59 protein-coding genes and 1 riboswitch (1 of these 60 running past the window's edge) are annotated in these 57,671 nt (G+C 42.1%); of the genes, 8 read left to right on the top strand and 51 right to left on the bottom strand.

Annotated features, from left to right (window positions below):
• The 5 genes from AB5150_RS08170 to AB5150_RS08150 all read right to left on the bottom strand — a co-directional run.
• Window positions 1–348, bottom strand: the 5' portion of a protein-coding gene (locus AB5150_RS08170; protein WP_015533294.1) for an RNA polymerase sigma factor. It extends 225 nt beyond the left edge of the window; the window shows 348 of its 573 coding nt (coding positions 1–348); it begins with the start codon at window positions 346–348; its stop codon lies off the left edge, out of view.
• Window positions 349–527: 179 nt separating this feature from the next.
• Window positions 528–1,346 (bottom strand): YesL family protein, encoded by an 819-nt coding sequence (locus AB5150_RS08165; RefSeq protein ID WP_055143836.1) that lies wholly within the window; start codon window positions 1,344–1,346, stop codon window positions 528–530.
• Window positions 1,347–1,458: 112 nt separating this feature from the next.
• Window positions 1,459–2,319, bottom strand: coding sequence for a carbohydrate ABC transporter permease (locus AB5150_RS08160; protein WP_022216607.1), 861 nt, complete (start codon window positions 2,317–2,319; stop codon window positions 1,459–1,461).
• A 10-nt stretch (window positions 2,320–2,329) separates the two neighbouring features.
• Window positions 2,330–3,271 (bottom strand): carbohydrate ABC transporter permease, encoded by a 942-nt coding sequence (locus tag AB5150_RS08155; RefSeq protein WP_015533296.1) that lies wholly within the window; start codon window positions 3,269–3,271, stop codon window positions 2,330–2,332.
• A gap of 114 nt (window positions 3,272–3,385) precedes the next feature.
• Complete coding sequence (locus AB5150_RS08150; RefSeq protein WP_368291637.1) at window positions 3,386–4,813, bottom strand: ABC transporter substrate-binding protein; 1,428 nt, start codon at window positions 4,811–4,813, stop codon at window positions 3,386–3,388.
• A gap of 558 nt (window positions 4,814–5,371) precedes the next feature.
• Here AB5150_RS08150 and AB5150_RS08145 point away from each other — a divergent pair.
• Window positions 5,372–6,259, top strand: a complete 888-nt coding sequence (locus tag AB5150_RS08145; RefSeq protein ID WP_022216609.1) for a hypothetical protein — start codon at window positions 5,372–5,374, stop codon at window positions 6,257–6,259.
• Between the two features lie 82 nt (window positions 6,260–6,341).
• On the opposite strand, the gene AB5150_RS08140 is transcribed toward AB5150_RS08145, so the two are convergent.
• Window positions 6,342–7,967, bottom strand: a complete 1,626-nt coding sequence (locus tag AB5150_RS08140) for an ABC-F family ATP-binding cassette domain-containing protein (protein ID WP_368291635.1) — start codon at window positions 7,965–7,967, stop codon at window positions 6,342–6,344.
• A 181-nt stretch (window positions 7,968–8,148) separates the two neighbouring features.
• Window positions 8,149–8,331: a hypothetical protein gene (locus tag AB5150_RS08135; RefSeq protein WP_015533298.1), complete on the bottom strand. Its 183-nt coding sequence runs from the start codon at window positions 8,329–8,331 to the stop codon at window positions 8,149–8,151.
• A 185-nt stretch (window positions 8,332–8,516) separates the two neighbouring features.
• On the opposite strand from AB5150_RS08135, the gene AB5150_RS08130 reads away from it, so the two are divergent.
• Together AB5150_RS08130 and AB5150_RS08125 are read left to right on the top strand one after the other, a co-directional pair.
• Window positions 8,517–9,803 carry an HlyC/CorC family transporter gene (locus AB5150_RS08130; RefSeq protein ID WP_055143832.1) on the top strand — a complete coding sequence of 429 codons (1,287 nt, stop codon included), beginning with the start codon at window positions 8,517–8,519 and terminating at the stop codon, window positions 9,801–9,803.
• 484 nt (window positions 9,804–10,287) lie between these two features.
• The gene (locus AB5150_RS08125; RefSeq protein WP_055143830.1) at window positions 10,288–10,989 is read left to right on the top strand and encodes a DUF1836 domain-containing protein; all 702 of its coding nucleotides are present in this window, start codon (window positions 10,288–10,290) and stop codon (window positions 10,987–10,989) included.
• 112 nt (window positions 10,990–11,101) lie between these two features.
• On the opposite strand, the gene AB5150_RS08120 is transcribed toward AB5150_RS08125, so the two are convergent.
• The 18 genes from AB5150_RS08120 to AB5150_RS08035 form a co-directional block, all read right to left on the bottom strand.
• Window positions 11,102–11,431 (bottom strand): YerC/YecD family TrpR-related protein, encoded by a 330-nt coding sequence (locus tag AB5150_RS08120; protein WP_015533300.1) that lies wholly within the window; start codon window positions 11,429–11,431, stop codon window positions 11,102–11,104.
• 67 nt (window positions 11,432–11,498) lie between these two features.
• Window positions 11,499–12,998, bottom strand: a complete 1,500-nt coding sequence (locus AB5150_RS08115) for an alpha-amylase (RefSeq protein WP_015533301.1) — start codon at window positions 12,996–12,998, stop codon at window positions 11,499–11,501.
• A gap of 216 nt (window positions 12,999–13,214) precedes the next feature.
• A complete protein-coding gene (locus AB5150_RS08110) occupies window positions 13,215–14,432 on the bottom strand; it encodes an LL-diaminopimelate aminotransferase (RefSeq protein WP_022216612.1) in 1,218 nt (405 codons plus the stop codon).
• A 10-nt stretch (window positions 14,433–14,442) separates the two neighbouring features.
• Window positions 14,443–15,243 (bottom strand): diaminopimelate epimerase, encoded by an 801-nt coding sequence (gene dapF, locus AB5150_RS08105; RefSeq protein WP_055143828.1) that lies wholly within the window; start codon window positions 15,241–15,243, stop codon window positions 14,443–14,445.
• A gap of 25 nt (window positions 15,244–15,268) precedes the next feature.
• The gene (locus AB5150_RS08100) at window positions 15,269–15,820 is read right to left on the bottom strand and encodes an ANTAR domain-containing response regulator (RefSeq protein ID WP_022216613.1); all 552 of its coding nucleotides are present in this window, start codon (window positions 15,818–15,820) and stop codon (window positions 15,269–15,271) included.
• 112 nt (window positions 15,821–15,932) lie between these two features.
• A complete protein-coding gene (gene glnA, locus AB5150_RS08095) occupies window positions 15,933–17,264 on the bottom strand; it encodes a type I glutamate--ammonia ligase (RefSeq protein WP_118649319.1) in 1,332 nt (443 codons plus the stop codon).
• 147 nt (window positions 17,265–17,411) lie between these two features.
• Window positions 17,412–18,182 carry an ABC transporter permease gene (locus AB5150_RS08090; RefSeq protein WP_015533304.1) on the bottom strand — a complete coding sequence of 257 codons (771 nt, stop codon included), beginning with the start codon at window positions 18,180–18,182 and terminating at the stop codon, window positions 17,412–17,414.
• The gene (locus AB5150_RS08085; protein WP_022216614.1) at window positions 18,175–19,092 is read right to left on the bottom strand and encodes an ABC transporter ATP-binding protein; all 918 of its coding nucleotides are present in this window, start codon (window positions 19,090–19,092) and stop codon (window positions 18,175–18,177) included. Before AB5150_RS08085 ends, AB5150_RS08090 begins: the two co-directional genes overlap by 8 nt.
• 129 nt (window positions 19,093–19,221) lie before the next feature.
• Entirely contained in the window at window positions 19,222–19,485 is a 264-nt protein-coding gene (rpsR, locus tag AB5150_RS08080; protein ID WP_015533306.1) for a 30S ribosomal protein S18, read from the bottom strand.
• Between the two features lie 17 nt (window positions 19,486–19,502).
• A complete protein-coding gene (locus tag AB5150_RS08075; RefSeq protein ID WP_022216615.1) occupies window positions 19,503–19,955 on the bottom strand; it encodes a single-stranded DNA-binding protein in 453 nt (150 codons plus the stop codon).
• 16 nt (window positions 19,956–19,971) lie between these two features.
• The gene (gene rpsF, locus AB5150_RS08070; protein WP_015533308.1) at window positions 19,972–20,262 is read right to left on the bottom strand and encodes a 30S ribosomal protein S6; all 291 of its coding nucleotides are present in this window, start codon (window positions 20,260–20,262) and stop codon (window positions 19,972–19,974) included.
• Between the two features lie 123 nt (window positions 20,263–20,385).
• Window positions 20,386–21,156: a TIGR03915 family putative DNA repair protein gene (locus AB5150_RS08065; protein ID WP_330375961.1), complete on the bottom strand. Its 771-nt coding sequence runs from the start codon at window positions 21,154–21,156 to the stop codon at window positions 20,386–20,388.
• 11 nt (window positions 21,157–21,167) lie between these two features.
• Window positions 21,168–22,697, bottom strand: a complete 1,530-nt coding sequence (locus AB5150_RS08060; RefSeq protein WP_368291630.1) for a putative DNA modification/repair radical SAM protein — start codon at window positions 22,695–22,697, stop codon at window positions 21,168–21,170.
• A gap of 196 nt (window positions 22,698–22,893) precedes the next feature.
• The gene (pckA, locus tag AB5150_RS08055) at window positions 22,894–24,498 is read right to left on the bottom strand and encodes a phosphoenolpyruvate carboxykinase (ATP) (RefSeq protein WP_004849399.1); all 1,605 of its coding nucleotides are present in this window, start codon (window positions 24,496–24,498) and stop codon (window positions 22,894–22,896) included.
• Between the two features lie 240 nt (window positions 24,499–24,738).
• Window positions 24,739–25,728: an ion transporter gene (locus tag AB5150_RS08050; RefSeq protein WP_368291628.1), complete on the bottom strand. Its 990-nt coding sequence runs from the start codon at window positions 25,726–25,728 to the stop codon at window positions 24,739–24,741.
• A gap of 46 nt (window positions 25,729–25,774) precedes the next feature.
• Window positions 25,775–26,041: an OmpA family protein gene (locus AB5150_RS08045; RefSeq protein WP_022216619.1), complete on the bottom strand. Its 267-nt coding sequence runs from the start codon at window positions 26,039–26,041 to the stop codon at window positions 25,775–25,777.
• A 550-nt stretch (window positions 26,042–26,591) separates the two neighbouring features.
• Window positions 26,592–28,073, bottom strand: coding sequence for a sodium/proline symporter PutP (putP, locus tag AB5150_RS08040; RefSeq protein WP_368291626.1), 1,482 nt, complete (start codon window positions 28,071–28,073; stop codon window positions 26,592–26,594).
• 403 nt (window positions 28,074–28,476) lie between these two features.
• Window positions 28,477–29,802: a phenylacetate--CoA ligase family protein gene (locus AB5150_RS08035; RefSeq protein WP_015533313.1), complete on the bottom strand. Its 1,326-nt coding sequence runs from the start codon at window positions 29,800–29,802 to the stop codon at window positions 28,477–28,479.
• A 254-nt stretch (window positions 29,803–30,056) separates the two neighbouring features.
• Window positions 30,057–30,162, top strand: a riboswitch (TPP riboswitch).
• Between the two features lie 82 nt (window positions 30,163–30,244).
• Between AB5150_RS08035 and thiS the strand changes: the two genes are divergently transcribed.
• The 5 genes from thiS (at window position 30,245) to AB5150_RS08010 (ending at window position 33,725) form a co-directional block, all read left to right on the top strand.
• Entirely contained in the window at window positions 30,245–30,445 is a 201-nt protein-coding gene (thiS, locus tag AB5150_RS08030; RefSeq protein WP_055273666.1) for a sulfur carrier protein ThiS, read from the top strand.
• A complete protein-coding gene (locus AB5150_RS08025) occupies window positions 30,445–31,215 on the top strand; it encodes a thiazole synthase (RefSeq protein ID WP_015533315.1) in 771 nt (256 codons plus the stop codon). The genes thiS and AB5150_RS08025 overlap by 1 nt, the downstream gene beginning before the upstream one ends.
• Window positions 31,216–31,229: 14 nt before the next feature.
• Complete coding sequence (gene thiH / locus AB5150_RS08020) at window positions 31,230–32,483, top strand: 2-iminoacetate synthase ThiH (RefSeq protein ID WP_055143820.1); 1,254 nt, start codon at window positions 31,230–31,232, stop codon at window positions 32,481–32,483.
• A gap of 22 nt (window positions 32,484–32,505) precedes the next feature.
• Window positions 32,506–33,153 (top strand): thiamine phosphate synthase, encoded by a 648-nt coding sequence (thiE, locus tag AB5150_RS08015; protein WP_055143818.1) that lies wholly within the window; start codon window positions 32,506–32,508, stop codon window positions 33,151–33,153.
• 122 nt (window positions 33,154–33,275) lie between these two features.
• Window positions 33,276–33,725, top strand: a complete 450-nt coding sequence (locus AB5150_RS08010) for a PadR family transcriptional regulator (RefSeq protein WP_015533318.1) — start codon at window positions 33,276–33,278, stop codon at window positions 33,723–33,725.
• 56 nt (window positions 33,726–33,781) lie between these two features.
• Here AB5150_RS08010 and AB5150_RS08005 read toward each other — a convergent pair whose 3' ends face one another.
• The 26 genes from AB5150_RS08005 to AB5150_RS07880 form a co-directional block, all read right to left on the bottom strand.
• Window positions 33,782–35,080 carry a CAP domain-containing protein gene (locus AB5150_RS08005; protein WP_055223663.1) on the bottom strand — a complete coding sequence of 433 codons (1,299 nt, stop codon included), beginning with the start codon at window positions 35,078–35,080 and terminating at the stop codon, window positions 33,782–33,784.
• A gap of 551 nt (window positions 35,081–35,631) precedes the next feature.
• Window positions 35,632–36,171 (bottom strand): hypothetical protein, encoded by a 540-nt coding sequence (locus tag AB5150_RS08000; RefSeq protein ID WP_015533320.1) that lies wholly within the window; start codon window positions 36,169–36,171, stop codon window positions 35,632–35,634.
• 159 nt (window positions 36,172–36,330) lie between these two features.
• Window positions 36,331–37,530: an ATP-binding protein gene (locus AB5150_RS07995; protein WP_349093453.1), complete on the bottom strand. Its 1,200-nt coding sequence runs from the start codon at window positions 37,528–37,530 to the stop codon at window positions 36,331–36,333.
• 592 nt (window positions 37,531–38,122) lie between these two features.
• A complete protein-coding gene (locus AB5150_RS07990; protein WP_055223661.1) occupies window positions 38,123–38,542 on the bottom strand; it encodes a hypothetical protein in 420 nt (139 codons plus the stop codon).
• Window positions 38,543–38,552: 10 nt separating this feature from the next.
• Window positions 38,553–39,638: a hypothetical protein gene (locus AB5150_RS07985; protein WP_368291622.1), complete on the bottom strand. Its 1,086-nt coding sequence runs from the start codon at window positions 39,636–39,638 to the stop codon at window positions 38,553–38,555.
• A gap of 14 nt (window positions 39,639–39,652) precedes the next feature.
• Window positions 39,653–39,892, bottom strand: coding sequence for a hypothetical protein (locus AB5150_RS07980; protein ID WP_349819055.1), 240 nt, complete (start codon window positions 39,890–39,892; stop codon window positions 39,653–39,655).
• A 62-nt stretch (window positions 39,893–39,954) separates the two neighbouring features.
• On the bottom strand, window positions 39,955–40,119 hold the full coding sequence (locus AB5150_RS07975; RefSeq protein WP_119201420.1) for a hypothetical protein: 165 nt from the start codon (window positions 40,117–40,119) through the stop codon (window positions 39,955–39,957).
• Window positions 40,116–40,337 carry a hypothetical protein gene (locus tag AB5150_RS07970; protein WP_349819054.1) on the bottom strand — a complete coding sequence of 74 codons (222 nt, stop codon included), beginning with the start codon at window positions 40,335–40,337 and terminating at the stop codon, window positions 40,116–40,118. Before AB5150_RS07970 ends, AB5150_RS07975 begins: the two co-directional genes overlap by 4 nt.
• A 206-nt stretch (window positions 40,338–40,543) precedes the next feature.
• Window positions 40,544–40,714, bottom strand: coding sequence for a DUF2185 domain-containing protein (locus AB5150_RS07965; protein ID WP_199413867.1), 171 nt, complete (start codon window positions 40,712–40,714; stop codon window positions 40,544–40,546).
• A gap of 69 nt (window positions 40,715–40,783) precedes the next feature.
• Window positions 40,784–41,293, bottom strand: coding sequence for an ankyrin repeat domain-containing protein (locus AB5150_RS07960; protein WP_055148038.1), 510 nt, complete (start codon window positions 41,291–41,293; stop codon window positions 40,784–40,786).
• Between the two features lie 14 nt (window positions 41,294–41,307).
• Window positions 41,308–41,409 (bottom strand): GH-E family nuclease, encoded by a 102-nt coding sequence (locus AB5150_RS07955; protein ID WP_243003794.1) that lies wholly within the window; start codon window positions 41,407–41,409, stop codon window positions 41,308–41,310.
• Window positions 41,375–41,716 carry a DUF6572 domain-containing protein gene (locus tag AB5150_RS07950; RefSeq protein WP_349819053.1) on the bottom strand — a complete coding sequence of 114 codons (342 nt, stop codon included), beginning with the start codon at window positions 41,714–41,716 and terminating at the stop codon, window positions 41,375–41,377. The genes AB5150_RS07955 and AB5150_RS07950 overlap by 35 nt, the downstream gene beginning before the upstream one ends.
• A gap of 106 nt (window positions 41,717–41,822) precedes the next feature.
• Window positions 41,823–42,029 (bottom strand): hypothetical protein, encoded by a 207-nt coding sequence (locus AB5150_RS07945; protein ID WP_055148043.1) that lies wholly within the window; start codon window positions 42,027–42,029, stop codon window positions 41,823–41,825.
• Between the two features lie 68 nt (window positions 42,030–42,097).
• Window positions 42,098–43,384 carry a hypothetical protein gene (locus AB5150_RS07940; protein ID WP_349819052.1) on the bottom strand — a complete coding sequence of 429 codons (1,287 nt, stop codon included), beginning with the start codon at window positions 43,382–43,384 and terminating at the stop codon, window positions 42,098–42,100.
• Window positions 43,369–43,494 carry a hypothetical protein gene (locus tag AB5150_RS07935; protein ID WP_262563550.1) on the bottom strand — a complete coding sequence of 42 codons (126 nt, stop codon included), beginning with the start codon at window positions 43,492–43,494 and terminating at the stop codon, window positions 43,369–43,371. The genes AB5150_RS07940 and AB5150_RS07935 overlap by 16 nt, the downstream gene beginning before the upstream one ends.
• A gap of 212 nt (window positions 43,495–43,706) precedes the next feature.
• Complete coding sequence (locus tag AB5150_RS07930; protein WP_055274113.1) at window positions 43,707–44,198, bottom strand: PASTA domain-containing protein; 492 nt, start codon at window positions 44,196–44,198, stop codon at window positions 43,707–43,709.
• Between the two features lie 262 nt (window positions 44,199–44,460).
• Complete coding sequence (locus AB5150_RS07925; RefSeq protein WP_055224723.1) at window positions 44,461–44,979, bottom strand: hypothetical protein; 519 nt, start codon at window positions 44,977–44,979, stop codon at window positions 44,461–44,463.
• A gap of 13 nt (window positions 44,980–44,992) precedes the next feature.
• A complete protein-coding gene (locus tag AB5150_RS07920) occupies window positions 44,993–46,267 on the bottom strand; it encodes a hypothetical protein (RefSeq protein WP_349819050.1) in 1,275 nt (424 codons plus the stop codon).
• Between the two features lie 62 nt (window positions 46,268–46,329).
• Entirely contained in the window at window positions 46,330–46,575 is a 246-nt protein-coding gene (locus tag AB5150_RS07915) for an EsaB/YukD family protein (RefSeq protein ID WP_015533115.1), read from the bottom strand.
• Complete coding sequence (essC, locus tag AB5150_RS07910; protein WP_368291617.1) at window positions 46,568–50,926, bottom strand: type VII secretion protein EssC; 4,359 nt, start codon at window positions 50,924–50,926, stop codon at window positions 46,568–46,570. The genes AB5150_RS07915 and essC overlap by 8 nt, the downstream gene beginning before the upstream one ends.
• A gap of 17 nt (window positions 50,927–50,943) precedes the next feature.
• Window positions 50,944–52,716: a hypothetical protein gene (locus AB5150_RS07905; protein WP_055280670.1), complete on the bottom strand. Its 1,773-nt coding sequence runs from the start codon at window positions 52,714–52,716 to the stop codon at window positions 50,944–50,946.
• A gap of 14 nt (window positions 52,717–52,730) precedes the next feature.
• The gene (locus AB5150_RS07900; RefSeq protein WP_055147843.1) at window positions 52,731–54,668 is read right to left on the bottom strand and encodes a leucine-rich repeat domain-containing protein; all 1,938 of its coding nucleotides are present in this window, start codon (window positions 54,666–54,668) and stop codon (window positions 52,731–52,733) included.
• A gap of 2 nt (window positions 54,669–54,670) precedes the next feature.
• Window positions 54,671–55,621: a PASTA domain-containing protein gene (locus tag AB5150_RS07895; protein ID WP_055147846.1), complete on the bottom strand. Its 951-nt coding sequence runs from the start codon at window positions 55,619–55,621 to the stop codon at window positions 54,671–54,673.
• A gap of 166 nt (window positions 55,622–55,787) precedes the next feature.
• A complete protein-coding gene (locus AB5150_RS07890; RefSeq protein WP_055147849.1) occupies window positions 55,788–56,258 on the bottom strand; it encodes an SMI1/KNR4 family protein in 471 nt (156 codons plus the stop codon).
• 11 nt (window positions 56,259–56,269) lie between these two features.
• Entirely contained in the window at window positions 56,270–57,493 is a 1,224-nt protein-coding gene (locus AB5150_RS07885) for an HNH/ENDO VII family nuclease (RefSeq protein ID WP_349823513.1), read from the bottom strand.
• Window positions 57,483–57,671 (bottom strand): DUF4176 domain-containing protein (locus AB5150_RS07880; RefSeq protein WP_349819047.1); only part of this gene is annotated, 189 nt, incomplete at its 5' end. The genes AB5150_RS07880 and AB5150_RS07885, both read right to left, overlap by 11 nt.

The following is a 57,671-nucleotide window of genomic DNA, read 5'->3' as shown; positions in this document are numbered from 1 at the left end:
ATTGCTCTTCACCGATGGATCGGCATGACTCCACAGGATGTTGTCTGCAAGTTCCGTGGAATCGTCATCCCCCTGCAGACTGCACACAGCCTCTTTATCTCTTTTATTTTTCCTGTACATATCAACAGCGATATTTCTTGCAATCTTGGTTATGTACGCCGACCTCTTCTCCTCCGGCATCCTTTTTATCATATTCCTGTATCTTATGACTTTCAGAAATGTCTCCTGTACAGCCTCCTCCGCCTGCCATATATCTCCCAATACGGCATACGACAGCCTGTATAACTTCTGTTCGTACTTGTCATAATATTCTGCTATCAATTCGCTGTCTTTCTTATCATTATGCATAATTTCCCTATCCTTTTTCATGTGCTCCCCGCCATGAACACCCCTAGATATTCTGTCTTTTTTGAACGTTCACTATATATAACGATTACATTATCATAAATGTGACACTTTTTCATAAAAAAAGAGGTTAAAGATTTCTCTTTAACCTCTTTTATGGGAAATATCACTATCTTCAGGCTTTATGCCTGTTCCGAATCCAAGTCTTCTTTATTCCCTGTATCCTCTTTATCCTTTTCTTCAGCTTCAGCCTCGGCTTCTAACAGTTTCGCAGCAGCTTCAGCCTCCTCCTTTGCCTTCTTCGCCTCTTCCTCGGCTTTTCGGGCGGTTTCCTCCAGTTTCTTCTCGTTGAGTCTGAATATCTTCCTCATCGTCGTACTGGTTCCGTATGCAATCGCACCAAATATGAATAAAACCCACAGGTACCATATATTCACAAATATAATAGGGTATCTCACGCATATAAATATAGGTGCAAACCATGCGATAAATACTTTTAACCATGATCCCTTATATGTGATAGCCAAAGCCAGTGAGTTTCTCACCGTGGTTCCCAGCTTATTGTTGTATCTGGCTATCAACGGGAACAAAAACGGAACAATAAGTCCCATAAATATAAGTTCTGTCACAAGAATTCCTGTGTAGAATGTAGATATGAATCCCGTCACTCTCTTGACAAGCAGGAATTCAAAATACATTACAAATATCGCAAGCAGAATAAAGAAATACGCTATGGTCGACTGTTTAAAGTTTCTCTTAAACTCATGGATAAATCCGGCGACAACCGTCTCTTCCTCATCCTCCTGCAGTCTTATACACATAGCATAAAGAGCTGACAGCGATGCTCCCACTGTAAATATAGGTATACAGCCAACTACAAAGCACACATTAAGTGCAAATATAGTTCCAAACGCATCCATTGCCCGTCTCAGAAGTGGTTCTTTCTCTTTTCCCCTGTCATTCTCTCTGCTCTCTTCCCTGTTGTTTGATATCTCGCTCATTCAAAATGTCCTCTTCGCTTATTGTTTCGTAAAAAAAAATAATATAATGCGGGTATCGATCGACCCAAGAGTCATCGATACCTACATTATATTTAATTGATTACAATATATATTACTCCTTTACACCACCAAGTGCAACACCTGCAATAATATATTTAGAAAGGAAGAAGTACATTACGAGGATTGGAATAACAGTTGTGAAAAGTCCACAATAGATCTGACCCCAATCTCTTGACTTATCATTTGCCTTTAACGCCTGAACGTACATTGGCATTGTCTGCTTCTTTCTCTCTGTAGCAAGTATGATAGAAGGTGTATACAGGTTATTCCATGATGCAACGAATCCGAAGATTGCCTGAGTTGCCATAGCTGGCTTCAGAAGAGGAAGTACGATCGAGTTGAACGTATGAATTTCTCCTGATCCATCAATTCTGGCAGCCTCTACGATCTCTACTGAGAGGCCAGTCTCCATGTACTGCTTCATAAAGTAAACAGTTGTTGGTGCTGCGATCGCTGGAATGATCATTGCAAGATATGAACCATAAATATGTGTGAGGTTACATATCTTGATGAAACCTACGATAGATACCTGCTGAGGAATCATCATGATAGCATATATGAAGCCCCATGCAAAATTCTTTGCCTTGAAATTGTAAACTGTAACTGCGTAAGCTGTCAGAGAACCGAAGTAGATCTGAAGAGCTGTTGCAGGTACTGTGATAATTAACGAATTGAGCATAGCCTGAAGTACGTTTACTCCACTCGTCTTCGCACCACCCTCTAAAAGTCCCTTGAAGTTAGTGATGAACTGTGAGCCAGGAACAAGCTTTATTCCTGTAAGAATATCACTGGACTTAAGTGTTGAGTTAATTAACAAAATATAAAACGGTATGATTGACAGGAAACAAAGTATGATACAGATGACATATCTTAAAACCCTCGTTCCCGTTGCTTTTGATTCTGTCTGATCCAACTTTGTTCACCTACTTTCCTTGTTTTTCTGTTTTCTCTGATGTCAGCTTGTAGAACAGTAAGCTTATAATCAATGTGAATGCGAAAAGCATTACTGAGTAAGCTGCAGCTTTACCATAATCCTGTGTAGGACCTGCACTTACGTACTTCTTGATAAGCATAACTACTGTTGTTGTAGAATTGACATCCGATCCACCTACTCTTACAACCGGGTTACCTTCGTTGAAGAGCTGTGGAATATCGTACATCTGCAGACCACCGATAGCTGATGTTACAAGTGTGTACTGTAAGATCGGCTTGAGCAGTGGAAGTGTTATCTTAAAGAACTGCTGCTTTGATGTAGCACCATCAACACTGGCTGCCTCGTAAAGTGATGGATTGATACCGAGAATACCTGCACAAAGGACGATCATTGTATTACCATACCACATCCAGAACTGGATAAAAGCAATGATTATAAGTGATGCCCAGCCGTGATTCAGGATACCACCCTCATCACACCATCCCCAACTTCTGAACAGGCTCGTGATAGGTCCCTGAACCTCGAACATACCGTAGAAGAGAACGGCGATTGTAGCTGCTGTAATGATGTTAGGCATGTACATGATTACCTTGAATACACCCTGACCCTTTATCTTAACCTTGATGTCTGTGAACCAGGCAGCAAGAACAAGTGCGAGAAGGATCTGAGGTACGAAGTTTACCAACCACAGAACAACTGTTATAGCAAGTGCCTGCCAGAACTCACTTCCGGTCTTTGCAAACACATAATTGGTAAAGTTACCGAGTCCTACGCTTGTTGTCACATATCTACCATTCTTAGCTGAGTAGATAAATGAGTTGTAGAACGTATAGATAAGTGGATACAGCTGAAAGATAAGGAAAACAAGGAAGAACGGAATGAGGAACATCAAACCATACTTGCCGTATTCAACTGTCTTGTTCTTTTTCATAGTGTGATACGCCCCCTTAAAATATTGGTCTATAGTACACACGCACCAGCAACTTTCATTACTGATGCGTGCATTTTGTTACTTTATAGTTTTATCCTTTATTTTAGGGATAGATTACTTTGAGATACCAAGCTCTGAAGCACACTTGTCCTCGATGTACTTAACAGCATCATCAACTGATGTGTATGTATTTGAGTTGTAAGCTGTAGCTGCCTCGTCGATGAATGCCTTGATTGAAGCATCCTGGTATGTTGTGTTGCTGAGGTTGATTCCCTCTGCTGATGCTGCCCATACCTCGATTGGGTTCTGTCCGCCAAGGAATTTCTGAGCTGCATTGTCGCTTGAAAGCTCACCATTGATAAGTCTCTCGTTAGCTGCCTTGTTGTTTACACAGTCACCTGTCTTGTTTGTGATATCAACACCAACATCTGGATCACATGTTAACTCGTAAAGAAGGAATGCACAAAGCTCTGGGTTTGGTGTATCCTTACCAACCATTACGTATGTACCGCCCCAGTGGTATGATGTAGGGCCTGTAACAGCTCCCCAGTTACCATCTACAGCGCCGTTACCCTGCATTGAACCGATGAACCAAGGACATCCGAAGTAGCAGAATACCTTTGAATCATTTGCCATATCAGCAGCCCATGATGAATCCCAAAGGGCTGTGTTGTTTGAATATCCACCATCATAGATCTTCTTACCTGTCTCAAGGTACTCTGTAACTGCACCGTCAAGTGTAAGCTTCTCTGATGAACCGTCATCTGTTACCCAAGGCTGTGACTGAGTATCCCAGATAGCGTACTTAACATCTGAAGGACCAGATACGATCTTGTATCCAGCATCCTTTAACTTGTCTGCTGTCTCGAAGAACTTGTCCCAATCAGCAAGAGCTGCCTGAACTGTCTCAGGATCATCTGATCCAAGAACTTCCTTAGCAATGTCTCTTCTGTAGAATACAGAACCTGCTGTAGCCTGCCATGTAACAGCCTTAAGCTCGCCGTTGTATGTGCCATACTGCTTAGCGAAGTCATATGAGTTAGCCATAACATCATCTGTGAAACCAAGATCTGTAAGGTTAGCTGTCTTTGTGTCATCCTCTGACCAGTACTTAGCTACATCGTTATCAGCAGGGATAAGTGAAGGATACTTATCTCCACTTGTAAGAGCTGTATCAATAGCTGTCTTGTACTCATCTGTTGTTCCACCAACACCAAGTGTTACGAACTCAACATAGTCCTTGTACTCTGGGAACTTGTCAAGAACGACGTTCATCTTCTTTGAGAAATCCTCATCCCATGAGTAAGCGTAGATCTTCTTGCTGTCATCCCAGCCATCTGTGCTAGGTGCTGCAATTGCTCCTGTTGCTGAAGCATCTGCCTCTGTTGCCTCTGTAGCATCATCTGATGCTGCCTCTGTTGCCTCTGTCTTAGCCTCTGTTGTTGCCTCTGTTGTAGCATCATCATTTCCGCCACATGCAACGAGTGATAATCCCATTGCCATAGCTAATGAAAGTGCTAACGCCTTTTTGATTTTTCTCACAAAAAAACCCTCCTTTTAAATATGTGTGCTATTCCAATGCTATGCTCTAAAATCACCTTATCGAGCATATCCGGAATGCCGTGTCATGCTTTTTCATGACCTCTGTTGTGATTTTATTGACAACGTCCTTGTCAACATAGGCTTATTATAGGGCATATTATCTAATTTGGCAACCCCTTTTTTGAGTTTTTTTATCTTTTTTGCACATTCGCCTTTTTTTAAGCTAAAAAAATAACTAATTAAACTTTATCTATAAGGCGTGTATTTTATCATTTTTGTCAAATAGCCTATTTTTCGTACATTCCATGCGCCTTTCCGGCTAATATGGCAACTGTACTTTATATATAGAAAACAGCTTATTTACAAGGTTTTCTTTTAGTCATTATGTATAGTGCATGCAAAACCGATCTGTTTTATTGTGCAATTTTAAATTTTAGACTTTTTTCACTATTGGAGGGGTTCTGTTCTCCTCTTCTATATGTTAGTATACTATTATTAAATATATTTGACGCGGAAGACCGGACGCCCTCCGGCTCTTTTCGTGCAGAGGAGTTTTGAATGAGCAAAAAAGATAATACACAGGAAGAGGTGCTGGAAAGCACACAGAAGGATGCCCCGGATGACATTTTGATCCAGCCAAGGGGTGTCAAGCGTGAGGTGGCCGACGGTTTCTCAGATCCTAGATCTGCAGCGCCCAAAGCGGACCTTGCGACCGAAAACAGTCTTGAGCTTCACGCCATGACGAGATCAGAGCGCCGCAGATACAGACGGGCACAAAAAAAGGCTGAGACAGCGGACATGACACGCTCACAGCGTTTTCATTATTTTATAGACTGCAACAAATGGAAGATCATAGGAATACTGATGATCGTAGTGTCACTGGCCTGGATCTCACTGGCGGTATATTCCAATACCCGGCCGACGGTATTTGCATATGCGGTGGTCAACAGTCCTGATCCATGGAGCGTGGACACATCCGTTATAGACGACTATAAGAGCTACTATAATTATAAGGACTCGGACAAGATCAAATATATGCAGAACCTGCATTACGATCCGACTACATTTGACGCTGACTACGATGCAAATGGAACGGAATACTCTTCCTTCCCGCTGCTGTGCGAGGACAATGTATATGATGTGCTGATATCCGACAAGGCCGGAGTTGAGTGCTGCAGTTGGATAAATCTGATACATCCGCTTGATACATATGATGGCACTCTCAAAACTCTCTTCGAGGGAGAGCTCAAGGATCGTGTAGTAACGGCGCAGGATTCCGCAAATCACACTTCCGCATACGCAATAAACATCAGCGGAACGGATTTTGCCAACCGCATGAACCTGGGATACAACGATGTGTATCTCTCATTCCCGGGCAACAGCGAGGAGAATGTTGACCACATTATCAAGCTGTTGAATTACATTTTTGATCTTGGTATAGAATAAGAAAAAATGGCTGTGACATATTGTTGTGTCACAGCCATTTTTTCTGTCATGATCTGTATTCAGGTGATCATATATCAATATATCAGTCCTCTGAATCCATGTTCATGACCTGTCTCTTTCTGGCAAGCTCGTCATTTGCAAGATACTCATCGTATGTTGTCTGCTTGTCTATGAGACCTGTATTTGTAATCTCTATGATTCTGTTTGCAGTTGTCTGTACAAACTGGTGATCCTGTGAGGAGAACAGTACTACACCAGGGAACTTGATAAGTCCGTTATTGAGTGCCGTGATGGACTCCATATCGAGGTGGTTTGTAGGCTCATCGAGAATCAGGGTGTTTGAACCCATGATCATCAGCTTGGACAGAAGACATCTTACCTTCTCTCCTCCAGATAGGACCTTGACCTTCTTAACTCCATCCTCACCTGCAAAGAGCATTCTTCCGAGGAAGCCTCTTACATATGTGGCATCCTTCTCGTCTGAATACTGTGTCAGCCAGTCAACTATCACGAGGTCGTTGTCGAACTCCTTGGTGTTGTCCTTAGGGAAATATCCCTGTGAGGTAGTAACTCCCCACTTATAGCTTCCCTCGTCCGGTTCCTCCTCGCCTGCAAGTATCTTGAAGAGCATGGTGGTTGACTTGGTGTTCGGTCCGACAAATGCTATCTTGTCGTCATGACCAACCGTGAACGAGATATCATCCAGAAGCTTTTCTCCGTCAACCGTCTTGGAGATATGTGATACGGTAAGCACCTCGTTACCGATGTCTCTCTTTGGTCTGAAATCAATGTATGGATATTTTCTGCTTGATGGCTTGATGTCATCCAGCTCGATCTTCTCAAGGGCACGCTTACGGGATGTAGCCTGCTTGGACTTGGAAGCATTTGCCGAGAATCTCTGAATGAACTCCTGGAGCTCTTTGATCTTCTCTTCCTTCTTCTTGTTGGCTTCCTTCATCTGCTTGATCATAAGCTGACTTGACTCGTACCAGAAGTCATAGTTACCTGCGTAAAGCTGGATCTTGCTGTAATCTATATCTGCTATATGGGTACATACCTTGTTCAGGAAATATCTGTCATGCGATACAACGATAACCGTGTTCTCAAAGTTGATGAGAAATTCCTCAAGCCATGCGATGGCATCCATATCAAGGTGGTTTGTAGGCTCATCCAGAAGAAGTACATCCGGATTGCCAAAAAGGGCCTGGGCAAGAAGCACCTTGACCTTGAGTCCACCATCCAGTTCCTTCATCAGGCTGTAGTGATACTCTGTGCCTACTCCAAGTCCGTTCAGGAGTGTGGAAGCATCTGACTCTGCCTCCCAGCCGTTCATCTCAGCAAATTCAGCCTCAAGCTCTGCAGCCTTGACTCCATCCTCGTCTGAGAAGTCCTCCTTCATATATATAGCATCTTTTTCCTTCATTATCTCATACAGACGCTTGTTACCCATGATTACTGTGTCAAGCACCTGGTACTCATCGTATTTGTAGTGATCCTGCTGGAGAACTGAAAGTCTCTCTCCATCATTCATTGTCACATCACCCTTTGACGGCTCTATCTCTCCTGACAGGATCTTCAGGAAAGTTGACTTGCCGGCACCATTTGCACCGATCAGTCCATAACAGTTACCCTCTGTAAATTTGATATTTACATCCTCAAATAAAGCCTTCTTACCAAATCTCAATGTTACGTTATTCGCACTAATCATCGACGTATATACCTTTCACTATTTACTCTGTCTGCACACGCAGACGTCTCCATTTTCAGTGATTAAGTATATCAATACATGTCAGATGTGTCAACTTTACTTTATGTACAGAGCGGCGCTTTTCCTGCCCCGCTCCACTCTTCCATTCTGATATCCTTTACCAGAATTTTCTGGCTGCCAGCTAGAGATTCTTGACTATAGGATCATACAGATCAAGCTCACAGTACTCTGTGTCTGTAAAATGATCGCAGTTAAGACAACTCTTACCCGTCACATCGTTTGAAAGGCCCTTACAAGAACACTTCTTCTCATACGCACTGCATCTCTCTGCAACTTCTTTGTAGGTTTCTGTTGAACTTCTCATGATGTTCTCTCCTTTTTGCTATGCATTTTTCTGCTGCCTTATTATTGTGTGTCTTTTTCTGCTTTTTATTCCACATTTCATTCTTCGCTGATTCTTTGCCACATCAAGGTACGGATTCTTGACAATATGCTATATATTAAGTACAATCAGAATTAAAAATTTTTTAAATGATTGGAGATGAAATCTTGGACGCAGGTTCCATAATAAACATTATCATTCTGGTGGTGCTGATCGCACTGTCCGCATTCTTTTCTTCAGCTGAAACAGCACTCACAACGGTGAGTAAATTCTCGCTCAGGTCTCTTGCAGACAACGGCAACAAGCGGGCCTCACGGGTTCTCAAGGTCACAGAGAATTCAGGCAAGCTGATAAGCACTATTCTTATAGGAAATAACATTGTCAACATATCAGCATCTTCTCTCACGACCACATTCGTAACAAAGGCATTTGGAAGCTCTGCTGTCGGTATTGCAACCGGAGCCCTGACACTGATCGTTCTCCTCTTCGGAGAAATCACACCAAAGACCCTGGCTCAGCGTTATAACCTGAAGATATCGCTGTTATACATTGACATAATCCAGTTCCTTATGATAGTGCTCACACCTGTGATATTCATAGTGAATAAGATCGCTGATTTTATATTCTGGATCATAAGGCTCGACAAGGACGGCGGGAACCAGAAGATGACCGAGGATGAACTCATAAGCATGGTGAACGTCAGTGAGGAGGAAGGCGTCATCGAGGACAAAGAGAAGGAAATGATAACCAATGTGGTGGACTTCGGAGATTCCATTGCAAGGGATGTCATGATCCCAAGAGCAGATATGACCATCGCCTCTGTTGATATGGCTTATGATGATCTGCTGAAGCTCTACATGGAAGTACCGTATACGAGAATTCCTGTATATGAGGACTCCAGAGATAACGTGATCGGTATCCTTCATGTTAAGGATCTCTTCTTCTACAAGGCAACCCATGATATCAATAATTTCAGCGTTCGTAACATCATGAGAAAGCCACTGTATGTATATGAATATCAGAAGACCAATGATCTTCTGCACTCCATGAAGTCGGATTCCAATACCATGGCCATAGTGCTCGATGAGTACGGAATCTGCATAGGACTTATTACCATTGAGGATCTCATTGAGGAAATCATCGGAGACATCAAGGATGAGTACGACACGGAGGAACACAACAACATCATCAAGGTCGACGACACCCACTACAACGTCGATGGCTCCATCAAGCTGGATGATCTGAATGATGCACTGAATCTAAAGATAGAATCAGAGGACTACGACTCCCTCGGCGGTTACATAACCGAGCTGCTGGATCACATTCCAGCCAAGGGCGAGTCCGTCACCGACATCTCATGCATCTACAAGGTACTTGAGATGGACAAAAAGCGAGTCGCCAGAGTGCTTATCACGCTGGCTCCGCAGGAGCCAGGCGACGCCGATGGCGAGTAAGTCAGCGCCGGGTGGCGGGGTTATGCGCAAACAGACATTTTCGTTGAAAAAGATACAATTTTGTTATATTTCTCGAAGGAATTTACGAAAAGCACACAGGCTTGCAAAAGCTTGTGTGCTTTTCTCTTTTTTCGGCTCAAAAAGATACAATCGTCAAACTTGCAGCCAGCTAGCGTCCTGAGCATTCTCTTTCCTCTTGATTTTTTAACAAATTAATACGTTTTATAGTAAAACAACCTTGTAATGTAGTTTTGAATACTATATAATATGTCGTGTTGATTCAAAATAAACTGTTTATATGCGGTATTACACACTGCATAAACAACACATACTGCACAAAACAGCACATGCTGCGTAAACAATGCATACTGCATACACAGCACGTACAACTGTTGGAATATGTCAATTTGTGAACGGTATTTATGAACAGCTTTTTCGCACAGCAGTTCCTGTGCGTGCTCCAACTAATATAAGAGGTGTCTATATGGATAAAAAGACAAATATTAAAGACATAATATCAATGGCCGGTGGCCTTGATTATATAAACCCTAAGGATATTCCTTCCATTGACCTGTACATGGATCAGTTGACCACCTTCATGGAGGATCAGCTTGGAAAGAACAGGCGCAATGACGAGGACAAGGTGATGACCAAGACCATGATCAACAACTACACAAAGAACAATCTTCTGCCATCGCCTAACAAGAAGAGATATTCTAAGCAGCACCTTATACTGCTCATTTATATATACTACCTGAAGAACATGCTCAGCATCAACGATATACAGACTCTGCTTGAGCCTCTTATAGATGGTTATTTTGATTCCAACAAGGACGGAAAGGATATTTCTGATATATACGCCCACTTGTATGAGCATCTATCCCAGCATTACGGTGACATCATCAAGGATATCGTGAGAACAGCCAACAAGGCTGATGCCATGTACGATCCTGAGAAGGACTCCTATCTCCACGATCTCAGCATGATCTCACTTCTCTCAGTTGATATATATGCCAAGAAGAAATATGTGGAGCATCTGGTAGACAAGCTCAGACAGGAATCTGAGGAAGATGCCAAGGCGAAGGCTAAAGCCCAGGCACAGAAAGCCAGAGAGCAGGCAGCAGCCAAAGCCGCAAAGGCTAAGCAGCCACAGGCAAACGCCGCAGCCGAGGGCAAGAAAAAATAGTCAGCTTACGCACAACCAACAAGTATTGCGACCAGATTTCACAGGACTCCAGCCTGTAACACAAATAAAACCCCTGAACGATAAAATGTAATCGTTCAGGGGTTTTGTCTGACTACTTGTCGGTTTTCTCGTTGCTCTGCTTGTCATTCTGCTGGAAGCTCTTCATTCTTGAAAATACAAGCTCATATCCGTCCTTGCCATAATTCAGGGATCTGTTGACCCTGCTTATCGTGGCTGTGGATGCTCCGGTCTTCTCCGCAACCTCCAGATATGTGTTGTCTTCCTTCAGCATCTTGGCCACTGCAAAACGCTGTGCTATAGATAACAGTTCATTCACCGTGCATACATCCTCAAAGAAATTAAAGCACTCCTCTTCTGTCTCCAATGTAAGTATTGCCTCAAACAGATCCTGTACTGCCTCTGTATGTACTGTTTTTCCCATGTCTAAGCTCCTTTTTGACTTTCACGACTTTAGCGTGATAAAGTAATATATACTATATACCACTTTCTTATAATTTGCAATCTTTTTTGATCCAGACTGAAAGGCCTCTTCTGTTGACATAGAACTCGCCACAGCCCTCGTCATCTATCTTGATGTCATACTTGGCATTACCCATGACATCTGCAAAATGTGCTCCCGCAAACTGTCTGCCCACATACATTCTCTTGGTGCCGCCCATTCCATCGGACATGACAACCGCAAGTCCTGAATCCTTGTGCTCCTCGTCGCCCTCTCTGGTCCATCCAACAACCTCGCTGTGATCAAAGTAGTCGTGCTGAGTTCCATATGCATATTTCTTTCTGAGCTTGAGCAGCTTATTCAGTATCGTCTTCTTCGACTTTACCTTAACCTGTGGTATTCCCGCATAGTCGCCGATATACAGGCACGGATAGCCCTGCTCTCTGAGCAGTATGACCGCATACGCCAGAGGCTTGAACCAATCCTCAACGTACGATTCCAGAACTCCTCCGACCTGGGATTCGTGGTTATCTACAAATGTAACAGCCTTCTCCGGATTGCTCATCATAAGTGAACCCTTAAGCAGATCTGCCATGTTATACTCTCCATCTGCCACAGATGCATCGTGGAAATTGAAGTGCAATGGCACATCGAACATGGATGCCTCATTGTCTGTGGCCTTGATATAGCCATTCAGATATTCTGTATTCCAGTGCCAGAAATCACCGACAGCAAATATGTCCTTATGTACATATTCCGGAGCCTCATCTGCGCCCTTCTTTTTAGCGGCTACAGGGACATCAGATGTCGCTTCAATAAAATCCTTCACAAACCATGCAGGGATAGCCTCCGCCTCCTGGAATCTGAATCCGTCCACATCAGTGGTCTTCTCGTACCACTGAGCCCACGCCATGAGCTCGTCATACACTTCCTGATTGTAGAAATCAATCTCGCTTCCAATTATATAATCATACTTGGAATATTCCTTGTCCGCCTCGTCATAATCCTTGCCCTCAAGAGCGCACACACGCTTCTTGAATTCTTCCTGCTTCCAGTCTATTCCCGCAAAATGCTTCCAGTTCCACTTGAACTTGGAATACTTTGACTTTCTTCCAGGGAATGTAAACTTTGAAAGTGCTCCCACAGTCTTCTTATTGCCGATCATCTGTGGAATATCTTTGGTGTTGAAATCGGCTGCTGTAACCTTCTCTATCCTGTCAGCGCCGAGCTTCTGTCTGACCGCAATGTCCGCATAGACATTTATCCCCTGATCCTTCATAGCCTTTATAGCAGCTATATACTCATCCTTAGTTCCATATCTGGTTCCAACTGAACCCTTCTGGTCAAACTCTCCCAGATCATACAGATCGTACGGAGCATACCCCATATCTTCTTTGCCCTGTGCTCCCTTTGTAGCAGGCGGAAACCATACAGCCGTAGCCCCCATCTTCTTCAGAACCGCAGCGTCCTCTGCTGCCTTTTTCCATAAATCCTGGCTGTCGGTCGTATTCGCTGTAAAATACTGTACCAAAAGTCCGTTATCCTTCATCTCAATACCTCCGTTATTGGCTTTTAATCACCCTTATAAGTCATTATATCAAATCTGAATATATGAGTAAAGACCGACAAATAACAAAAAACATGCCCGCAGACTCCCCTTACCGGAGTGCCTGCAGGCATGCCAAAGACACTATGTACTGTAACGTATATATATCGGATCACACACGCTGATCCATGCATGTATACACCACAGCTTATAGCTGTATTACATATTCTTGATTCTCTCTATAGCCTCAACTGTATTCTCATAAGTTCCGAATGCAGTAAGTCTGAAATATCCCTCACCGCTTGGTCCGAAGCCTGAACCTGGGGTTCCGACTACATTTGCATTCTCAAGCAGATAATCGAAGAAATCCCATGATGACATGTTGTTCGGTGTCTTAAGCCAGATGTATGGCGCATTTACACCGCCTGATACAGTGTAGCCTGCATCCTTGAGTCCCTGTGAGATAACCTTTGCGTTGTTCATGTAGTATGCGATCTGAGCCTTTGTCTGAGCCTTGCCCTCGTCTGAGTACACTGCGTCTCCTGCTGCCTGAACAATGTATGGAGCACCATTGAACTTTGTTCCATGTCTTCTTGCCCACAGGCTGTGCATTGACACGCCATCTGCGTCCTTCAGATCCTTTGGAACTACAGCATAGCCAAGACGTGTTCCTGTGAATCCTGCGTTCTTAGAAAAGCTCTTGAGCTCGATAGCACATGTCTTTGCGCCCTCGCACTCATATATTGTATGAGGAACATCCTCCTCGCTGATATATGCCTCGTATGCAGCATCGTAGATGATGACTGCTCCGACCTTATTTGCGTAATCTACCCACTCCTGAAGCTGATCCTTCTTGATTGTTGCTCCTGTAGGGTTGTTTGGGAAACACAGATATATGATGTCAGGTGTCTCCTTTGGAAGCTCTGGCGCAAAGTTATTGTCCGCAAGACATGGCATGTAAATTACATCGCTCCACAACTCTGTGTTCTTGTCGTATGTTCCTGTTCTTCCTGCCATTACATTTGAATCAACATATACAGGGTATACAGGATCACATACTGCGATCTTGCTGTCTGCTGTAAATATCTCCTGGATATTTGCTGAGTCACTCTTTGCCCCGTCGCTGACAAATATCTCATCAGCAGATATGTCCACGCCTCTGTCAGCATAGTCGTTCTTTGCTATGGTGTTTCTGAGGAACTCATAGCCGAGATCAGGAGCATATCCCTTGAATGTCTCCGCAACTGCCATCTCGTCTACAGCCTTGTGAAGGCGCTCTATGATAGCCGGTGCAAGTGGCTGAGTCACATCACCGATACTGAGTCTTATAACCTTCTTGTCAGGGTGTGCTGCGCTGTACTCTCTCTGCTTTCTTCCAACTGTTGAGAAGAGATAACTTCCCGGAAGCTTTAAATAATTTTCATTTGCCTTAAACATATCTTTCCTCCTAATATATATCAGTCCAGCCTTCAAATACTTCCCTTGCCGGTCCTGTCATGTACATAGTTTCATTCTGCCTGTCGTAATCAATATCCAAAGTTCCTCCGAGCAATGAGACCTTTACCGAATCTCTCGTCCTGCCGGCAGCTATCCCCGCCGCCACAGCCGCACACGCGCCTGTACCGCACGCAAATGTCTCGCCGGAGCCGCGCTCCCACACTCGCATCCTCATATGATCTTCGTCAACGATCTGGACAAATTCTACATTTGTCCTGTTCGGGAACATGGGATGCACTTCCATCTCAGGCCCCAGAGTCTCCATCTGGCAGACATATATATCATCCACCCACACAACCGCATGGGGATTGCCCATGGATACCCGGACAAAATCCACGGTTTCATCAGGCAGAACAGCCATCTCGACAGCCGCACCTATATCCGGTCTGCCCATATCCACACATACCGCAACCACTCTTCCATCCTGCAGAATACATCTGAGCCGTTTTATACCCGCCTGTGTCTCCACAGTAAATTCCGTCTTCTCCGTCATTCCATGGTCGTATACATACTTGCCAAGGCATCTTATGCCATTTCCACACATCTCTGCCCTGCTGCCATCCGCATTGTATATATCCATATTAAAATCAGCCCTGGCCGAAGGTCCTATAAGTATCAGTCCGTCGCCCCCAATGCCCCTGTGCCTGTCACTGACAAGCCTGGCTAAGATCTCCGGATCATATACCTTTTCTCTGAAGCAGTTCACGTACACGTAGTCATTTCCAAGTCCTTCCATCTTCGTGAATCGCAATAGAAAGCCTCCCTCTTGATCTGTTTTAAAAACAATCTGAATTATCCAGTATCATATATGCCATCTCGACTATATTTATACCGTTATCCATGCTCTTCTTTTGCAGATATCTGTGAGCGCCCTGTTCATCATACTCAAAGTCGTGCATAAGCTTGAGTTTTGCCGCCTTGATGACCTTCTTCTCTTCCTTGGTTCTCTCCTTCGGCCTGGACTTTCTCTTTTTTCTCTCCCACAGAAGATTCTCTATTGTGAGACTTACGGTATTCACAAAGTCCATGGACTTTATCGGCATAGACAGACATACCACGCCGCTGTCCCGGACTTCCTCATAATTCTTCTTACTGCTGAGCACGATCATGTCAAAATATTTCGGAATATAATTCTCAAGATCTGAATACATCATATCCAGGAATTTATATCCACATATTATGACTCCATCGTCACACGCATCCGCAGCCTGCGCCGCCTGGGCTCCGGTTGTACACACCTTTGTAACACTTATACCATTGCGAATGAGCAGGTTTTTTATACTCTTTGCTTCCTCTATTTTCGGAAAAACTATTATAACATTTACCAAATCAAAGCCCTCTCAATCGTGTATGTATAGCTATTATCAAATATATAGGTAAGCAGACCTTTCGCTCCGCTTACCTATACTACTCATCATTTTATATTGTTCGTGTATAAGATCAGACTTTGTACAGATAGTTTGAGATCTCCCAGTCTGTAACCTGTCTTGTGTACTCATTCCACTCATCCATCTTGGCACTTGTATATCTCTCGAAGATGTGTGAACCAACTGCCTCCTTCATGAAGTCGCTCTCGCTCATGGCAAGAGTTGCCTCTCTGAGGTTTGCAGGAAGGCTGTGGATATGACGTGCCTTCTTCTCCTCTGCAGTGAGGTTGAATATATTTGTATCTACACTTGGTGGAACTGGAAGCTGACGCTTGATTCCGTCAAGTCCTGCTTTAAGGCATACTGCCATGGCAAGGTATGGGTTAGCTGTTGGATCCGGACATCTGAGCTCAACTCTTGTTCCTGCACCACGTGCACTTGGAATTCTGATAAGTGGACTTCTGTTCTTTGCTGACCATGCGATGTAAATAGGAGCCTCATAGCCTGGAACAAGTCTCTTGTATGAATTTACAAGTGGGTTGGTGATGGCTGTCATCTCCTTCATATGCTCCATGATTCCGGCGATGAACCAGTAAGCCTCCTGGCTAAGTCCGAGCTTATCGTTCTCATCTGCAAATATGTTCTTGCCATCCTTCTGGAGCGACATGTTCATATGCATACCTGAACCGCATACGCCATACTTTGGCTTTGGCATGAATGTTGCGCAGAGACCATGTCTCTTGGCAATAGTCTTTACAACCAGTTTGAATGTCTCGATGTTGTCGGCGGTTCTCAAAGCCTCACCGTACTTGAAATCTATCTCATGCTGTGCAGGAGCTACCTCATGGTGTGATGCCTCGATCTCAAATCCCATCTGCTCAAGAGTAAGAACCATATCTCTTCTCGCATTCTCACCGAAATCCAGTGGTCCGAGATCAAAATAGCTTGCTCTCTCGTATGTGTTAGTTGTAGGCATTCCGTTCTCATCTGTCTGGAAGAGGAAGAACTCACACTCAGGACCTACATTCATAGTGTAACCCATCTCTTTTGCCTCAGCCAGAGCTCTCTTAAGTACATATCTTGGATCGCCCTCAAATGGTGTTCCATCAGGCTTATATACATCACATATAAGTCTTGCAACCTTTCCCTGCTGTGGTCTCCAAGGGAATGTCTCATATGTATCATAATCAGGATACAGATACATATCTGACTCCTCAATTCTCGCAAAGCCCTCTATAGAAGAACCGTCGAACATGATCTTGTTGTCAAGTGCCTTCTCTATCTGGCTTGAGGTTATCGCTACGTTCTTAAGGTCACCAAAAATATCTGTGAACTGAAGTCTTATAAACTCAACATCATCTTCTTTGACCTTTTTCAGTATGTCTTCCTTTGTGTATTTTCCCATCGTTATACTCCTTTTCTACACATTGTTTGATCCTCTGCATGTAAATCCCTATGAGTTTTTCTCATAGCTAGAGTTATAATAAACTTTGACAGAACTTTTGTCAACACAGATGAACGGTTGAGCAAATGTATATTCTGTCATAATTCTCTATCGAAGATCTCTCTTCCTGAATGTCAACCACGTTGCCACTATCATCACCGCGCCATACGCAGCGGCCACTGCCAGGGATATTCCCGCGTGACTCCAGTCTATATCGACCTGACTCATCTCCCTCACAGAGCTGAACGGCATATAGCCCAGTATTTTCTCCAGAACATCCGACTGGAACAGCACAGGCATGATCTGCACGCCGAGATCCACCAGGAAAAACAGCAGCAGATTCACGGATACGGATGCTGCCTTGGACGTCAGCGCAAATGCAAGGAATACGCATGTCATATATAACATCGTAAGCACAAAGCCCTCGCACGCTATCGATCTCAGCATATATCCCGCCACATTCAGGGTAAATGCCTTTCCAAAGCCTCCACAAATGCATCCTCCTATGGTATATACAAGTATATCCTCAAGAGAGAGTATCCATATCGCCACTATATATACTATGATCTTCGAAAACATTATATGTGCCCTGCTGTGTCCCTGGGCTATCGCACACTGGATATCCCTGGACTTGTAATCGCTGGTGATGAGCGACGCCGCAATAAATCCAAACAGCATGCCGGACACCGAGCTTCCAGAAAACGAGCCCAGCAGATACTGGAACTGAAAATCTCCCGTGAGTTCTATTCCGAGAATATCTCCAACCAATCCCACCGAGATCAGATATATTATATCCTGGACAAAGAAAACTATCAGGCACACCCTGAAGCCCAGGCTCTTATACAGCTTATAAAATTCAGCCGACAACAGTTCACGCATAATGAGCACCCCCTATCCTGTGAATAAAGTAGTTCTCAAGGCTCTCCTCCTCGAGATGGTACTCACTGACAAACACCCTCTCATTGTAGAGAACCCATGCCAGCTCGTCTGAGTTTACCGGCTGGTCCACGATTATCTCATCGCCATTCACATACACATTCACTATATTGTATCTCATAGCAAGTATATCAAGAACCTTCTTCACATCATTGGTGCGCAATCTCAGTCTCCTGTGGCACTTCGCGTCAAGCTGCGCTGCAGAGAGGCAGTCTATGATCTGTCCTCTGTCTATCATTATGTAGTCCGTTGCCAGCTCGTGAAGCTCTGTGAGTATATGGCTGGATATAAGTATCGTCACACCAAATCTCTGATTTATCTGCTTGAGAAGATTTCTTATCTCAACTATTCCAACCGGATCAAGTCCGTTTATCGGCTCATCCAATAGCAGGAGATCCGGACCTGACAGCATGGCACAGCCAATCGCCAGCCTCTGCTTCATTCCCATCGAATAATTCCTAAACTTCTTCTTGCCAACGCCCTGCAATCCAACATTTGCTATGGTCTGCTCGATGAGCTTGTCGTTCTTTATCCCCCTCAGCTTCATATTAAGCTTTATGTTGTCTACAGCATTATAATTGTCGTGCAGTCCGGCATGTTCGCACACCGTTCCTATCCTCTTTCTGGCATTCACCAGCCCCTTGCTGTCACTGGCGCCAAATAATTCTATCTCTCCCTCGTCAGGAAACAACAGACCATTGATATGATTGATCAGGGTAGTCTTTCCTGCCCCGTTCTGTCCTATAAAGCCATATATCTTCCCCCTTTCAAGAGATATATTGACATTGGACAAAACAGTATTCTTTCCAAATGTCTTCGTGAGTCCGCTTACTCTCACAACATTCTCTGCCATTTATCCCCCACCTTTCTGTCCTCATAAAATACGCCTACAGGAAATAATATTCTATGAATTTACACAAAAACCCGTCATCCAGCACATAGCTGAACAACGGGTCCTTTATATACTTATCAATGATAAGAATTAATCCTGAACGTATGGTAATATTGCAATCTGTCTAGCTCTCTTAACAGCAATTGTGATTGCTCTCTGATGCTTAGCACATGTTCCTGTGATTCTTCTTGGAAGGATCTTACCTCTCTCTGAGATATACTTTCTGAGTGCGTTTGAATCCTTGTAATCGATCACAGCCTCTTTATTAGCACAATACTCGCAGACTTTCTTTCTTCTACGGATATTTCTTCTCTTCATTGGAGCGTCAGCTCTATCAGTCTTATTGTAAGCCATTGTATTTACCTCCTATTTTACTTGAATGGTAAATCGTCCTCAATACCTTCCGGTATACTCATGAAGCCCTCAGCTCCTGCATTGCCAGGTGCCGGTCTTCCTGCTGGCTGATATCCACCGCCTGATGCCTGTCCGCTTGCAGCCTTGCTCTCAGCAAACTCCTGCTCCTCAACAACAACATCAGTTGTGTACACCTTGTTACCATCCTTATTCGTATAGCTTCCAGTCTGGATTCTACCTGTTATAGCAATCTTCGTTCCCTGCTTCAGGTACTTCTCTGCAAACTCAGCACTCCTGCCAAATGCAACGCAGCCGATGAAGTCTGCACTCTGGTCGCCATTTCTATTGAATCTTCTGTCTACAGCCAATGTGTATCTTGCAATAGCCATCTGGCCATCACCTGTGTTTGACTGTGAATATCTAACTTCCGGGTCTCTTGTGAGACGACCCATCAATATTACCTTGTTCATTATAGAATACCTCCTATTACTCGGCGTCTAATCTAACGCAAAGATATCTAAGAACTGATTCCATAATACGAATGTTAGCCTCAAGCTGAGCTGGAACTCCAGCCTCTGCATCAAACTGAATGAAGTAGTAGTATGCTTCGCCCATCTTCTGAATCTCGTAAGCAAGCTTCTTGAGTCCACACTCGTTAACTTCTGTAATTGTTGCGTTAGCCTTCTCAATATAAGACTTAACCTTATCAACTACAGCTGTTCTGGCTTCCTCATCAATCTTTGCACTAACAACTAAAGTTAATTCATATTTGTTCATTACATTGCACCTCCTTATGGTCTCTGGCCCACAGTCATCTGTGAGCAAGGAAAATATGATTAATACATCACAAGTTCAGATACTATCATATTTTTCCAGCCAATTCAAGCATTTTTTCTATGATCATCCCAAAAATTCTGTAGCATGCTTTCTCGACCACAAAGGGAACATGCTTCTCTGGCATCTGTAGTTCTCTCTCTGCTCCACGCTCACCGCGCTGAAGAATGTTCTCCACATATCTGTGTAATCATCCTCCATATATTCTGCACTGCCCAGCGTCTCCATCTCCTGATCTGTAAGCCGCCTCACATACATATCCGAATCCACCGGATGCACCACGGCGTAACGTCTGCCATCATCCACTATCAGCCAGTATTCTGACGGCATCCTGTCCGCAAAATGACTGGCGACAAGAAGCGCAACATCGTCCTTTGGTTCTATATGACATACATACACCCGCCCCTGGACAACAGTGAATCTGGCTATCTCCCTGAATAGATGTGCCTCGTTGCTTACACTCCGCCCAAGCTCCATGATACGCATCACCTCCGGACTTATGAGCATATGTTCCACCTTTCGGCCCTCGGCAAATGCCAGTATCAGATATCTGTACACAGTGTCCAGTGCATCCTCCTGATGCGACAATAGTGCATTGAATACGTTGCGGTACACCAGCCAGGATACCTTCTTCACAGACCGGGTAAACTTCTGCACCTTGTCCGCATCCGGCTCGACATGTATATAGTCAGCGAACATATCCAGTTGTTCCACAGGCTCCTTCATAAGCATCACATGGTCGTGTCCGACCTGCAGTGCCATACTCCACGCCTCATATATGCATGTAGCCATATCGTCATATCTGTCTCTGCATGTGAAAACCTTCATATTGTCCATAACTTCCACCTTCACGCCTTCATTCCTATATCAAATAAAGTCATCTGTCTATACTGTTCATTGCCGTGTGATGCCTGCCAGTTCTCTCCCCGGCTCAGATCCGTCATCTCCCTGACAATGTAATCCCTCTCTATAGGGATCCTGTACATCATACGTCCGCCACACGTTATAAAATAATGTGCTCTCTTAAGCACCACCCCCATCTTCTTCAGATTATCGAAATCCAGACTTCCGTATCTGCGGGCTCTCACTATCCTGCCCGCCGACTTCGGCCCTATGCCGGGAATCCTGAGAAGCAGATCATACGGTGCCGTCTGCACCTCCACCGGGAACTGGTCAAGATGCCTCACTGCCCAGTTGCACTTCGGATCCATTCTCTGATCGAGGTTCGGCTCGTTCTCAGACAATATCTCCTCAGCGTGGAATCCATAATATCTGAGCAGCCAGTCCGCCTGATACAATCTGTGCTCACGGAGCAATGGAACCGCCGTATCCAACGCAGGGAGTGCCGAGTCCTCGTTGATCGGTATATACGCGGAGTAGAACACACGCTTCAGATCGTATCGCTGATACAGTCTCTGGGCTGTGTGTATGAGCGTGTAATCTGACTCTCCGCTGGCTCCAACTATCATCTGTGTGCTCTGTCCCGCCGGGGCAAATGCCTGTCTCCTGTCTGTATCTCCAAACATGACAGGGAGGGGCGAAGAGGCAGCACCGATGTCTCTTTTATCAGAGGTCATTCCATCTGTGAGTGCCTCTGCTGCTGACATCTGCAGAGCACCATGTCTTTCCTGCCCTGCCAGCTCTGCTTTGTATGCAGTCAGATCCTTCTGCAGATTCTTCTCGTTGAATATGCTTCCAGTAAGGTATCTGTTGATACCGCTCCTCTCCATACGCGCAGTCTTGCCCACCGCCAGTCTGTGAGATTCTATAGTGCTGGTCAGCTTGCCCATGGGATCAAGTATGGTGTCAAAGCTCTTGTTCGGGGCAAGCTTCTTCAGACTCTCCTCAGTCGGCAGCTCCATATTAACACTTATCCTGTCCGCTAAATATCCCACCATGCTTATAAGCTCATCCGATGCCCCCGGAATGGTCTTCACATGGATATATCCATTGAACCTGTACTTCGTCCTGAGAAGATACAGAGTCTCACACATCCTCTGCATGGTGTATGTCGGATCTCTGAGCACACCAGAGCTCAGGAACAGTCCTTCTATATAATTCCTCTTATAAAATTCTATGACCAGCTCACACAGCTCCGCCGGCTCAAACGTAGTCCTTGGCACATCGTTGCTCCTGCGGTTCAGGCAGTACTTGCAGTCATATACACAGTGGTTCGTCATAAGGACCTTAAGCAGCGATATACATCTTCCATCCGCTGCAAAGCTGTGACATATACCACATGATACACTGTTGCCCAGGGCTCCCTTCTGTCCCTTTCTGTCCACTCCACTGGATGTACACGCCACATCATACTTCGCCGCATCCGCCAGTATATTCAGTTTTTCTTTCGTTGTAAGTCCTGTAATTATCTCGTTCATGCATAATATTATACGAACATTTGTTCGGTATTGCAAGAGGTAATTTCTGGTTGCCGGTTAAAGCATAATATTACTTATGGATGGCGCAGACAAAAAAAAGACCAGACACACTCTGAACGAATGTATCCGGTCTTCTCTATGCGAAAGGCTCTGGACTATGACAGTTCCTTTCTTCTATATGATCCTAAGCTATATCTTAGAGCTGTGGGCCTGCTGCAACTAATGCCTTACCTGCTGCATTACCCTCGTACTTAGCAAAGTTCTTCTGGAATCTTGCTGCAAGATCCTTAGCCTTTGTCTCCCACTCTGAAGCATCAGCGTATGTGTCACGTGGGTCAAGGATTGCTGGATCTACGCCAGGAAGCTCTGTTGGAACCTCGAAGTCGAACATAGGGATCTTCTTTGTAGGAGCCTCATTGATAGCACCACTGAGGATTGCATCGATGATTCCTCTTGTATCCTTGATTGAAATTCTCTTGCCTGTTCCATTCCATCCTGTGTTAACAAGGTATGCCTTAGCACCGCTCTTCTCCATCTTCTTAACAAGCTCCTCTGCATACTTTGTAGGATGCAGCTCGAGGAATGCCTGACCGAAGCAAGCTGAGAATGTAGGTGTTGGCTCTGTGATACCTCTCTCTGTACCAGCAAGCTTTGCTGTGAATCCTGACAGGAAGTAGTACTGTGTCTGCTCTGGTGTAAGGATTGATACTGGAGGAAGTACTCCAAACGCATCTGCTGAAAGGAAGATTACGTTCTTTGCAGCTGGTGCTGATGATATAGGTCTTACAATGTTCTTGATATGATCTATTGGGTAAGATACACGAGTATTCTCTGTTACGCTCTTATCAGTGAAATCGATCTTGCCGTTTGCATCAAGTGTAACGTTCTCAAGAAGAGCGTTTCTCTTGATAGCGTTGTAGATGTCTGGCTCTGAATCCTTGTCAAGGTCGATAACCTTAGCATAGCATCCACCCTCGAAGTTGAATACGCCGTTGTCATCCCAGCCGTGCTCATCATCACCGATGAGGAGACGCTTTGGATCTGTTGAAAGTGTTGTCTTACCTGTTCCTGAAAGGCCGAAGAAGATAGCTGTGTTCTCACCGTTCATATCTGTGTTAGCTGAGCAGTGCATTGAAGCCATTCCCTTAAGTGGAAGGTAGTAGTTCATCATTGAGAACATACCCTTCTTCATCTCTCCGCCGTACCATGTGTTAACTATAACCTGCTCATGGCTTGTGATGTTGAATGCTACACATGTCTCTGAGTTAAGTCCTAACTCCTTGTAGTTCTCAACCTTAGCCTTTGAAGCATTGTACACTACGAAATCTGGCTCGAAGTTCTTAAGCTCTTCCTCAGTTGGCTTGATGAACATGTTTGTTACGAAATGAGCCTGCCAAGCAACCTCAACGATGAAACGGATAGCCATACGAGTATCAGCATTTGCTCCGCAGAATGCATCAACTACGAAAAGTCTCTTGTTTGAGAGCTCCTTCTTTGCAAGATCCTTAACTGATGCCCATGTCTCCTCTGTCATTGGATGGTTATCGTTCTTGTACTCATCTGATGTCCACCATACAGTGTCCTTTGAGTTCTCATCTACTACGATATACTTATCTTTAGGTGAACGGCCTGTATAAATACCAGTCATAACGTTAACTGCGCCGAGCTCACTAACCTGTCCCTTCTCGTATCCCTGAAGGTCAGCCTTTGTCTCTTCCTCGAATAACAATTCATATGAAGGATTGTGTACGATCTCTGTTGTGCCTGTAATGCCATACTTAGTTAAATCAACTGTTGCCATTTTTCTTAACTCCTTTTCTTTAAATGTATTTCATTGATAGGGGCATTCCGCCGTGTCCTGCTGACACCGCGGTTATACCGCACTCAATAATCTGAAAATAAATATGAACATTTACTCTCATATTCAGTTGAAAGTATACCCAATTAGTCAAAATAAATCAATATGATTATTGAGTTTTTTTTGTAGTTTACAGAAACTTCTCAATTATAATCTGAATTTTATATTTATTACTTGCATAACCTAAGACAATGAGCTTCCACGTCTCTTCTCAAGGAATTTTGACTTCACTATCAGAATATCACCTGTCTGTATCTTCAGATCACCTGTCGGCAGTATAGACATATTATCCCTGAGTACCATATATATATTCACACCATACTCCTCCGTAGCCTGGAGTATGGTCCTGCCGCAAAACTTGCTCACATCATCTACGAGCAATTCTCCAATCTCGTCCACATCAACAACTTTGGACTCCTCGTTGGCATTTTTCTGATACTGCTCTACAAATCCGGCGCTTATGATACCTGTAGGTATCGCTACCAGCAGAACTCCCATAAATGCTATGACTATCGCCATGCATTTGCCCAGCAGCGTGATCGGGTAAATGTCTCCATACCCCACGGTAAGGACTGTCGATACCGCCCACCATATGCCGCTGAAGGCGTTGCTGAACACTCCCGGCTGTGCGGCATGCTCAGTGCTGTACATACACAGGCTGCTCGCCATCATCAGTATAAATATGATGAACATGGACGATATGATCTGTCTGCTCTTTCTCAGCAGGACCATCTTGATGACATTGAAGCTGTCGTACTTTGAATTGATCCTGAAAAGATGGAATATACGGACCACCCTGAGCATCCTGAACGCCACGAAGCCAGACAGAAAGAACACTGGTATGATCGTGAGCAGATCCACAACTCCGTCATATGATATGAGGAACTTTCCTATAGCCTTTCCTCTGGTGCATGTGGGATACAGGAAATCCGCCGTCCATATGCGGAGAATGTACTCAACACAGAATATGCCTGTAGTCACCCACTCGATAACACTCAGCAGCCCATAATATGGTTCAAGCTGATCGTAGGTCTGCAGGAACATCACCGATATGTTCGACAATATGACACCCACTATGAATATGTCAAATGCCCTGCTCGCCAGATTGCTTTTGTCCCCTATCTGTATTATGTCAAATATTTGCTTTTTGAGTTTTGTCTTGTTTACCGCCATTGCTCTCCTCTTATATATCTATTTGTCCTTGAGAATGTCCATCATCTCATCTATCATCTCTTCGTCCTGAAGCCTGAACTTGATCTCCACGCGTCTCGACGCTGCCATGTCCACTGCTTATGATGCCGTTGCTCTCCGTCAGACAGTACTTTGCCACTGAGAACGCTCGCTGCTGTGAAAGTTCAAGATTGTATATGTAGGAACCATTCGTATCCGTGTGTCCCTCTATGATTATCTCCGAAACGTATTCCCTGTAATCATCGCGCAGAAGCACACTGCAGTACTTCGGCAGGAACTGGTTGATGGTAAGCATACACGAATATACCACCCGTTATGGCAAACATACACACACTTATAATCGCCCTATCTCCTATCATAATTAAAAAGAGGCTGTTTTACCAGTTGAAATACTTACTCCTTTACCTGTTATTTACATATTTATGCGGGATTTACATGTTTTTACAAGGCTCTGTGCATACCGCACAAATGGCCATTTTCTTTTTGTGCACTTTGAAAAATGTGTCATAAAATCTTTAAATTTTGAAGATTTTATTTTGCAAAACGTTTTTTTTCTGTACATATTCTGTTCATATTTTGTGTATATACTGAACTCAGTTGTTCAAGAGAAAGTAATTTACTCTTAGTTGTTTAAGTTGTTGTTTAAAAAAGAACCGCCTAGCAATTCAGGTGGTTCTTTTTTTGCGCACAAAATTATCTTTTATTTAGCAAAAAAGGCTGAAAAGATACAATTTCTTCAGATTTTGTATCTTTTCAGCCTTTTATTTTGATTTAGAGATAATTTTGTGTGCAGACGAACTCATCCGCCACCAAAAGATCCCAGCTTTATAACTCTACACTGCAAATTACTCCGTAGGAAGCTTAGCCTTCTCGAATATCTCAGCAACCTTGTCGTAAGGCTTCTTTGTGAGAAGTGATACGACGATAGCTGTAATGAACGCTGCTGCAAATCCAGGAACGATCTCATAAAGTCCTGTTGGTGTTGCAAGGAACTTGTACCAGAGCATGTCAACAGCAAATCCGACTATGATAGAAGCAAGTGCTCCATTGTAATTCAGTCGCTTCCAGTACAATGACAGAACGATGACCGGTCCAAATGCCGATCCGAATGCGCCCCATGCATTTGACACGAGTGCCATGATACCCTCGCAGTCTGGATTCATCGCTATGGCAAGTGCCACAACTGAGATGATGATGACCACAATTCTTCCTGCCCAGAGCATCTCCTTGTCGGATGCACTCTTTCTGAATATAGGCTTGTACACATCAGACGAAAATGCTGATGATGAAGCAAGGAGCTGTGAATCAGCTGTACTCATGGACGCTGCAAGGATAGCTGAGAGAAGTATACCAGCTACAAGTGCAGGGAACACGCCTCTTACAAGTCTGATGAATACCTGTGAGTTATCTGTAAGTCCACCGCCAAGATACTTAAGGCCGACCATACCAACTACGGATGCCATAACGAGGATGATTCCCGTCCAGCAAGTACCGACTATTCTGGACTTCTTCATCTCCTTCTCTGACTTGATCGAAATATATCTTATAAGAATATGTGGCATACCCATATATCCAAGTCCCCATGCAAGTCCTGATATGATATTGATCACACTGGTCTTGTCAAATGAACCACTTATAAGGGCATTGTAATAATTGTCTGGAATGACAACATCAGGTGCTATAAAGCCAGCGCCCTGCATGGTGATGACCGCAATGATAGGTGCGATCATGAGAGCTGCAAGCATCAGAAGTCCCTGGAAGAAATCCGTCCAGCACACTGCATTAAAACCACCAAGGAATGTGTACACGATGATGATGACTGCAGCGCCGATCATGGCTGTATTCCTGTCGATGCCCATAACAGTATTGAACAGAGTACCGCAGGCCGATATACTTGACGCAGCGTATATACAATATGCAACCACAAATATAACTGCACATATTATGAGAAGCAGCTTATTGTCTGACTGAAAACGATTTGTCAAATACTGAGGTATAGTGATCGAATCGTTGTACGCTATCGAGAATCTTCTGAGTCTCGGTGCTATGAATATCCAGGCACATGCTGTTCCGATGAACAGACCAACTGATATCCACATGTTGCTGAGTCCTGTCGCATAGAATGCTCCGGGCAGTCCCATGAGAACCCACGCACTCATATCAGATGCTCCGGCGCTGAGTGCAGCCACCAGACCATTCATATCTCTTCCTCCAAGAAAATAATCCTTCTCGCCGGCATTCCCCTTGGATTTGAAGAAGAAATAAATTCCTACACCGATTACCAGGACAAAATACGCTATAAACGCAATCATCTCGTAAACATTCATTAGTTAATCCACCTTCCATAATAATTATAATTTATCTGCTCCGCACCAACTTTACCACTGCAGTGCAGTATCTCACTGTCAGCGCACATAACAAAGCAAATTCTACACGGAAACATACCAAAATGCAAGGTTTTTCAGCATTTGGCGATTTTATCTGTTTTGCCAGTTTCCCGGCGGCAGGCCTCACAGCTGATGTCTGCCGCCGCAAGTCTCCCAAGATTCCTGCCTGCCCCCCGCCTGACTCCTGCCTGATCACTGCCTGATAAAACAGCCGGCTCACAGCGACATGCCCGGTCTCGATCCCGGAAAGCTCGCCATTAAGCCGGCTGTTTTATTCTCTCTATAGTCTTCCGCTCTCAAACATTTCAGTCCTGTGATTCGTCTGACTACTCAATCTTACCGATTAGAATCCGATATGTCTGTTATCTGTGATCCTCTTTGCCTTGCCCTCTGAACGTGGAATGGTCTTAGGTGGAACCAGTTCAACCTTTGCGCTGATAAGCAGTGTCTGCTTGATATCTGTCTTGATGCGGGATGCAATAGCCGCAAGCTTTGCAGCATCGCCCATATCCACATCTTCCTTGAGCTCTACCTGAACTGTCAGCTTATCCTGTGAATTCACACGATCAACCACGATCATATAATGAGCTGAAGCCTCCTCCACGCCGAGAAGGACTGACTCTATCTGACTAGGGAATACATTTACACCACGGATTACAAGCATGTCGTCTGTACGGCCTGTGATACGGCTCATCTTGACTGTTGTTCTTCCACATGCACATGTGCCGTGTGTAAGTGTACATATATCGTGTGTCCTGTATCTGATCATAGGTGTACCTGTCTTGGTAAGGGTTGTAAACACAAGCTCTCCAGGAACTCCGTCTGGAAGCGGCTCCTCTGTGACCGGATCAATGATCTCTGCAAGAACATGATCCTCGTTGATGTGCATTCCGTTCTTCTCAAAGCACTCAAATGCAACACCAGGTCCACCGATCTCTGTTAGTCCATATATATCAAATGCATCGAAGTCAAGAAGCTCCTCAAGGTGCTGTCTCATCTCCTCTGTCCAAGGTTCTGCTCCGAAGTAGCCTGACTTGATCTTCAGTTCTGATGGATCGATGCCCATCTCCCTGATGGTCTCTGCGAGGTATGTAGCATATGAAGGTGTACAGCAAAGCATGGTTGCGCCGAGCTCTTTCATCATCATGATCTGTCTCTGTGTGTTGCCTGATGACATCGGAACTACCATGGCACCAACCTTAGTCGCGCCCTGATGTGCTCCAAGTCCACCTGTGAACAATCCATAACCATAAGCTATCTGGATGACATCATCCTCTCCGCCACCAGCGCACTTGATAGCTCTGGCTACCATCTCCGTCCACACATCTATATCGTTCTGGGTGTAGCCAGCTACAACAGGCTTACCTGTGGTTCCTGATGAACCCTGGATTCTGATGATGTCCTTCCTGTCTGCTGCAAACAGTCCAAATGGGAAGTTATCCCTGAGATCTGTCTTCTGCATAAATGGCAGCTTGACGATATCGTCTATGCTGTTTATATCCTCCGGCTTTACTCCCGCCTCGTCCATTCTGGCTCTGTATGCCGGTACATTTGCATATTCAAGTTCTACTGTCTTTCTAAGTCTCTCCCCCTGAAGCTTTCTTCTCTCCTCAGGATCCATACACTCCATCTCTTTATTATAGATGTAATGAATCTTCTTCTGTCTCATAACTTCACTGTCCTCCATAAGATAACTCAAATCAGCATTTGTGCAACCTGCTGATTTTGTATGACACTTTAGCGCGCCAAACAACTAAATTGTACATACATATGTGGGCTGTGTCAAGGAAAAGCCATCAATCGCAGTACATTTTCCGTATATTTTTGAGAGAGCTTCGAATATTTGCGGTCAAATGGCATATTTGCCTGATAGATTACTCTTGCATTCCGGGTTTTCAGGTCGTATATTATTATCTGACAACAAAAAGAGGACGCGGGAGCTTGTAGTACAGGCTGAGAGGAAGGTGTGACCTTCGACCGGAAACCTGATTTGGATAATGCCAACGTAGGGAAGCCTGATAGCAGACGTTTGTTAAAGTGCAGACTTTATTGGAGTTACCAAATCGGTAACTCTTTTTTTGTGCAGATAAAAGACTTTGGAGGAAAGGGCTATGGTAACAGTGAACGGAAAAGATCTCGACATTGCCGGGCAGAATCTGGCGGCATTTCTTGAAGAATCCGGCTACAAACCGGTGCGCATAGTTGTTGAGATCAACGAAGAGATCATACCGAGAGAGACATACGCAGACATTACATTTAACGACGGCGACTGTGTGGAGGTCGTGAGTTTCATGGGAGGAGGAGCATTATAATGAAAGAAGACAAGCTGATAATCGGAGGACATGAATTCAATTCAAGATTTATTCTGGGTTCAGGAAAGTATTCCATGAAGCTGATCGAATCAGCTATAAAAGACGCAGGAGCAGAGATCATCACTCTGGCCGTCCGCCGTGCAAATACAAAAGAAGAGGAAAATATTCTCGATTTCATCCCGGAGGGAGTTACTCTCCTGCCAAATACAAGCGGCGCGAGGAACGCCGAGGAGGCCGTGCGCATAGCAAGGCTTGCAAGGGCTCTGGGCTGTGGAGACTTCGTCAAGGTGGAGATCATGCGCGACAGCAAATATCTCCTTCCCGACAACCAGGAAACGATAAAGGCAACCGAGGCACTGGCAAATGAAGGATTTGTGGTACTGCCTTACATGTACCCGGACCTGAATGCCGCCCGTGATCTAGTAAATGCGGGAGCCGCAGCGGTCATGCCACTGGCATCACCTATAGGTTCCAACAAAGGACTAGCTACCAAAGACTTCATCCAGATCCTCATCGACGAGATCGAACTTCCGATCATAGTTGACGCCGGTATCGGAAGGCCATCCCAGGCATGTGAAGCCATGGAGATGGGCGCTGCCGCCATCATGGCAAACACTGCCCTCGCCACAGCCGGAAATCTGCCACTCATGGCATCGGCATTCAAGGACGCGATAAATTCAGGCCGAAAGGCTTATCTGGCAGGTCTTGGAAGAGTTCTCACCAGAGGGGCATCCGCTTCAGATCCACTGACCGGATTCCTGCATGACTAAGGGGGTGCACTCAGATGGAAAACCACTTTCTGATAGACTCGGAATATCTTTCGCCGGAAGCGCTGGAGATCAAGCACCGTCTGGAGACAGATCCATCGTCAAGGAAAAGCCATATGGAATACCTTCCGGGCATGGAGGTTATTGAATCTGACATCCGCAGCAAGGTCATGGAGCACATGAACAGCTACGACTACAGCAGTTACACAGGCAGAGACGTCATGGCGGCCCTTGAACACGAGACGTGCAGCATAGAGGACTTCAAGGCTCTGCTCTCCCCCGCCGCCGAACCATTTCTTGAGATGATGGCGCAGCGCGCAAGCCGCGAGACAAGCAGGCACTTCGGCAACACGGTCTACATGTTCACGCCGCTCTACATAGCCAACTACTGTGAGAACTACTGCGTATACTGCGGCTTCAACTGCTACAATCACATCAACAGAATGAAGCTCTCAGCAGAGCAGATCGAGAAGGAAATGAAGGTCATCGCCGACAGCGGTATGGAAGAGATCCTTATACTGACCGGCGAGAGCCGCAGCCAGAGTGACGTAACGTATATCGGCGAGGCATGCAAGCTTGCAAGGAAATACTTCCGCATGGTAGGCCTTGAAATATATCCGGTGAACACCGATGAGTACCGCTACCTCCATGAGTGCGGTGCGGACTATGTGACAGTGTTCCAGGAGACCTACGACGCAGACAAATACGAGACTCTTCACCTGATGGGTCACAAGAGAGTATGGCCATACCGTTTCGACTCGCAGGAGCGCGCCCTCATGGGCGGAATGCGGGGCGTTGCATTCTCAGCACTGTTAGGGCTCTCCGACTTCCGCAAGGATGCACTGGCAACAGCCCTTCACGCGTATTTTCTCCAGAGAAAATACCCACACGCAGAGATGTCACTCTCCTGTCCAAGACTGAGACCGATCATCAACAACGATCAGATCAATCCTCTGGACGTACACGAGAAGCAGCTCTGCCAGATACTGTGCGCATACAGGATATTCCTGCCATTTGCCGGAATAACGGTATCTTCAAGGGAGAGTGCAGACTTCAGAAACGGCATAGTGAAGATCGCAGCGACCAAGGTATCGGCGGGCGTGTCAACCGGAATCGGCGATCATGAAAGCAAATACAGCGGCAAGACTTCCTGCAGTGAGCAGGGCGACGAGCAGTTCGAGATCAACGACAACAGAAGTCTTGAACATATGTATTCAGACATAGAGGGCGAGGGACTGCAGCCCGTACTCAATGACTATCTGTATGTGTAACAATTTTAGAAAGGACTTTGAAATGTATACATTTGATCCTACTTTATATTTTATAACGGACAGCACAGGGTTGTCCGAGGAGGAATTTCTGTACAGAGTGGAGTGTGCTCTGGACGGCGGTGCGACACTCATGCAGCTTAGAGAAAAGGAAAGAACTACCCGTGAGTACATACATCTTGCGGACAAGGTGCACTCAATTGCGCGCCGCTACAACGTGCCACTCATCATAGATGACCGGGTAGATGTGGCGCTGGCGACCGATGCCGAAGGTGTCCATGTGGGGCAGACAGACATGCCAGTCTCCATAGCCAGAAAACTCATGGGGCCTGACCGCATCGTGGGCGCAACCACCAAGACTGTTCCTCAGGCCGTGGAGGCGTATGAACAGGGAGCTGATTATCTGGGAGTTGGAGCCATCTACCCAACCACCACCAAGGTCAAGACAGTGCTCACATCCACGGATACACTGAGAGACATTTGCAAGGCAGTTCCCATCCCGGTAAATGCCATCGGAGGACTCAATCCGACCAACCTGGATGTCCTCTCGGGCATACCTATCGCCGGCATCTGTGTGGTGTCCGCCATAATGAAAGCTGACGATCCAAAGGATGCTGCCAGCCGTCTATTGGCATTATCCAGGCAGTTACAGTCAAAAACCTTTCTCAAATAAGCAAAAATTGCAAAAATACGCAACTTATTTTCATTTTAATGAAAAGAAAGGTTGCAATTAAATGATTTTGCAATTACAATCAATACAAAGTGTAACTATTTTTTTTGTATGAGGTGGTTTTAATGGAAAACGTATTAAACAGCATATATTCCAACAGTATTATGGTTCAGGATCAAAGTAATGATACCGCAAAGGAAGCAGCAGTTGAGGCTGTACATGCAAGAGTCGTTGCAAAGCCGAACTTCATCAGAGGTTCCGTGGAGCTGCTCGTACTCTATCTGCTCAGCCAGAAAGATTATTACGGCTACGAGCTGTCACAGCTCATGGACTCACTGTCAGACGGCGTGATAAAGATTCCTATCGGTTCTCTATATCCTGCACTGTACAAATTGATTGAATACGGTTTCATCTCCGATCACAAAGAGCAGGTTGGAAAGAGAATGACCAGAGTATATTATCATCTGGAGCAGCCTGGATTCCAGCGTATGCATATTCTTATAACTGAGTATACAAAGGTTCACAAGGCTATTTCATCCATACTTGACTATACTCCAGAGCCTGAGAAGAAATAATTTCTTTCAGATTAAAAATACCGTTGTCCATATTTTTTATGAACAACGGTATTTTTTTATTTTACTATTCTGTACTTCTTTGAAACTGTACCCTTATACCTTCCGGAAAACTTTATCTTCACCGTATATGTTCCGGCTTTCTTTCTCGCCTTAGGATATGTCACCTTGTAGTATTTTGATGATATTATCTTACCATTGCTGTCCTTCACAGTCACCTTAGGTGTCTTTGTCTTACCATCATACTTATATCTCGTCTGTGATAATGTAACACTCTTTATCTTCTTGACAACGATATACTTCTTCTGGCCGCATTTTCTGCATGTATGTAACACCTTGCCATCGCTTCTGGTAGTTGCTGTTTTTACTACCTTGCCGGAATATACATGCGCACATTTTCCTGTTACTGTTACCGTATATGATGCTGAACGTGATCCAACAGTGGCTGTGATCTTCACAGTTCCCTTTCTGAGACCTGTTACCACTCCTGTAGGTGACACCTTTGCAATAGCGGAATTCGATGTTTTCCACTTAGCTCCCGCAAGCACCTTATACGATGTACTTCCATACTGTCCAAGGACTGCCTTGAGTGTGAGAGTTACCTTCTGTCCCTCCTGCACGCTCTTATTTCCGGTCATCTTAACCGATGTGATATTGTCCTTCTGCACCTCCACCGTAACATCGCTCTCACCAGTGGACTTAGCCATAGTCTCAGCCTGACTGCCGCTTCCCATGAACTGGGCTGCAGTCGTATTCGGATAAGATGCATTCTTATTTATAAATGTACCAACACCCACATACCTGTTTGCAGGATTTATCATGGATGTGTAATGTCCGGTCACCGCTCCAGGAGTTCCCTTCACATAGGCATCCTTCTCGCTGTACCACTGCTCAATGCCCATGAGCATGCTCTCTGACCAGTTCCACGCAAGCACCTCGGAAGTCGGCCAGCCATTTCCCGGATATTTGAAATCAAATACAGACTTTCCGTTAAGTCTTGAGTGATACATTGTAACACTCGCCTCCGCAGCTCTGATCCTTGCTATCTTCTCAAGTCCTGCCGACCACTTGATCGGCACATAGTCGTCAAGCGTCAATTTCCGTCCATCAATCTTAACGCCCTGCTTACATGCTTCATAACGGATCTGATTGATCCTCTTCACTGCAGCCGAAGCCTCCGACACATACTTGCCCTTCATTGCTATAAACACGCAATTGGCAGATGGTTTTGTCACATCCGCAGGTATTGTCGCCGCTTCAGCACTTGTTCCTCCCGGCACGATCACTGACAATCCAACCGCAACTGCGATCGCCAGAGCCATTATCCGGTGTAACAACTTCTTCTTTTGTACTCCCATAGTTTAAATTTGTCCTCCTCTTATAATATGTATCAGCCTGTTGATTTCATTATAACTCACTATGTGATTTATTGCATGCCTATTTGCTAAACAATACAGTATATCGCATTAATCTATGTACTCAGGCATTATGTTTTCGCCTATAACACAATCCAACATTGTTTTCAATTTACCAAGTTCTTTATTTGAGTTACTCTTTATAAACTGATTTACTACCTCTAATGCCATTGGTATTTTATCTAATTCAAGAACCTCTTCTTCATAATCATCAATAATAATGTCGCATTTTTTGTTGATTTCAGCATTTGGGAACTAAATATGAGGTTTTGATTTTGACTGTCCTTAAGTGCACCCATCCCCAAAATTTTGCTATGGAACTGTCTTTATAAAAACTTTCGCTATTGCCTATTACTTCGTAAGGGCAAGTCGAAAGTTTTTGGTAAAGACAGTTAGTCTTTCATAACAAATTTTCTTGTTACAAAAAGTGCGTTTATATCGGTCAATTGGAACTTAATATGAAGTTTTGCCTTCTGGTACCATTTTCTAATCAATTACTGTGTGATAGATTTTCTTTCAACGTAAAAATTTTCAAAATTAATTTCAAAATTCCAATCGTTTCTTCCAAATGAATCCCTAGTCAAATCATTTATTCCTTGTGCTACTACCATGATATGACCAGCACAATTTTTCAACGAAACAAATATATAACCTTTTGGACAATTTATCTCTGATAAAAAGTCTGCATTATCATCATATATTAAAAGTGACCTTATTTCATTAAACTCCTTTATAATTATTAATTTTCTTTTCTCTTCTTCATAATCAGCTGATATTATTGCACCATTGATTACAGAAATATCCTTATTCCTATAATTAAGATGATTTCCTAAACTCCTATACGAAAATACTAAATTTCCCTCTTCATTATATGCACTAAATCCACTATCTGATGTTTCATATTTTTCCTTAATCATTAGCATACCTTTTCCATGCTTAAATGCATATAAGGTATATTCGTTATAAATCGAGATGGTTTTGCCTCCCACATCCCATTCCACCATTTTATCATTTTTATTAACACGCACATCCATTTTTCATACTCTTTTCGCTAATCTACCCAATATTCATCAACAATATGGACATAATCTTCTCGTTTTATATCACTTCCTAAATTCGAAAACAAATCAACTTCACGGATTCAGGTCTTTACTATGAAATTGGGTGGGATTTTGGTATTTCATCCCTCAATCTTATTCCTCACCAAGTAAGAACTGCAGCGCATTAATTCTCCTGATACCATCGTAATCAGCATCAGGGTCTTCATCCAGTGTTATGATATACTTTGGATAATGGTCTGTAATTTTCTGCAATGGTCTTAGCTCTCTTAAAAGTGTTGATTCCTCTCTGACCGTAGCAGCCACCTGATAGTAAATAATTCCCTTACTGTTCATGGCAACAAAATCCACTTCCTCTGATTCCACCTTGCCGACATAGACCTTATATCCTCGTCTAATAAGCTCAAGATAGATTATATTTTCCAGAATATGACCAGTGTCTGCATTTCTAGAACCAAGTAACATATAACGAAGTCCAATGTCAACCACATAATATTTATCAAGAGTTTTCAAATAATTCTTACCCTTCACATCGTATCGTTTTGCCTGATAAACTACAAATGATTCTTCCAGCGCTGTAATGTATTTCTCAACAGTTTTTACATCCACTTTTCTTCCGTCAGATGTCATAGTGTCACTGATTTTCTTTGTCGATGTAAGATTACCAATATTATCAAACATAAATCGTATCACACTTTCAAGCATCATCACATCGGTAATCTTCTTTCTTGAAATAATGTCCTTTAACATCACAGTGCTATAGATACTCTCAAGATACTGATTAATTACTTCTTCCTTCTCATCCAACATCATAGCATATGGAAATGAACTGAATTTCAAATATTTCTGATACTTTAGCGAAAGTTCTTTTTCATCTCCCGTTGCCTTCACATATTCTTTAAAGGAAAGGGGCAACATCTTGACCTCCACATATCTTCCGGAAAGAAATGTTGCAATCTCAGAAGATAGCATATAGGCATTCGAGCCTGTCAGATACAAATCTACATTTGGCTTTAAATTCAAACTGTCCACAACCTTTGGAAAATCTTCCACATTCTGTATTTCATCAAAGAACACATAGTGCATATCATCATCTACAAGCCTATCCTTGATGTATTTATATAATTCTCTTGGCTGCTTCAAATCTTCATAATCATAGTCTTCAAAATTAATAGCAATGATATGGTCTGCTTGTACCCCAGATTCTTTCAGATAGCCCTGAAATATCTGCATAAGCGTGGATTTGCCACATCGTCTGATACCTGTTACAATCTTTATAATGTCTTTATCTTTAAATTCCTTCAAAGTTTGAAGATACTCGTCTCTAAGTATTATCTTATTCATATAATCCTCCTGTTTTGCGAAACAAAATCCGAGTCCTATGATGAGGAGAGGATTTACCTTCTTTCTTATGAATCTATTTTCGATGACTAATTTATTTTTTATTTGCTGTATTCATTATATCCAAAAACTTGTTTATTTTCAATAGTTATTGGATTTCATTCCAAAAACTATTCTTTTATTGTTTTTTCTTGGATACCATTATTATATTCAATATTTCCAGATACAATTCCAGAAAACGTAAGCGATGTATAATCGCACGGTTTGTCGCCACCAACATTTCATTAGATAATCACTTCAGGAGTGAGTATCTCTCCGAATCAGCTGTATTTGTAGTTGGAGCCGTTTGCTCTAACTGTGATTGATTCCGGTTGAATTCACTCTGAATAACCTTTAGGAGTGAATTACTATGAGTTCAAAAAGACTGCACTACTCTGATTTCGCTTTAACCTATGAATTCCTCTACGGAATTCTGACTCGATTCATAGTAATCGGTCACCGAAAAGTTTTGCCTTCGGCAATGGTTATGGAGGTAGTTGGATTTATTAGATTTTACTTCTAAGGAAGTCTTAAAGTATAACCATAATTAAATATAAACAATCACAATGCCTGTCTCCGATGATTTATTATCATAATATGAAAATATTTTTCCCCATGCATAATCATATTCTATTCCTGTAATACTTTCATTACTTGGAATTCCTAATTCATTTTTCAAAAAATCATTATTATGTTTTCTTAATTCTTTCAGAATATTATCATTCATTGTTTGATAATTCATTTTGTACTTCTCTTCAGCATTACTTAATTCAACTTTTGATATTATCTTATTATCACAAAAAATAGTAGTCCAGAACTTTTCTTTATTTAATTCCATTGGCTCCTTGGATATATATACTTTTCCAGTATTAAATTTTATTACATTGAATTCATCTGCATTTAATATATCAATACTCGTCTTTGGTTCAATAATATATCTTCCCAATTTAATTTTCCCATTTTTCATAGCATTTCTCCTACTTAATTTCATTCATCATACCGAAATATTCCTCTAGTGATATTTTAGTATTTGTTAAACTAATCGTTTGATTATCTAATTTTTCCAGTACTCCATTAGCACAATTAAAATCAAAATTAGGGTCAAATCTTTGCGTTAATCCTCCTTGACCAAATTGCGGATTATTCAAAGCGACTCCATCTGCCACATTTAGTTCTCCATGAACTTTGTAAGGAGTTAACTTACTTCTGTATTCTGCATAAGCCATTCCTTTTTCATAATATGGTTTTACTTGCAATCCTCCAAAGACCTTTTGAGCATCATTGCCTATAGTCTGCGCTACTTCTGATGTTGTAGAATACCCCGTTGGGAATGGTTCGCCCATATAGATTATATCACCATCATGTAATGTTATATTCGTATAGGCATCCACACCAGTATAGGGATAACTACCTTGCCAAGCGGACGCTACTTCTGATGGATTACAACTTTCCCAACACACATTTTCTTTCCCATATGTATCCCTATAATAATTATACCAATCCATTCCTGTAACATCGTCTATTGTTGTACTTCCACCCTCACAAGTAATACTTCTTTCAGACTCCACCCGTCCTTTGCTAGTAGACATACCCCTATTCTTTCCATCTGCTTTTGACGATGACTTTCCACCCTCAAAAACTGACCGCAAAACAAATGATGTTATTGCACACTCTGCCCAGGTCTTGGCTACATCTCCGCCTGTTATTGCTTTATCATATTTGTTTTCATGATATATGTATGTAGCTGTACCTATTGTTGCATCCCCAACAGCATTTATTACTCTGGCAGCAAAAACATTACCGACCGTCATCTCTGCACCAGTCATCATGGCTGCTGTTCCTGCGCCAAACATTCCACAAAGAGCACCTATTATTGCGCCCTCTTCAACGCCACTTGCAAATCCATCAAAAAACGACTTTCCTGCTTTCACTGATGCAGCGCCATTCATTATACCAGATATTGCTGATCCCACGAGGGCAGATGTCGCTATAGACTGTGTTACCGTGGCGGCCGCCGCCCCTAGTACGGCAGGGCAGACTATCGCCACTGCAGCAGTAACCACAAGCACGCCTATGCCTATAGCCAGCTTTCCTTCACTGGTCTCATACCATGGAGTTTCAGCATATAGGTTGCATAGAGTCTGTCCAGGGATGATATATCCAGAGATTCCGCCATCTTGCTTATGTATATTATATCTCTCTGACGTCTAATATCATCAATATACTGTCCAAGTGTATCATATATCTTTGACAATCTGTATGGTTCATCTTCAAGCTTGCCCAAGTCTACATATAAAAGCACGCCTCTATTCCCCATTATTTTCATCCCCCCTGTACTTGTCAAGTATCTTTACGATACTAACATCACACATCCTTCATCTACATGAGTATCAGTTTATCGCCATTTTCAACATGATAACTTTTCAAGGTTCTATCTGGATCCATAACCATGCCTTCTCTCGGTAACACTAATACCCAGTGCTCACGATTCACATAGCCTGTTCGCAGATACTGCGATACAACATCCAAAGTATCCGTTATCACATCACGAACCTGTGCATTCTCATTTTAACCATTATGCTTATTAACACAACTGAAGCCAATACGATCCCAGCTATTACACCTATAATGATCTTCACATTGGGTCCATGCTTGTCAGAATCACCAGCTTCAAGCGCTTTTAAAATGTCTTCAAGCTCATCTCTGCTATCTTTCGCAGCTTCTCCAACGCCCGCAGCTCCAACATCATCTTCCTGCGACACAACACCATCTCCTTTATGCCATTATCAAACAATAGTATTGCATCATCCATTATTTTTTTGTCAACAATCATTTAGTTTTTCTCAATTTAACTCTAAAAAAATACATTGTTTTCATAACAAATGTTGTTAAGTAAACAATGTATTTACTATCTGCATCGGCTTCTTACACTACTCATTTACTTCTTACCGAGTGCCCAGAATATGTCCTATACTTTAAATTTCTTTCCTGTACTGTTATCCAAGAAATATTTCTTTCCATTCTCATCCACCAATTCTAAATCAGTTCCAACTTTACAGTTGTATATTGTGAGAATTGCCGGTTCAATATTTGCAATTGTATTAAAATCACAGATGCTCATATTATCTGCATCACTCAAATACTCTTCCGTATCAATATATTTTTTGAAACAACGCTTCCACCAGCATCTGAAATAAAACTTACTACATCACTCATATAATTTTAACCTTTCTACTAATTTTTTTCTGTACGGCATTTGAGCAGCAATTTCCAATGGCGTTTTTCCCCATGCATTCTTGTAATTAACCAGAATATTTTTTTGTGCAAACCAGATTTTATATAAAGGTTCAAGTTCCTCATCTGTAAATTTTAAATTAATCAAATACTGTAGTGGGACTCTTCCTTTTTCGTCTATTTGGTTTATATCCACACCTCCATCTATCAACTTTTTGCACAACTCCACCGTCTGATTTATATTGTGATTCACTCTTGAAAGCAATATATGCAAAAGATTTTCACCACACTCATTTACTACATTAACATCAGCACCCTTATTGATCAAAAAAATTGTTATTAAATAACGGCTTTCTGCATCATTATTTGATAATGAATAAAATAGCAGTGATTTACCTTTGTACATTTTTTTCTCATCTCCTTCATTATAACAGGAAATAAAATCATCATATTTCTTTAATTTTGCTACTAAATATATATCCATTAGATTCTTCCTTATTAATATTTGTGACTACGGTTATTACTAGGCAGTTCTGGTCTATAGTTGTCAATATCATTGTACCAATCAACAAACTCTTTTACTGTTAATTCTCCATTGATGTTCCTCGCAGAATGTAATATAAGAATTTATTTTTTCTTGTAGTCTTAGTAAATGATCATACTCATTTTTCCAATCAAGATGATCTGATATCAGTAATATTAAAGCCTTCCCATTTTCATCCGTAGCCATTCCATCTATTGTTCCACTATCTAAAACCGACATACTTCTAACCATTGTTTTGGTAACAGCATCAAAATAATATCTGAGATTCTTTAAATACGTATTTTTCTCCTCATGTGTTACACCTGTTTCTCCAGCAATTTGTTTTGCCTCTGACGTAGTGTGTCCAACATAGTCAATCAGCATGTTTTTTTCTCATGTTACTATAAAAAATACATTGTTTCCACTATACTAATTGTTATGGAAACAATGTATTTTTGCAAATCGCAAATTCTATGATAATTACCTTAGCTTATATAGTATTTTTTATTTCTTCTAAACCTTTCATTAAAGCATCCTGAACTATACTTACGTTATCGCTGTATTCTTTTTTTTCATGCTTAATAATATCAAATAAATCTTTTATAACTCCATCAATCATTATAGTTATACCCTCTACGCTTTCGCCTGTTTTTTCATTTACAAACTCCTCTGTCATTATCGAAATCGTTTTTTTCATTAAACCAATCCTCCAATTATTTTTTTCAACAATTTTAAGCTTACCTTATTCTATTTCTTATCTTTCACCTACCCCCCTCCTGCTATTATTCTTCCATTTGTAGCATATTCCTCAATCCATTCAATCCACGGTGCAGGAAATTCTATGCATCTTCCAGGAGTTGTGGGATCATTTAGCTTTGGCGCACATCTCCCCTGATTTAAAGGATTTGTTCTATAATTCTTTTCCGGCACGATATACTCGTTTACCATATCATCTAACCATTTAGGAACTTCAAATTCATAAATATCAGCACCAGGTCGTTTATTTTCTATATAATACTGCGAATGCTCTCCGTTATCCACACTAACATTCAAATTTACATTTTTCTTATTTATATATACATTTCCTTCACTATCAATTAATATTCTCTGTTGACTTGCTTTGTCTCCAGTTCCTCCTTGAACACGTCTATATGTGACTGTATTTGTGGGCTTATTACTATTAGCTTTACTTTGATTATCCAACGAATTCTTAAAATTAATTGAATTACTGTTCTTATCTGGTGATTGAGTCCTATCATTACATTCATCCATAATCGACTGCATAACAAGCGATGTTACAGCACTCGCTGCCCAAGTCTTGACTATGTCTACACCAGTAATACTCTTATCGTACTTGTCTGAATGATATGCATATACCACAGTATCTACAGTCGCATCAGATATCATATTCACAGCTTTTACTGCCACTATTCTTCCTACTGTCAGTTCTGCCCCGGTTGCAACTGCCGATATCCCGGCTCCTAATCCACCACTGATTGCACCCAATATTGCTCCAGATTCAAAACCACTTGCAAATCCATCGTAAAATGATTTGCCGGAATTCATGGAAGCTATTCCATTCATGACACCTGACGTAGCTGCACCAATAATAGCCGATGTCGCTACAGACTGTGTCACTGCAGCTGCCGTAGCTCCCAGTACAGCAGGGCAGACTATCGCCACTGCAGCAGTAACCACAAGCACGCCTATGCCTATAGCCAGCTTTTCTTCACTGGTCTCATACCATGGAGTTTCAGCATATAGGTTGCACAGAGTCTGTCCAGATGCCTCGAATTTTTCATTACATTCTTTATACAGATCGTATGCCTCATCCAGAATCTTCTTCAGAGTTCCAAGCCGATCATATTCGTCTACCAGTTGAGCACGATATCTGTCCAGGGATGATATATCCAGGGATTCCGCCATCTTGCTTATGTATATTATGTCTCTCTGACATCTGATATCATCAATATACTGTCCAAGTGTATCATATATCTTTGACAGCCTGTATGGTTCATCTTCAAGCTTGCCCAAGTCTACATATAAAAGCACGCCTCTTGAATATCTCCCACGTAGGTTTTTCTGGAATTAACCTTAGGATTGGATGAACTATATGTAAGTCTGACTCCGCCCTTTGCTGAAGCTCCTGTGCTTCTCTTCACGCCCTTCTTATAGTTATATTGTGTCTTTTTGCTCTTTATCTGTATGCTCTGAGACTTTCTTACCTTAACAGTGATTGTTTTCGAACATGGCTTATAATTTGACTTTGTCTTATTATTAGCGCATATTGTTATTTGGGCTGTACCCGTTTTTGTGGCTGTTATGACTCCTCTGTCATTGACCTTGAGTACATTCTCGTTTGAACTTGTGTACCTTATCTTCTCTCTTCAAGCTCTATACCAGCCTCTGTAGCCATAGCTCTGGCATCATCCAGAGTTTCACCAACAAATTCCGGCACAACTGTCATCACCTTGCCTTTACTGACCGTTATTCCAACTGAAGCCTTACGTTTCACCTTCATTCCCTTGGCTATATCCTGTGAGATAACGCATCCTTCTTCTACCTCAGAACTGTATTCTTTTTTCTCCTCAAGCGTTACACCAGCCTCTCCGGCAATTTGTTTTGCCTCTGCCGTCGTGTGCCCAACAAAATCAGGCACAACAGATTTCCTGTTAACCATTATGATGATTAACACAACTGAAACCAATACGATCCCAGCTATTACACCTATAATGATCTTCATATTGGGTCCATGCTTGTCAGAATCACCAGCTTCAAGTGCTTTTAAAATGTCTTCAAGCTCATCTCTGCTATCTTTCGCAGCTTCTCCAACGCCCGCAGCTCCAACATCATCTTCCCGCGACACAACACCTTTTCCTTTACATTATTGTCAAACAATAGTATCACATCACCCATTGTTTTTGTCAGCAATCATTTAGTTTTTCTCATTTTGATGTTATCTATTGACTAAAACCATGTCTTCTATCTCGTCACGTTTCCAATCATACTCTTCGTCTTCACCAATTGGCAAATATTGGGGCTTCTCCTGTGGATTATAAATATACCATCCTATTTGTTGAAATATCTTTAAAACTGCTCCTTTAATCTAATAATTTAAAAACAATATTTTATAATAAACATTTCGAATTCTTAATTTCTTTCATTTCTTCTTGATTCAAATTTTTAAATTCTATCCCAACGAAATAATCGTCTAAAAACAATAAATTATTTGAATCATTAATCCTATATGCATTTAGAACACACTCTTCAATATCATCTCTTAATATTAAAATTGCATTTTCTGACTTCCAGATTTTAAATTTCCCATCTAAGGTAACATTCATATTGTTCTCATTGAAATCCTTATTACATATACTAATTCCCATACCCTCATTTATAATTACGGGAATATCACTAATATTATTAATTATTTCATCTTGAACAAAATAGCTAACATACTCTATCATTCCATCTTCTGGATTAATTGCTATGTCCAACGGAGGCTTGCGCTTATCCTCATAAAACAAATGGTAGTTTTGTCCTATTCTTTTATCAATAACTGATATTTCAAATAAAACAAGCCCCTCTCCCATACCTTCTATTTTTCGAATATATTTTTTATTATTAAATACTTTTTCAAACTTCACCTTTTTCGCCTTTCTAATTAATCATCCTTGCATGATATACTACACCAGTTTCAGTATTAATACCAAGTTCCCAATTACCATATGTACCAAAATATCTTCCAGGTGCCTCTGTGCCTATCGTCTCCATCGCTTTATTCAGTGATGCAGAATAACTTTCTAACATCACTTGGCTTCTAGTTCCAATGCTCCAACTCTCGTCTCCAAATCTACTTACATACTCACCCATATGTTTGGTTGCATTTGAATTTGTCCATAATGTGTTCGTTCCTGTTTCAGAATTCACATAATTAATGTTTCCATCCAAATCAATTTTAAATGTAGTAGGTATTTCAGTAGCAGGCATATTGTCAGCTGTACTAGTAATATTATCCCATACAGTCCCCGTCTTACTACCACTCTTACATTTAAAACTACCTTCAGGCTCCCCCCGTCCTTTGCCTGTAGATATAACACCATTCCCACCATCCGTCTTTGACGATGACTTTCCACCTCCAACAGACTGCATAGCAAACGATGTTGCCGCACTTTTTACCCAAGTCTTAACTATATCTCCGCCAGTAAAGTCTTTATCATACTTGTTTGAGTGATACGCATATACCACACTATCTACAGTTGCATCAGATACCATATTCATAGCTTTTACAGCCATGACTCTTCCTACTGTGAGTTCTGCCCCTGACATAATTGCAGATGTTCCAGCTCCTAATCCTCCACTGATTGCACCCAATATTGCTCCAGATTCAAAACCACTTGCAAATCCATCATAAAATGACTTGCCGGAATTCATGGAAGCTATTCCATTCATGACACCTGACGTAGCTGCACCAATAATAGCAGATGTCGCTATAGACTGTGTTACCGTGGCGGCCGCCGCCCCTAATACAGCAGGGCAGACTATCGCCACTGCAGCAGTAACCACAAGCACGCCTATGCCTATAGCCAGCTTTCCTTCACTGGTCTCATACCATGGAGTTTCAGCATATAGGTTGCACAGAGTCTGTCCAGATGCCTCGAATTTTTCATTACATTCTTTATACAGATCGTATGCCTCATCCAGAATCTTCTTCAGAGTTCCAAGCCGATCATATTCATCTACCAGTTGAGCACGATATCTGTCCAGGGATGATATATCCAGAGATTCCGCCATCTTGCTTATGTATATTATATCTCTCTGACGTCTGATATCATCAATATACTGTCCAAGTGTATCATATATCTTTGATAATCTGTAAGGTTCATCTTCAAGCTTGCCCAAGTCTACATATAAAAGCACGCCTCTATTCCCCATTATTTTCATCCCCCCTGTACTTGTCAAGTATCTTTACGATACTAACATCACACATCCCTCATCTACATGAGTATCAGTTTATCGCCATTTTCAACATGATAACTTTTCAAGGTTCTATCTGGATCCATAACCATGCCTTCTCTCGGTAACACTAATACCCAGTGCTCACGATTCACATAGCCTGTTCGCAGATACTGCGATACAACATCCAAAGTATCCGTTATCACATCACAAACCTGTGCATTCTCATTATATTGAACATCAAATTCTTGATTTATTTCCGGCATAATCAACCTGGACTTAATCATGCTTTATCTGCCTCCTGTATAACGGTATAATTATCTGCGATACATTCTGATCATCATTATCCTGTGGGATCATACCTATACCTGGTTTGTATACCTTATTTGCCTCTGTAAATGATAGATTAGTAAAATTAAAAAATGAAGTTTCAGCACAATTGCCACCCAGTTGTATTCCCATATGATATCCAGTCATAACATCATATACTTTTCGTCCACGACATTCTGACTGACTTGCTGTATCAATCAACCCTATAATGAATATGTTGTGCAGAGCGCCTTTCTCTACAACATTCTCTATAAATGGGACAATTCTTGTAATGCCTTCACTCGGCGAATACAATGTATTTAAAAACGCTTCCATATCTGCAATAAAAATGTATGTTTCCTTAAACCGGGTCATCTGGCTATATATTTCATTCTCATCATAGCCTTGTTCCTTTACCTGATTTTTAAACTTATTTCTCTCCACAAATTCTGGAACCAGCATTGTAAAGTAATCTGCCTGTGTTGCTTCGCTATCTATATACGTTGCTCCCAACAATTCCGAATCAGGCTTGAACTCATTGGAACCATGTTCTATAACAACTATATCTGCATTTCTCATCAGTGCTGCATTCATCAATAACCGCATAACATTTTTCTTACCAGTTCTAGCTCTGCCCGTAATTGTATAGCAGAATGTTCTCCTAAGGTCTATTCCATATCCCTCTGCACTTACACTGTCATATCCTATCGGCAACATATATCCATTACACATCTGAGCAACATCATTACGCCTCTTGAATATCTCCCACGTAGGTTTTTCTGGAATTTCAGGAATACTTTCCGCTACCTCAGTAGCTCCTTCAGCCATAGATGCACACATATTGCGAAGTAACTCTATACGTTCCATATCATCGCACCTATCCGTAGCTATCGCTGTCTGGAATTCCATTACTTCTCCATCGACCTTTATGAGTCCTCTTCCCTTTAGATTTTCCGGTTCAAGCTCCACTCTTCCTGTTCTCAGAACCGATGAGTACATATACTTTTCATTCAGGCTCAATGCCACTGTTTCAGATATATTGTCTTCTATCCTTCCAGGTATTCCCGTATTACCAAATCCATTTGCAGTTACAATCGTATATATTCCATATGCAGTACCATCATGAACAATCTTCTGCATATTATCATCATATATTTCTGCTGTTTTTTCACGAAATCCAGCATAGTTATCTATTATGAACACTACTGCAGGCATATCGTTTTTGTTAACTTTTTTATAGGAGTTGAAGCTTATTCCACCAAGAATATTTTTTCTTGTAGATATAATCCTGTTTATTAAGAATATCAGCTTCCTAATTCTGTCGTCATCATCCTCGCTAACAAAGCCGCCAACCTGTGGAGCCTGTTCAAAGCACCGCAAAGATTTATTGCTAAAGTCTGCTATGTATATATTTACTTCTGAAGCTTTATATCTGGTTATCAATGATGCAATAAGTGTCTGAACAAAGGTACTTTTACCACTTACATTCGTTCCACATATTGCAATATTTCCAGCATCCGCAATATCGATCCTATATGGTTTCTGACTTTGCCTTGATGGATCATCATACATTCCTATAGTTGCCACCAATGAATATGTATCATCTGATTTATTTATCGGATATTCATTATCTATATCGTCTATAAATATAGGATTAGCTATTGGTGGTATCCACAAACTATAATCTCTGTTATATCCATTTTCTCTTGCTACCTTGGCCAAATACTCTTTAACCGCATCCAACTGCGTTACGCTGTTTGCCGGATTTGACACTTTGGCAATTTTCTTCTTTCTTATAATCTCCGAACCAGAAGCTGAAAGTATCGCAGTTCGTGTATCTTCACCAGAAACCGCATCTCCCCGATACTCAGCTCCACTCCAGCCAGACTGGAATAGCTCATACACTTCATCATTTCCAACCTGCAGATATCCCCTTCCTGCCTGAGTTATAAAAGCAGCATCCTCCTTGTGCAGCATCTCTTTACTGTCCTGCTTATCCTGCACTCTAAGACACAGCTTAAACTTGGAATTCGACCAGATATTTTCGTCGACTGTTCCTGCTGGTTTCTGCGTAGAAAGGATCAGATGAACACCAAGGCTTCGTCCAACCTGTGCAACACTTATAAGCTCCTTCATAAATTCCGGCTGTTCTCGCTTCAGCTCGGCAAACTCGTCCACTATTATAAACAGATGTGGTACCGGAAGTTCTACCTCACCAGCTTTTACAAGCTTGGTATAATTATTAATATTGTTCACTCCGGCCTCATTGAAGACTCTCTGTCTTCGCATATTCTCGCTCTTTATGGACACCATAGCTCTCTTTATCGCACTTCCTGACAGATTCGATATTGCTCCTATCATGTGTGGAAGACCATCAAACAGGTTTGCCATTCCTCCGCCCTTATAATCAATAATGAAAAAGCCTATATCATCAGGGCTGTAGTTTATCGCCATTGAGAGAATATATGTCTGCAGCGTCTCCGACTTTCCCGATCCTGTAGTTCCCGCAACAAGCCCATGGGGGCCATGATATTTCTCATGTACATCAAGAATACAGTCCTTGCCTCCAGCCGACTGACCTATGACAGCCCGCATACTGTTGTAATTTTTATTTGTCTTCCATCTGTCGAGAACCCGCAATTCTTCCAGCCTTTGTATTCCCAGCATATCAAAAAATGTAAGGCTGTCGGGTATACCGCCAGCCTCCACATCTTCGTTCACCTTTATAACTGCTATTCTGTCGGCAAAAGCTGCCAGTTGACTTTCTGTCACCTTATCAAAATCTACATGGCTATACTCATCCGTCTTCATCCTATGGATTCCCGAAAACTGTTTGTCGATCATAAGCTCATAAGTAGTGTCATTCAACAACTGCGATTCTTTGTCAGCCAAGGTTACCACTGTGAAAGAATATTTCTGTGCATCTGTTGTTATGTACTTATTTATCGCATGCCCTTCCAGCAGAGAAGTATCAGCAACAAACAACACAATGTGAGTAAACTGTCGCTTCTCTATAGTATAATCTTTCTGTTCCCGGTCTCTCAGAATATCAATAATTCTGAAAAACAGGTCGTCCACTGAGCTTCTGTCTGACGCCATCAGTCTCTCACTATAATCATCGAGCCACACATGCGGCATAAACCTATAGTTCATCCATTCACTGCTATCAGTTTCAGAATCGAATGCAAATGCAAGTTTTACATCACGATAAGAATTATTCGCTGCTATCTGTGCAATCATGGTTCTTGCCACATCAAATGCTTTGCTCTTATCTCCCACTCCAACTATACCTATTATACCTGTAGCTCCGAGATCCACGCCCTGCGGAACATCCTTTATTCGTGAATATACAGCCTTTACTTTGCCCGGAATCTGTATCAATTCATCATCAGACTGTTCCATTCGTATCTTAGGAACAGTTATATACTCTGACACATCCAATGTTCCCAGGCCAACTCGCTCCACCAGATAATCCTTATGATTCCTGTTTCTATTCCACAATTCAGTTGACTGATCTGTATATTGCGTTATAACATCAGGAGATTTGTACATATCTCCGAGCATATTTTTTATAGTATTCTGATTAGAAGCTATCTGTTTTATCTGCCGCCTCAGATATCTGGCATACCCAGATCTCCTGTCAAGCTCCCCCTGTGCATTTCTCTTCTTATCATAATGCATATTGATGAAGGCCCATAACACTCCTATAACCGCAGATGCAGCAGCAGTGATAAGACCTGTATACATAAGCATTCCAGAATTGCTCCCTGATGATCTGTAGCTGTACATAGCAAGAACTCCTCCAAGCATCATAGGGATCATCATCGTAAATGTTGGTCCTATAACCATCAAGAGCGGTTTCTTTTCTATCTGCTGTTTTGCCGGTGGATTCTCAATTGTCACAGACTCTATAACCGGCTCCTTCGTATTTCTGGGGGATCTGTGAAAAAATCTGTCTTTTCCCTGAACATCCTCATACTTAAGCGCCTCTGAATCCAAGTATGGCAGATTGACAATAATACTGTCTTTTAAGTCGTTCTGTATAATCACACCGATAATCTGCACACAATATATTATCCTTAAAGCACCGAGTTCTATAATATCTCCACATTTGAGCTTGTATCCTGACTGTACCAGATTGCCATCCACGGTCAAGCTACGACTGCCAGTATCACATATAATCCATCCATTTCCATTTTCCACAAATTCGGTCTGAACACCAATCATTTCCGGGCTTCTCACCACAATCTCATTCTCGTCAAGACTTCCTATTCTTATACGATGGACACCCGATATCATATATTTATCCACAGGAGTCATAAATTCCATAAGATTTCCTCTTTCGACTATTTAATAACACACTTTACAGCACTTGTGCTGGCACCATTCTGCACGTTTCCGCCTGACTTATAGCAAGGAACAACCTTAATATAATATTTTCCAGCTTTCAGTCCGGTTATGGTTGTACTGGTACCCGTTATCTTACTCTTTGAATTATATAGTGACATCTGTCCACAATCTTCACTGTCCTTCTTGTAGCCATAATAATATATCCTATATTCGCTGGCATTATACTCCTTCTTACTATTAGACCACTGTATATATAACTGTCCTGATTTTTTAGATTCTGTATTCGCTATCTTAACTATGTTTGGCACCACTTTTATAGTTCTGGTGATAGACTTTGTACTATAGTGCGCAGCATCCGCTCCCTTTGGTGTAAAGGTAGCTGTAATCACTACACTGCCAAATGCTTTGTTATTCATAACCTGAACTCTTCCACCTGCCGCATTGATCGCAAGCAATTTAGGATTACTTGATTTGAAGCTAAATGTACCCTGACAATCACTAGGTGCAACACACTCAAAGCCATGTGTTCCATTTGCATTGTGCCATGTTGTTGATATAGGACTCTTGAACGAGATCACCGGTACCTTTTTTTCAATTCTAAAATTCTTTACAACTCTCTTTCCTGATACACAGTTGGAACCATTTGCCGTAACAGTAACTGTCGCTGTACCAGGCTCTTTATTATTTGCGTATTGTACTGTATAATCTGATGCCTTCAGCTTTGCACTTCCATACGCAACTGTAACTGCAGGCTTGAAATAACTTCCGCTATATGTATAAGAATTAGCAGCTAATGTCACTGTCGCTTTTGTTATATCCGCCTGAGAAATTGTAAATGTCTTACTTACTTTTCCAGTTAAATTCTTACAACCCTCTATGGCTGCCTCCGCTTTATTTCCGGCCGATACATTATTCTTTAAAGTAATCTTATAGTTATCAGTACCCATTACCGCACCATTCAGCTTCACTGTAACCTTTGGTAACTTTGCTGTTCCGTCATATACACAAGATGCCACATCTATCGATGCAGACTGCACATTTGCAGGCTTAATTGTAAATTCCTTCTGGATCTCTCCGCCATAATCTCCACATCCAGTCACCACAATCTTTGCTTGTGTTCCTGCATTAATATTGTCTTTATAGGTGACCTTATAGTCTGTACCCTGTTCAATAACTCTTCCCTCATACTTGACCTGTACTGTCGGAGCTATCACCTTGCCTGTATATACATATGGTTTATCATCTGAAATGATCACCTCAGCACTGTCCTCTGATAAATTCAAGGCTGAAGGCTTGTACACATTATTATCCTGTCCGCTTGGAGCAATATCAAAACGGTGAGCCCCCACGACTTCATTGCACTTTAGATATGAACCAGACTTAACCTCAAGAGTCATGATACTGCCTCCACATGAGATTATCTTGTCTATTTTGCATGGCTCACTGCCTATGGCCAGTTTTTCGCAGTAGAGTCTCATGGACTGTGCGGTAAGTCCACGTATCTTCAGCTCGTCTTTATCCTCACTGTAATCTATTTTTCCATACACATACGCATCCGCTGCTTCAGACTCGGTCATGGTTATCCATGCAAGCGCTCTTCCGTTTGGTGATGTACTTAATCTTACTCCAACTGGATAATTTGCTATGCAATAATAGGTTTTTACCGCATCAGTCGAATCCGACTCATCAGCGTGTGCCTGCACCATACCAAATGAACATATAGCCAAGACAATCATCACTGCCGCTATAAGTTTTTTTACTCTCGTCATCTGAAATGCCCCCTTTACTTCCTTATATCTCCTCTGCTATTTGTAACCTTCTGTGATTCAACGCCATTTTTCTTCACATAAATTACAGGATAGTATCTGCTATACTTTGATACATTCACAGTAATAACTACTTTCTTGCCTTTCTTTACAGTTTTTATATGTGGCTTACCATATAGTTTTTTCATCTTTGACGATTCATACACTTTTACGATAACCTTTGAATTCGGAGTAGGATTATTTACTGTTACTTTTAGTGTTTTGCTGTTATGGGCAATTGACACAGATGACATCACCGGTCTTACATAATATGTAATCTTTCTTACCTTCTGCTCATATACACCATTATCACCTGCTTTTATCGTAACTATAGCTTTACCAACACCCTTTATTGTTATCTTTCCATTATTCGCTACAGAAATAACCTTAGGATTGGATGAACTATATGTAAGTCTGACTCCACCCTTTGCTGAGGCTCCTATGCTTCTCTTCACGCCCTTCTTATAATTATACTGTGTCTTTTTACTCTTAACCTGTATGCTCTGAGGTTTTCTTACCTTCACAGTGATTGTTTTTGAGCATGGCTTATAATTTGACTTTGTCTTATTATTAGCGCATATTGTTATTTTGGCTGTACCCGTTTTTGTGACTGTTATGACTCCTCTGTCATTGACCTTGAGTACATTCTCGTTTGAACTTGTGTACCTTATCTTCTCATTTCCTGAAGTCGTAGCTGCCAGGGTCATAGATGCTGTTCCACGACTGTTCAGAAGAAGCGTATATGTACCTGCGGCCTGCTTACCATCCTTCTTAACAGAAAGCTTGCATGCTGCCTGAACTATTGAGAATTTCATTGTGAGTGTGCCGATATTCTCATTTTTTCCTGTAATCTTTATAACAGCGGTTCCGACATTTTTATTATTCGAGTATGTAACATCATATGCATCTGCATTTACTACAGAGCCATCATTATCCGTAACTTTAATTACCGGTTTTATAGGCTTTCCCGTATAAGAATAACTCTTAGCCGGAATACTTACATTCATACTGTTTTCATCAAACCTATAAGCCCTCCTGATAATCACATTCTCATCAGAATCCGGAGTATATATGTTGTTACCAGCCTCATATGTATACAGATATGTTCCGGTTGGATTTCCCTCCTTGAACAAGCCGGTTCCAAAATCCGCATCCGCCGGTCTTCTTAACAATCTAACATATTGAAGATTTTTGCACCCTATAAAACAGAAATCGCCCAGTTTTGTCAGTCTTTCCGAAAAATCCAGATGCTCTAACAATTCGCATCCCGCAAAGGCACAATTTCCAACACTTGATAAATTATCAGGAATATCTATGTTCTTTATTCTGTTACAGCCCTGAAAACAATAGTCTCCCAGATTCTTGGTATACTCTGATAATTTCAAATCGGTTATGCTATAGCACTCTCCAAATGCAAACTGACCAAGTTCGTATATCTGAGATCCAGACATGTCTACATTCTTCAAACTTGAACATCTGGCAAATGCATACGCCCCCACCGACAAAGTTCCTTTCGAAAATTCCACAGACTTTAAAGAAGTACATCCATAAAAAGCCCTTCGTCCTATAGTGAGAGGTTCGTCTCCCTCTATAACCACAGACTCCAGATTTGTACATCCTGAAAATGCATTGTTACCTATATGTGTAACTCCAGGCTTTACTACAACCTTTATAACATTGAAATTAGTCCACGGCTTCTTGTCCTCCAGTCCAAAGTCAATCATCGCCTTATTTGTGGAAACATCCAATGTCAGCACCCCACTGTCACCATTATATTCAGCCCTGATTCCAGCATCCTCCGACACTGCATTCGTCGAAGCATATGCCTGTACCATTTCTGGAACAAGGCTGACCATACACATAATCACTGCTCCTACAATTACTGTAATTATCCTTCTCTTTAACTCCTTTTTCATGATCAATCACCCCACTCTTCTTCTTCTGTTATAAACTCATCTTCATTTACGCTTGATGTTCCGCTGTCCGCCTGTTCATTTGTTCCCGAACCACCAGATGATCCCGATCCACCACCTGCTGAACCGGAGCTTGCAGCCACAGACGAGCTTGTCTTCTTGCCCTTACTCACTATCAGATACAACTGAGTATCTTCAGTCATCTCAGTTCCCGCCTTTACGCTTTGTCTGATGATCACATTCTCATCAACGGTATCAGAATTCTCCTGGAGGGTACTAAAGGTGATTCCAAGGGTTGAACACTGTATAGTTGCATCATTCAAGGTCATACCTACAAAGTCAGGAAGTTTTACTGTCTGCTCTCCCAGGCTTACTGTGACCTTTACAGAACTCCCCTTTTCTATGCTGGTTCCCTGTGTATCCTGCTGTTCAATTATCAAGCCAGCCGCAACATCCTTACTATATTCTTCAGTTTCTTCAAGCTCTATACCAGCCTCTGTAGCCATAGCTCTGGCATCATCCAGAATTTCACCAACAAATTCCGGCACAACTGTCATCTCCTTGCCTTTACTGACCGTTATTCCAACTGAAGCCTTACGTTTCACCTTCATTCCCTTGGCTATATCCTGTGAGATAACGCATCCTTCTTCTACCTCAGAACTGTATTCTTTTTTCTCCTCAAGCGTTACACCAGACTCTCTGGCAATTTGTTTTGCCTCCGCCGTTGTGTGCCCAACAAAATCAGGCACAACAGATTTCCTATTAACCATCATGATAATTAACACAACTGAAACCAATACGATTCCAGCTATTACACCTATGATGATCTTCATATTGGGTCCATGCTTGTCAGAATCACCAGCTTCAAGTGCTTTTAAAATGTCTTCAAGCTCATCTCTGCTATCCTTCGCAGCTTCTCCAACGCCCGCAGCTCCAACATCATCTTCCCGCGACACAACACCATCTCCTTTACATTATTGTCAAACAATAGTATTGCATCATCAATTATTTTTGTCAACAGTCATTTAGTTTTTCTCTATTTAATTATAAAAAAATACATTGTTTTCATAACAAATGTTGTTAAGTAAACAATGTATTTTTACAAATCATGCCTTTATAGTTTTACACTTCTGTTTGTTCTTGCACTAATTGCAAAACAAAATCCCCAAAATCTTCTGCTAACGTTTCAACTATCTCATATTCCTTACCATTATAAAATGCCATTATAACCCTAGGCTCTTTTTGCTCGTTTAAATATGAATAATCTAAATATGCCATATTCCCATCATCAAAATTATATATAGGTATCCACTCATTAGGTAAGTTATATTCTTTCCGGTCATTTAACGCATAAGCAACAGAATTCCCCTCCAATATTCCTGAATCATCATCTGGGTCAATTCCAAAAATTTCATTACCATAAAATGATAAATAGCCATATTTTTTATAAAATTCTATACTTTGATTTGAAAATTTTATATTAAGCATTTGCTCTGATTTTCTAATTTCTTCTTCGTTTTTCCCCCCCGCTGTAGTATAAAATTTACATTTAGGTGCTAACTCCATTGCTTTAATAAAATTTGTATAGCTCATATATACCTCCACTAATCTAAATTATTACTTCGCCATTTCCAATATTCTCTTCTCCACTTATTAAACTTACTTCTATTAATCTTAGATGGAGCTTGTCCTATATTAGTGTGCAGTTTGCTGTAATTCTGCTGATGCTCTGTAGCCGTTATTTCCATAACTGGTCCATTATCTGTTTGATCAATGTGATGTATATTAACAGATTTTCCATCTGTTCCAATAGGTGCCAGTCCTTGCTCCATTCTCTGTGTATTCGTTCGACCCTGTTTGTCTACAAAACCAGGATCAAATGTGTTTTTATCCATTGTAACAGTTTTTCCGTTTACATCAACAGTTTTTTTGCCATTCTTCCAATTAACATTACCTCCACCCCCTCCCTGTCCTTTGCCAGTAGATATAACACCATTTTCACTCTCCGCCTTTGACGACGACTTCCCACCTCCAACAGACTGCATAGCAAACGATGTTGCCGCACTTTTTACCCAAGTCTTAACTATATCTCCGCCAGTAAAGTCTTTATCATACTTGTTTGAGTGATACGCATATACCACAGTATCTACAGTTGCATCAGATACCATATTCATAGCTTTTACAGCCATGACTCTTCCTACTGTGAGTTCTGCCCCTGACATAATTGCAGATGTTCCAGCTCCTAATCCTCCACTGATTGCACCCAATATTGCTCCAGATTCAAAACCATTTGCAAATCCATCATAAAATGACTTGCCGGATTTCATTGAAGCTATTCCATTCATAACGCCTGACGTGGCAGCACCAATAATAGCAGATGTCGCTATAGACTGTGTTACTGTGGCGGCCGCCGCCCCTAGTACAGCAGGGCAGACTATCGCCACTGCAGCAGTAACCACAAGCACGCCTATGCCTATAGCCAGCTTTCCTTCACTGGTCTCATACCATGGAGTTTCAGCATATAGGTTGCACAGAGTCTGTCCAGATGCCTCGAATTTTTCATTACATTCTTTATACAGATCGTATGCCTCATCCAGAATCTTCTTCAGAGTTCCAAGCCGATCATATTCGTCTACCAGTTGAGCACGATATCTGTCCAGGGATGATATATCCAGGGATTCCGCCATCTTGCTTATGTATATTATATCTCTCTGACGTCTGATATCATCAATATACTGTCCAAGTGTATCATATATCTTTGACAATCTGTAAGGTTCATCTTCAAGCCTGCCAAGGTCTACATACAAAAGCACTCCTCTATTTTCCATTATTTCCCTCATTCAGGTATTTGTCAACAAATTCAAACTCTTCCGGGTCCTGAAATCCAACAAAATATACCCGTTCTATCTGGTCATGATCAAACATATACGTCTGTTTTGTAGATATATTTCCCTCTGGATACAGGCATCCTATATAATCCCTTACGCTATCTGAATCCTCTGCCTT

The sequence above is a fragment of the Coprococcus sp. RTP21281st1_F1_RTP21281_210402 genome, from assembly GCF_040915325.1.
GTDB lineage: Bacteria > Bacillota > Clostridia > Lachnospirales > Lachnospiraceae > Coprococcus > Coprococcus aceti.
The sequence above is the reverse complement of the archived record's forward strand: the minus strand, read 5'-3'. Positions and strand labels throughout refer to the sequence as shown.

What these genes read in the sequence shown, in the direction of transcription:
- AB5150_RS08165 (WP_055143836.1), bottom strand. Translation starts at nt 1,346, where the DNA reads ATGAGCGAGATATCAAACAACAGGGAAGAGAGCAGAGAGAATGACAGG.
- AB5150_RS08155 (WP_015533296.1), bottom strand. Translation starts at nt 3,271, where the DNA reads ATGAAAAAGAACAAGACAGTTGAATACGGCAAGTATGGTTTGATGTTC.
- AB5150_RS08145 (WP_022216609.1), top strand. Translation starts at nt 5,372, where the DNA reads ATGAGCAAAAAAGATAATACACAGGAAGAGGTGCTGGAAAGCACACAG.
- AB5150_RS08140 (WP_368291635.1), bottom strand. Translation starts at nt 7,967, where the DNA reads ATGATTAGTGCGAATAACGTAACATTGAGATTTGGTAAGAAGGCTTTA.
- AB5150_RS08135 (WP_015533298.1), bottom strand. Translation starts at nt 8,331, where the DNA reads ATGAGAAGTTCAACAGAAACCTACAAAGAAGTTGCAGAGAGATGCAGT.
- AB5150_RS08125 (WP_055143830.1), top strand. Translation starts at nt 10,288, where the DNA reads ATGGATAAAAAGACAAATATTAAAGACATAATATCAATGGCCGGTGGC.
- AB5150_RS08120 (WP_015533300.1), bottom strand. Translation starts at nt 11,431, where the DNA reads ATGGGAAAAACAGTACATACAGAGGCAGTACAGGATCTGTTTGAGGCA.
- AB5150_RS08115 (WP_015533301.1), bottom strand. Translation starts at nt 12,998, where the DNA reads ATGAAGGATAACGGACTTTTGGTACAGTATTTTACAGCGAATACGACC.
- AB5150_RS08110 (WP_022216612.1), bottom strand. Translation starts at nt 14,432, where the DNA reads ATGTTTAAGGCAAATGAAAATTATTTAAAGCTTCCGGGAAGTTATCTC.
- glnA (WP_118649319.1), bottom strand. Translation starts at nt 17,264, where the DNA reads ATGGGAAAATACACAAAGGAAGACATACTGAAAAAGGTCAAAGAAGAT.
- AB5150_RS08090 (WP_015533304.1), bottom strand. Translation starts at nt 18,182, where the DNA reads ATGCGTGAACTGTTGTCGGCTGAATTTTATAAGCTGTATAAGAGCCTG.
- AB5150_RS08085 (WP_022216614.1), bottom strand. Translation starts at nt 19,092, where the DNA reads ATGGCAGAGAATGTTGTGAGAGTAAGCGGACTCACGAAGACATTTGGA.
- rpsR (WP_015533306.1), bottom strand. Translation starts at nt 19,485, where the DNA reads ATGGCTTACAATAAGACTGATAGAGCTGACGCTCCAATGAAGAGAAGA.
- AB5150_RS08075 (WP_022216615.1), bottom strand. Translation starts at nt 19,955, where the DNA reads ATGAACAAGGTAATATTGATGGGTCGTCTCACAAGAGACCCGGAAGTT.
- rpsF (WP_015533308.1), bottom strand. Translation starts at nt 20,262, where the DNA reads ATGAACAAATATGAATTAACTTTAGTTGTTAGTGCAAAGATTGATGAG.
- AB5150_RS08065 (WP_330375961.1), bottom strand. Translation starts at nt 21,156, where the DNA reads ATGGACAATATGAAGGTTTTCACATGCAGAGACAGATATGACGATATG.
- AB5150_RS08060 (WP_368291630.1), bottom strand. Translation starts at nt 22,697, where the DNA reads ATGAACGAGATAATTACAGGACTTACAACGAAAGAAAAACTGAATATA.
- pckA (WP_004849399.1), bottom strand. Translation starts at nt 24,498, where the DNA reads ATGGCAACAGTTGATTTAACTAAGTATGGCATTACAGGCACAACAGAG.
- AB5150_RS08050 (WP_368291628.1), bottom strand. Translation starts at nt 25,728, where the DNA reads ATGGCGGTAAACAAGACAAAACTCAAAAAGCAAATATTTGACATAATA.
- AB5150_RS08045 (WP_022216619.1), bottom strand. Translation starts at nt 26,041, where the DNA reads ATGCTTACCATCAACCAGTTCCTGCCGAAGTACTGCAGTGTGCTTCTG.
- putP (WP_368291626.1), bottom strand. Translation starts at nt 28,073, where the DNA reads ATGAATGTTTACGAGATGATTGCGTTTATAGCGTATTTTGTCCTGGTA.
- AB5150_RS08035 (WP_015533313.1), bottom strand. Translation starts at nt 29,802, where the DNA reads ATGAGACAGAAGAAGATTCATTACATCTATAATAAAGAGATGGAGTGT.
- thiS (WP_055273666.1), top strand. Translation starts at nt 30,245, where the DNA reads ATGGTAACAGTGAACGGAAAAGATCTCGACATTGCCGGGCAGAATCTG.
- AB5150_RS08025 (WP_015533315.1), top strand. Translation starts at nt 30,445, where the DNA reads ATGAAAGAAGACAAGCTGATAATCGGAGGACATGAATTCAATTCAAGA.
- thiH (WP_055143820.1), top strand. Translation starts at nt 31,230, where the DNA reads ATGGAAAACCACTTTCTGATAGACTCGGAATATCTTTCGCCGGAAGCG.
- thiE (WP_055143818.1), top strand. Translation starts at nt 32,506, where the DNA reads ATGTATACATTTGATCCTACTTTATATTTTATAACGGACAGCACAGGG.
- AB5150_RS08010 (WP_015533318.1), top strand. Translation starts at nt 33,276, where the DNA reads ATGGAAAACGTATTAAACAGCATATATTCCAACAGTATTATGGTTCAG.
- AB5150_RS08005 (WP_055223663.1), bottom strand. Translation starts at nt 35,080, where the DNA reads ATGGGAGTACAAAAGAAGAAGTTGTTACACCGGATAATGGCTCTGGCG.
- AB5150_RS08000 (WP_015533320.1), bottom strand. Translation starts at nt 36,171, where the DNA reads ATGGATGTGCGTGTTAATAAAAATGATAAAATGGTGGAATGGGATGTG.
- AB5150_RS07990 (WP_055223661.1), bottom strand. Translation starts at nt 38,542, where the DNA reads ATGAAAAATGGGAAAATTAAATTGGGAAGATATATTATTGAACCAAAG.
- AB5150_RS07980 (WP_349819055.1), bottom strand. Translation starts at nt 39,892, where the DNA reads ATGGGGAATAGAGGCGTGCTTTTATATGTAGACTTGGGCAAGCTTGAA.
- AB5150_RS07960 (WP_055148038.1), bottom strand. Translation starts at nt 41,293, where the DNA reads ATGGATATATATTTAGTAGCAAAATTAAAGAAATATGATGATTTTATT.
- AB5150_RS07950 (WP_349819053.1), bottom strand. Translation starts at nt 41,716, where the DNA reads ATGCTGATTGACTATGTTGGACACACTACGTCAGAGGCAAAACAAATT.
- AB5150_RS07945 (WP_055148043.1), bottom strand. Translation starts at nt 42,029, where the DNA reads ATGAAAAAAACGATTTCGATAATGACAGAGGAGTTTGTAAATGAAAAA.
- AB5150_RS07920 (WP_349819050.1), bottom strand. Translation starts at nt 46,267, where the DNA reads ATGGGGAATAGAGGCGTGCTTTTATATGTAGACTTGGGCAAGCTTGAA.
- AB5150_RS07915 (WP_015533115.1), bottom strand. Translation starts at nt 46,575, where the DNA reads ATGATTAAGTCCAGGTTGATTATGCCGGAAATAAATCAAGAATTTGAT.
- essC (WP_368291617.1), bottom strand. Translation starts at nt 50,926, where the DNA reads ATGGAATTTATGACTCCTGTGGATAAATATATGATATCGGGTGTCCAT.
- AB5150_RS07905 (WP_055280670.1), bottom strand. Translation starts at nt 52,716, where the DNA reads ATGACGAGAGTAAAAAAACTTATAGCGGCAGTGATGATTGTCTTGGCT.
- AB5150_RS07900 (WP_055147843.1), bottom strand. Translation starts at nt 54,668, where the DNA reads ATGAAAAAGGAGTTAAAGAGAAGGATAATTACAGTAATTGTAGGAGCA.
- AB5150_RS07890 (WP_055147849.1), bottom strand. Translation starts at nt 56,258, where the DNA reads ATGAGCTATACAAATTTTATTAAAGCAATGGAGTTAGCACCTAAATGT.
- AB5150_RS07885 (WP_349823513.1), bottom strand. Translation starts at nt 57,493, where the DNA reads ATGGAAAATAGAGGAGTGCTTTTGTATGTAGACCTTGGCAGGCTTGAA.